Origin of the sequence: Micromonospora maris AB-18-032, assembly GCF_000204155.1 — a bacterium.
In the GTDB taxonomy this organism is placed as follows: Bacteria; Actinomycetota; Actinomycetes; order Mycobacteriales; family Micromonosporaceae; genus Micromonospora; species Micromonospora gifhornensis.
In genome coordinates this window covers 1,546,384-1,603,408 of the sequence record NC_015434.1, presented here as the reverse complement: position 1 = coordinate 1,603,408, position 57,025 = coordinate 1,546,384, and the positions used below count along the sequence as shown (strand labels likewise).

The window sequence follows — 57,025 nt, the reverse complement described above, 5'->3', positions numbered from 1 at the left end:
CGCCCGCCGGTCGGGCACCGGACTCGCCAGCGCCCCGGACGGTCACCCGGACCAGCCGGCCGACGTTGCGTCGCCAGTGCCGGGGCAGGGTCAACGGACGGTCCACGCCCGGTGAGCTCACCTCAAGCTGATATTCACCGGCGACGATGTCGCCGCCGCTCTCCTCGGCCGCGTCCAGCGCCGCCGAGACCGCCCGGGAAACGTCCGCCACCGCGTCCAGGTTGATCCCGCCGTCGGCGTCCACGATCACCCGGACCACGTGCCGACGGCCGGCCCGGGAGACGGACAGGTCCTCCAGGTCGTAACCGGCGCTGTCGACCACCGGCGCGATCACCGCACGTAGCCGCTCCCGGCGGGCGGCAAGGTCACCCCGGGCACCCTGGCCGCCACGCGGGGCCGGGCCGCCACGCGGTCGCCCCGCCGTTCTGGTGGCACGGCCACGCTGCGTCATCTGTCCGACCCTTCCACTGCTCGCCGACTGCCATGCCGGCACGCCACCGGTGCGGACGCGCCGGTGGCTGCGCAGAGCGTAACGCGCCCGCCTCCGGACGGCCCGGGCGGCGCACCGACGCCACCGCCGTACACGGGCCGTGGTGATGGTGTTGACTTGTCCGGTGGCGATGGGCAGAACGACTCGGCGGGACGGATCCTCCCCACTCTCCCGACGCGCGGTGCTGCGGGCCGGCGCGTTGCTGGCGCTCGGCGGGGCCGCCGCGCCGCTGACCGGATGCGGCTTGCTCGACCGCGACGAGCCGCCCCGGCCGGACCCGCTCGCTCCGCTGATCGACGAGTCGCTGCGCCTCGCGGCGGGGCTGCGCTCCGCCGCCGACGCCCATCCCGACCTGGCCGCCCGCCTCGTCCCACTGGCCGAGACACATGAGGCGCACGCCACAGAACTCGCCCGGGTGACCGGCACGGCCCTTCCGTCGGGGTCGCCGTCCGGATCGGCCGCCCCACCGTCACCGGAGCAGCCGGCGGGCCGGGCCGCCACCCTGTCCGCGCTGCGCAAGGCCGAACGCGCCGGGCGGGACTCGGCCACCGCGGCCTGCGCCGCCGCACCCGGTGACCGGGCCGCGCTGCTCGGCTCGATCGCCGCCGCGCGGGCCACCCACCTGGAGGCGCTCAAGTGATGACCGCACCGACCGGCACCGAGGACCCGCTCGCCGCCGCGCTCACCGCCGAATACGCCGCGATCTGGGCGTACGGCCCGATCGGGGTACGCCTCGCCGACGCCGAACGCAAGGCCGCCGTCGAGGCGGAGGACGCCCACCGCGGCCGGCGCGACGCCCTGATCCTGGAGTTGAGTACCGGTGGCGCCGCCGTTCCGCCGGACCGACCCGGCTACGCGCTGCCCTTCCCGGTCACCGACCGGGCCAGCGCGCTGCGGCTCGCGGTGGAGGTCGAGGAGCGCACCGCGGCGTTCTGGCGGGCGGTGCTGCCGGCCAGCACGGGTGCCGAACGGGACCGGGCACTGAGCGCTCTGATCGAGTACGCGGTACGGGCCACCCGCTGGCGACGGGCCGCCGGGATCACCCCGCTGACCGTGGCGTTTCCGGGCCGTCCTGGCTGAGCAGGCAGGCCCCGCGAGCCGCCCAGCGGTTGCGATCTGACATACCAGGTATGCATACTCCGCAGCATGTCCATCCGCCACGGTCTGCTCGCCCTGCTCGAACGCGGCCAGATGTACGGCTACCAACTGCGCGCCGCGTTCGAGGAGTCGACCGGCTCGACCTGGCCGCTGAACATCGGGCAGGTCTACACCACGCTGTCCCGGCTGGAACGTGACGGACTGGTCCGATCCCTGCCGGAGAGCGAGGCCGGGCAGCGGCCGTACGAGATCACCGACGCCGGGCGGGCGGACCTGGCGCTGTGGTTCGCCACGCCGATCAGCCGCACCGACCGCCCCCGCGACGAGTTGGCGATCAAGTTGGCATTGGCGTTGACCACGCCCGGGGTGGACGTCCGCACGGTGGTGCAGAACCAACGCACCGCCACCATGCGTACATTGCAGGAGTTGACGCGGTTGAAATACACCAGCGACCGGCCGGAGGATCTGCCCTGGCGGTTGGTGCTGGACGCGATGATGTTCCAGGCCGAGGCAGAGGTGCGCTGGCTCGACCACTGCGAGACGAGTCTGGTGCGACACCGCCCCCCGGCTTCCGGCCCGACGCCCACCTCCGAGGCGGTGGGCTTCAGGGATGAGGAGGCGCGACGGTGAGTTCGGGCAACGAACCGACACCTGCCCTTTCCAATCGCAGCGGTCAGCCGGGCGCGGGGGGCCAGGGCAGCGCCCCGACCGCGACGACGACCGACGCGGTGCTGGAACTGCGTGACGTACACCGCACCCACGGCAACGGCCCCGCCGCCGTCCACGCCCTGCGCGGAGTGAGCCTGGTCGTACGCCCCGGCGAACTGGTCGCCGTGATGGGTCCCTCCGGCTCCGGCAAGTCGACCTTGCTCACCCTGGCCGGTGGCCTGGACAGCCCGACCTCCGGTGAGGTGCACGTCGAGGGCCAGCCGCTGCACGCCCTGGACCGCAGCGGCCTGGCCCGGTTGCGGCGACGCCGGATCGGCTACATCTTCCAGAACCTGAACCTCATCGGCAGCCTGACCGCGGTGGAGAACGTCGCGCTGCCCCTGGAACTCGACGGGACGGGTGTGCGCCGGGCCCGGCGGCTCGCGCTTGACGCGCTGACCGAGGTGGGCATGTCGGAGCTGGGCGATCGGGTTCCGGACCAACTCTCCGGCGGTCAGCAGCAGCGGGTGGCGATCGCCCGGGCCCTGGTCGGCGAGCGTCGCCTCGTGCTGGCCGACGAGCCGACCGGAGCACTGGACTCGCAGACCGGGGAGGCCGTCCTGCGGCTGCTGCGCCGCCGGGTCGACGCGGGCGCCGCCGGTGTGCTGGTCACCCACGAGGCCCGACACGCCGGCTGGGCGGACCGGGTGGTGTTCCTGCGCGACGGCCTGGCCGTCGACTCGACCGCACCGCTGGTCGGCATCGAATCCCTGCTCTCCGGCAGCGGCCGGTGAGCGAGCAGGGACGCCCGAGGTTCGGTAAGGCACGGACGGCCGAGTTCGTCGGGTCGTGGCGCGCCGCGCTGCGCATCGCCCGCCGGGAGGCGAGGCGAGCGCGCGGCCGTACCGCCCTGGTGCTGAGCATGATCATCCTGCCGGTGCTGGCACTCACCTTCGTCGCGGTCAGCGTGGACATGTCGCGGCTCACCGCCGACGAACGACTCGACCGCCAACTGGCAGCGGCGGACGCCGAGCTGCGACTCGTCTCCCGCGCCGGCCCGATCACCCAGAGCGGCAACGGCGACCACTGGAACGTGGCGGTCGAGAACGACGACGAGACCACCGAGGTTCCGCGGCCGCCCAGCACGCAGGAGATCGCCGCCCTCCTTCCCGAAGGCAGCCACGTCCTGCCGGTGGTGCGCTGGCTGCCGATCACCACCTGGGATGACGACCAGGACCACATGCACGAGCTGACCGCGTCCGTGGTCGACCTGACCGATCCGCTCGGACGCGGACTGGCGCACATCCACGCCGGCCGGGCACCAGTCGGTGCCGACGAGATCGCGGTGAACCCGGCCGCTCGGCGCAAGCTCGGCGTAGCCCTCGGTGACCAGGTCAACGCCAGCAACGGCAGGCAGAGCTGGACGGTCGTCGGAGTGATCGAGGCTCCCGATCAGCTGAGCCCGGCAGCGATCCTGCACCCCGCCGGGGTGCCACCGGGCGCGGTGGAAATCGACCCTGTCTTCCTGGTCGACCTGCCCGGACCGATCACCACCGACCTGTTCCGCCACCTCAACGACCACGGCGTGGTGGTGACCACCCGGACTCCCGCGCCACCGACGGAGTACGACGCCGCGTGGCGCGGCGGGATCGGGGCGCGGGAGGAACTCAGCCTCGGGGTGCTGATCGGCGGACTCGGTCTGCTTGAGGTGGTGCTGCTGGTCGGCCCGGCCTTCGCCGTCGGGGTACGGCGCCGACGGCGGGAACTCGCGCTGGTCGCGGTGGCCGGTGGCGACGCCGCCCAACTGCGCCGGGTGGTACTCGCCGACGGTGTGGTCCTCGGCGCCGTCGGTGCCCTGCTCGGCATCGCGCTCGGCATCGGTCTGGCCGTGGCCGGTCGACCGTTGATGGAGGAGTTCGTCTTCCAGCACCGCTTCGGCGGGTACCGGTTCTGGCCCGCCGCCCTTGTCGTGATCGGGCTGGTCGCGGTGCTCGCCGGGGTGTTGGCGGCCCTGACACCGGCGTGGATGGCCGCGCGACAGGACGTGGTCGCCGGGCTCGCCAACCGGCGTACGCCTCCGGTGCACTCGCGGCGGTGGCTGATCGTCGGCCTGCTGCTGGCCGCCGGTGGGGCCGCGGTGGCCGCGCTCGGTGCGGTGGTGTCCTCGGATTCGGTCACCCTCGCCGGGCTGCTGGTCGGTGAACTCGGGCTGGTCTTCGCCACCCCGACGCTCGTCGGGCTGGTGGCCCGGGTCGGCCGGTTCCTGCCACTCGTGCCCCGGATGGCACTGCGCGACGCCAGCCGCAACCGGTCCTCGGCCGCGCCCGCCATCTCCGCGGTGATGGCCGCGGTCGCCGGCAGCGTCGCACTCGGTCTGCTGCTGGTCAGTGAGCAGGCGCGCGACGAGGAGCGGTTCCGACCGTCGTTGCCGGACCGCAGCGTGCTTGTATCGGTCGACGGTGCGCCCGGCGACCATTCGCCTCCCACGCTCGCCGAGATCACCGAACCGGCTCGCGAACATCTCCACGCCCGGGCCATCGCCCCGCTGATGTCGGCCGGTTGCGTGCGGTTGCCGGACAACTGTCTGATCACCGCGACGTTGCCGCCCGAGCGGGCCTGCCCGTGGCGAAGTGACCGGACGCTCAGCGAAGCCGAGCAGCTCCAGGCCCGGGCCGACCCCCGCTGCCAGGGACGACCCGACGACTACTTCGGTCTCACCTTCCGGGTGGCCGTCGACGACGGGTCGGCGCTGCCGATCCTCACCGGTGCCGGGCCGGATCAGGTCGCCGCCGCCACCGCCGTGCTGCGCGCCGGCGGTGCGGTGCTGACCGACCCCCGCTACGTGGTGGACGGTCGAGTGGAGTTGCAGGTGCTCCGCCACCTCGACGAGGAGCGGCAGGAGCAGGTGCGGACCCTGGAGGTGTCCGGCCACGCGCTGCACCACGATCTCGACATGAAGTGGCTGCTGCTGTCTCCGGCCGCAGCCGACCGGCTGGGACTCGTCACCAGACACACCGGCTGGGCGATCGGCAGCGATTCCGTACCCGAGCAGGAGCAGCAGATCCGGTTCAACACCGCGATCCGCGCGATCGGACCGCTCGGGGTGGAAATCTCGGATGCGCATTACCGCAGTGGCACGCTGGGCGGGTTGCTCCTGCTGGCCGGGGTCTCCGCGGTGGTGACGGTGGGTGCCACGGCCAGCGCCACCGGCCTGGCCGCGGCCGAGGGGCGCGCCGACCTGTCCACCCTCGCCGCGGTCGGCGCCAGTCCGCGCGTACGTCGACTGCTCTCCCTCTGCCAGGCCGGTGTGATCGCCGTGCTCGGCTCGGCGCTGGGCATCGTCGCCGGCCTCGGCGCCGCGATGATCATCTTGCTCTCCACAAACCAGCGGTACGTGGACACCTGGCCGATCGAGCCGCCGTACCCGGTGATCGTGCCCTGGATCACCCTGGGCGTACTCGTCGCGGTGCCGCTGGTGGCGATGGTCGGGGCGGCATTGTTCACCCGCTCCCGGCTGCCGGTGGAACGACGGATGGACTGAGCCGGGACACTAGGAGAATGTCCACTCTGGGTTCCCTCACCCGCCGACTCGGACGACACCGCTGGTTCGGTGCCGCCATGCGCCTGCTCGTCCCCGCCGACCGGCTCGTCGGGCGGCTCACCCGGGGCCGGGTGGTGGCGCTCGGGCTCGTACCGTCCCTAATCATCACCACGACCGGTCGCCGCTCCGGCAAACCCCGCAGCAACCCCCTGCTGTACGTACCCGACGGCACCTCGTACGTCGTGATCGGCTCCAACTGGGGACAGACCCACCAGCCGGCCTGGTCGCTCAACCTGCTGGCCAACCCCGAAGCCGAGGTCGACGTCGGGGGACGACGCATCCCGGTACGCGCCGAGTTGGCCACCGGCCCCGAACGCGACCGCCTGTGGCAACTGCTGCTCGACGAGTGGCCCGCCTACCAGGCCTACGTCGAACGATCCGGCGGCCGCCAAATCCGCATCTTCCGCCTAACCCCCACCACCCCCTAGCCCCTGCCCCTGCCCCTGCCCCTGCCCCGTCGATCTTGCACTTTTGGTCGCTGAATTGCGGCTTAAGTCGCTTTCACCCCGACAGAAAGTGCAAGATCGACGGTGCGGTCGGGCGGGGGCGGGGTGGGGGTGGGGGTGGGGTGGGAGGGGTGGGGGTGGGGGGAGGGCTAGCCTAGGCCGCCTTGGACGCCGATGAGGGTGCCGATGGCGTAGGTGGCTGCGGCGGCGGCGGCGCCCAGGAGCAGTTGGCGCAGGCCGCCGGTCCACCAGCGACGGTTGGTGAACCGGGAGACGACCGCGCCGGCGACGAAGAGGCCGAGCCCGCCGACCGCCAGGGCCAGCGCCAGGCTCGTCGCACCGAGCAGATACGGCAGCAGCGGCACCAGCGCGCCGACGGAGAAGCAGAGGAACGACGAGGTCGCCGCCGTCCACGGGTTCGGCTGTTCGTCCGGGTTGACGCCCAACTCCTCCTGCACGTGCACGCGCAGCGCCGTCTCCGGGTTGCGGCGGATCGCCTCGGCCATCTGCCGGGCGAGGTCCTCCGGCAGACCTCGGGCGACCCAGATCTCGGCCAGTTCCCTGGCCTCGCCCTCGGGGTTGCGTTCCAGTTCGCGCCGTTCCTTGGCCACCTCGGCGGCGATCTGCTCGTTGGCCGACCGGACGCTCGTGTACTCCCCGAGCGCCATCGAGATCGCGCCGGCGACCAGACCGGCGGTGCCGGTCAGCACGATGTTGCGCGGCGACACTCCGCCGCCGCCCACGCCCGCGATCAGCGCGATGTTGGTGACCAGGCCGTCCATCGCCCCGAAGACGGCCGGCCGCAGCCAGCCGCCCGAGACGTCCGCGTGGTGCGGCTCCCGAAGCGCCGCCGGAGTCTCGGTCACGGCAGGGTCAGGATCTCGTGACCGTCCTCGGTCACCACGATGGTGTGCTCGAACTGGGCGGTCCACTTGCGGTCCTTGGTGACCACCGTCCAGCCGTCGTCCCAGAGGTCGTACTGGTAGGTGCCGAGAGTGATCATGGGCTCGATGGTGAACGTCATGCCGGGCTCCATCACGTCGGTGGGCCGAGGGCTGTCGTAGTGCGGCACGTAGAGCCCGCTGTGGAACGCCTCACCGATGCCGTGGCCGGTGAAGTCACGGACCACCCCGTAACCGAACCGCTTGGCGTACGACTCGATGACCCGGCCGATGACGTTGATCTGGCGGCCCGGGGCGACCGCCCGGATGCCGCGCATCATCGCCTCGTGGGTCCGCTCGACGAGCAGCCCGGCTTCCTCGCTGACCTCACCGACGCAGAAGGTGGCGTTGGTGTCGCCGTGCACCCCGCCGATGAAGGCGGTGACGTCGACGTTGATGATGTCGCCGTCGGCCAGCACCGTCGAATCCGGGATGCCGTGGCAGATCACCTCGTTGAGGCTGGTGCAGCAGGACTTCGGGAAGCCCTTGTAGCCCAGTGTCGACGGGTATGCGTCGTGGTCGACGAGGAACTCGTGCACCACCCGGTCGATCTCGTCGGTGGTGACGCCGGGCTTGCAGTGCTCCCCCGCGAGCTGCACGGCCTGGGCGGCGATCCGCCCGGCGACCCGCATCTTCTCGACGGTCTCCGGAGTCTGCACGTGCGACCCCTGCCACGGCCGGGGCGCCTTCTTACCGACGTACTCGGGCCGGGCGATGTTGGCGGGCACCTGCCGCCACGGGGATTGCCTGCCTGGGGTCAGCGGCGCACGGACGGTCATGCGGCAAGCCTATCGCCGAGCGCTCGGTGACCCCCAACACCGTCCGGGACCGACGGTTGTTGCCACACCAGGAACGCTGTGTCAAGGTGTCAGCGTGGATCAAGGGAGCGCACCTCCCGTCTTCTCCGCCGTCGCGGAGACCGACGGTGATCACCTCATCGTGGTGGTCACCGGTGAGGTCGACATGGCCACCGCCGACACCATGCTGCAGGCCGCGCTCCGCGAGCCGGCGGCCCGGGTGACCCTCGACCTGCGGGCGGTCACCTTCTTCGACTCGGCGGCCATCCATGCGGTGGTTCGACTCGCCGGCCACTATCCGGGCACCCTGACCGTGCTGCCCTCCCGACAGGTCACCCGGGTGCTGGAGATCGCCGGGCTGGGCGGGCAACCCTGGCTGCCGCCCGGCTGACCGGCCGACCGACGCGAAGATCAAGTGCGGCGGTCGGGAGGACTCAGTCCTCCAGCCTTCGGCGCAGGGTGACCTGCGTCCCTTCTGGGGTGTGGTCGACCGACAGCTCCCCGAGTGCCCGGATCAGCGACAGGCCCCGGCCCCGGAAGCCCGAACCTGTCGACTTGCGCCACCGGCCGGTGTCCCGCACCGTCGCCACGACCTCCCGGTTCTCCACCGACACCTCGATCTCGATCACCGGCTCCACCGGGTCGACCGGATGCTCGATCGCGTTCGCCGCCGCTTCGGAGACCGCCACGGTGAGGTCGAACAGGTCGGTTTCGCTCACCTCGTGCGCGACGAGGAAGTCCTCAAGTCGCTTGCGGAGCACGCTCAGCCGGGTCGGGTCGGCGGGCAGCCGCAGCGCGAACCGGTTGAGTTCGGTGGCCTCCAGAGCGAGCACCGCCACGTCGTCGCGGCGCGGCCGGTCGGCGACCCGGTTGACCACCGTGTCGACCAGATCCGCCACGTGTTCGCTGGCCCGGGCGGCGTCGGCCCGCAACTGGGTCAGGGCCACGTCGATGGCGACCTGCCGGTCCTCGATCAGCCCGTCGGTGTAGAGCAGCAGACGGTCACCGGCCCGCAGCTCGCCGGAGACCGTCTCGTACGCCGCGCCGGGGATCGCTCCGACCGGCGGACCGAGGGCCCGGTCGTGCAGGAACGCCACGTCGCTGCCGCGGATCAGCAGCGGGGACGGGTGGCCGGCGCTGGCGTAGCGCAACTGCCCGGTACGCGGGCTGAACCAGAGGCAGAAGACCGTGGCGAAGGTACGCGACTCGGTGGAGTCCACCAGCCGGTTCAGTCGGGTCAGCGACTCACCCGGGTCGAAACCCTCCAGCACGTACGCCCGCAGCGCGTTGCGCAGCTGACCCATGGCCGCCGCGGCCGGCACGCCCTTGCCGACCACATCGCCGATCACCAGGACGAGTTCGTCGTCGTCGCGGGCGACGACGTCGTACCAGTCGCCGCCCACCTCGACGTCGGCGCTACCCGGCAGGTAGCGGCTGGCGACCACGGTGCCGGGCAGTTGCGGCAGCGTACGGGGCAGCAGACTGTGTTGCAGGGTGGTGGCGATGCGGTGCTCGGCCTCGTAGAGCTGAGCGTTCTCCAGCCGGACGCCGACCAGTCGGGCCAATTGGGTCAACGCGGCCTCGTCGGTGCCGATGCCGTCCACGGACGGCCGCCACACCCGCAGCTCACCGAGCTGCCGTCCGGCGACGCCGGTCAACGGCAGCACGAAGGACGGGTCGACCGGCGCGGTGCCGCCGCCGTCGGCCTCGTACCGTGCCCCGCCGGCGGCGACCACGACCCGGACGGCCTCGGCGAGGCTGAGCGCGTGCCGGGCCGCGACCTGGAGCACGTCGGCGGTGGACCGGGCGGTGTTCACCGCGACCGCGGCGTCGGCGAGGGCGCGCAGCCGGCGGATGATCTGGCCGCGCAGCTGGCCGAGTTCCACGTTGGCGCGGACCCGGGCGATCAGCTCCTGCCCGGAGAAGGGCTTGGTCAGGTAGTCGTCCGCGCCGACCGACAGCCCGGCCACCTCTTCGGCGGAACCGGCTCGGGCGGAGAGCAGCACGATCGGGACGTACCGGGTGCGGGGGTCCGCGCGCAGCGCGGCGACCAGGCCGAATCCGTCCAGCCGGGGCATCATCACGTCGGTGAGCACCAGGTCGAAGGCAACCTCGGTGGCTACCCGCAGCGCCTCGACGCCGTCGGTGGCGGTCACCACGTCCCAGGTCGGCCCGAGCAACCGGGCCACGTGTTCGCGCAGGTCGGGGTTGTCGTCGACGACCAGGATGCGGCCGTGCGAGCCGGCCGGGACCGATCCGGGGGTGGGCGTGGCGTGGTCGTCGCTGGTCCAGCGAGCCGACTCGGCCACGAACAGCGGGGCCTGCCGCAGCTCGCGTTCGGTGGGGTCGGCGTCGGCGACCCGCTCGGCGGGCAGGTGCGCGGTGCCGAACGGGATGGTGACCGCGAAGGTGCTGCCCTTGTCGACCTGACTGCTGGCGCTGACCTGCCCGCCGTGCATCTCGACCAGTTCACGGACCAGCGCGAGCCCGATGCCGGTGCCCTCGTGACTGCGGGAACGCACCCCCGGCACCCGGTGGAAGCGTTCGAACACGTGCGGCAGTTCGTCCGGGTGGATGCCCACGCCGGTGTCGGTGACCTCCAGCCGGGCCGCCCCGTCGACCGGCCGGACCCGGATCTGGATCTCGCCGTCGAAGGTGAACTTCACGGCGTTGGAGACCAGGTTGAGGACGATCTTCTCCCACATGTCCTGGTCGACGTAGACCGGCTCGGCCAACGGCGGACAGTCCACCACCAGGCGCACGCCGGTGCGTTCGGTGGCCGAGCGGAAGGTGCTGGCCAACCTGCCGGTGTAGTCGGCCAGGTCGGTGGGCTCGTAGTGGGCGGCCAGCCGGCCCGACTCCAGGCGGGAGAAGTCCAGCACGGTGTTGACCAGCTTGAGCAGTCGCAGCCCGTTGCGGTGCATCACGGTGAGCCGCTGGGTGTACGCCTCCGGCAGCTCGGGATCGGCGAGCATCTCCTCCAGCGGGCCGAGCACGAGCGTCAGCGGCGTACGGAATTCGTGGCTGACGTTGGCGAAGAAGTTGGTCTTCGCCAGGTCCAGCGCGGCCAGTTCGGCGGCGCGGGCCCGTTCCTGCTCGTACGCCCGCTGTTTGCCGACCGCCCGGGAGATCTGGGCGGCCACCAGCTCGAAGAAGGTGCGGTAGTCGTCGGTGAACGGCAGCCGGCGGGCCACGCCGAGCACCAGGACACCGGCCGGCTCGTTGGTCGCGCTGATCGGCAGCACCACCACCTCGTCGGCGGCTCCGGTGGGGACCCGGCCGAGCAGATCGACGGTGGGCACGGTGACGGCGGCACCGGTCATCGCGACCTCGACCAGCCGGCTCGCCGGATCGGCGGGCGCGCTGTCGAGCCCGGTCATTCCGGCCCGACGCAGGTGCCCGTCGCCGGCGTCGAGATAGAGCAGGGCGAAGGGCACGTCCGCGCGATGCCGGTCGAGCACGGCCGTGACGGCGCGACCGAGGTCCTCGATGCTGCCCGGATCGGCCAGTTCCGACCCGAGTTCGGCCAGGGCGCGCAACCGGCGTTCACCGAGCACCCGGCCGGTGGTCTCGCTGCAGATGCAGAGGACGCCGTGGATGGCCCCGTCCGCGCCACGGATCGGGTCGTAGGAGACGTCGAAGTAGACGTCCTCGACGAAGCCGTGCCGGTCGAGCAGAAAATGATGGTCCTGCGCCTGGTACGCCTCGCCGTCGCGCAGCACCCCGGTCAGCAGCGGCCCCAGCACCTCCCAGGTCTCCGCCCAGTGTTCGCGGGCCGGCTGCCCGAGCACGGCGGGATGCTTGTCGCCGATGGTCGGCCGGTAGGCGTCGTTGTAGAAGGCGCGTAACTCCTCGCCCCAGAACACGACGATCTGCGCCTTGGAGGCGAGCATCGTGCTCAACGCGTTGCCCAGCGCGTCGGGCCAGTGCTCCGGGACGCCCAGCGGACTCGCCGACCAGTCATGATCGCGCAGCAACCGGCCCATCTCGCCGCCCCCGGCGAAGGCTGCCGCGAGAAGAGGCGGAATCCGGCCGTCCGTCCCGGACGGATAGCCTCCGCCCGCACCCCCTTGGGCCGAGTTCATGCAGCCTCCCCGGCCGTCCACATGCGCTCCGATCATCTCTGCCGCGTCCGCCTTCTACCCCGACGGGCCAGCAACGTAACGCATCAGGACTGCCAGACGCTGCTTGGAGCCGTCCGGTCCGCGGCACCACCCGGGCCGATCACTTTTCGCATTGGGGCCATCACAGCGGGGTGACATACGCTCCGGTGATCCCGCCGTCCACCACGAACTGTGCAGCGGTCATGAACGATGCGTCATCGCTGGCCAGGAAGGCGACCGCGGCGGCGATCTCGCTCGGCTCGCCGAAACGCCCCATCGGCACGTGCACCAGCCGACGCGCGGCGCGTTCCGGGTCGGCCGCGAACAACTCCCGCAGCAGCGGGGTGGCCACCGGGCCGGGACACAGGGCATTGACCCGGATGCCCTCCCGGGCGAACTGCACGCCAAGCTCCCGGGTGAGCGCCAGCACGCCACCCTTGCTCGCGGTGTAGGCGATCTGCGACGTCGCAGCACCCATCAGCGCCACGAAGGAGGCGGTGTTGATGATCGATCCACGGCCCTGCCGACGCATGTGCGGGATCACGTACTTGCAGCAGAGGTAGACGCTCGTGGTGTTGACCCGCAGCACCCGTTCCCAGGCGTCCAGGCCGGTTTCCAGGATCGAATCGTCGTCCGGTGGGGAGATGCCGGCGTTGTTGAAGGCGACGTCCACCCGCCCGTACCGCTCGACCACCCCGTCGAACAGGGCCCGCACCGCCGCCTCGTCGGCCACGTCGGCGGCGACGAAGCTGCCGTCGACCTCCTCGGCGGCCCGTCGACCGGCCTCGGCGTCGATGTCGACGCAGACCACCTGCGCCCCCTCGGCGGCGAACCGGCGTACCGTGGCCAGCCCGATTCCGCTGGCCGCTCCGGTCACCACGGCGACCCGGTCCTGCAACCGTCCCGGCATGCTCACTCCTCTGTGCTGATGAACACGTTCTTGACGTCGGTGAAGGCGTGCAGCGCGTCGGGGCCCAGTTCCCGGCCCAGCCCGGAACGCTTCATGCCGCCGAACGGGGTCCAGTAGCGCACCGAGGAGTGCGAGTTGACGCTGAGGTTGCCGGACTCGACCGCCCGGGCCACCCGCAGCGCCCGGCCCACGTCCCGGGTCCAGATCGAGCCGGACAGGCCGTACTCGGTGTCGTTGGCCAGCCGGATCGCGTCGGCCTCGTCGTCGAACGGGAGCACCGAGACCACCGGGCCGAACACCTCCTCCCGCCAGTGCCGGTCGGCGGGCGAGTCGGTGAGCAGCACCGTCGGGGCGTACCAGTAGCCGGGGCCGGAGGGGCAACCGCCGGTGAAGGCGACCCGCGCGTCGTCGACGTAGCCGGCGACCCGGTCGCGGTGCCCGGCCGAGATGAGCGGCCCCATCTCGGTCTCCTCGGCGGCCGGGTCACCGACCCGGAAGGCCTGCACCGCCGGTTCGAGCAGTTCGAGGAAGCGGTCGTGGACCGACCGCTGCACCAGCAGCCGGGAGCGGGCGCAGCAGTCCTGGCCGGCGTTGTCGAAGACGGCGTACGGCGCGGTGGCCGCCGCCCGTTCCAGGTCGGCGTCGGCGAAGACCACATTCGCCGACTTGCCGCCCAACTCCAGGGTCAGCCGTTTCACCTGGGCCGCGCAGCCGGACATGATCCGGGTGCCGACCTCGGTGGAACCGGTAAAAACGATCTTGCGTACGGCCGGATGGGTGACGAACCGTTCGCCGACCACGTCACCCCGACCGGGCAGTACGGTGAACACCCCCTCGGGCAGGCCCGCTTCCAGCGCCAACTCGGCCAGCCGCAGCGCGGTCAGCGGGGTCAACTCGGCGGGTTTGAGCACCACCGTGTTGCCGGCGGCCAGGGCCGGGGCGAAGCCCCACGCGGCGATGGGCATCGGGAAGTTCCACGGCACGATCACCCCGACCACGCCCAACGGCTCGTGGAAGGTGACGTCCAGCCCACCCGGCACCGGGATCTGCCGTCCGGTCAGCCGCTCGGGCGCGCCCGCGTAGTAGTCGAGCACGTCCCGCACGTTGCCCGCCTCCCAGCGAGCATTGCCGACGGTGTGCCCGGCATTACGCACCTCCAGCCCCGCAAGTTCCTCCAGATGCGCATCCACCACCGACGCGAACCGCCGCAGCATCCGCGCCCGCTCCCCCGGCGCCACCCTGCGCCACCGCTCAAACGCAACCCCCGCCCGCGCAACCGCCGCATCCACCTCCCCCACCGAACACCCCGCAACCTCCCCCAACACCACTCCCCGAGCCGGATCCCAAACCACCCCCACGCCCAACCCCCTCTCCCTCAGCGCCCTCAACACCCTCAACACCCCACCCACCCCTACCCACCCACCCCACCCACCCCACCCGCCTCAGCCCGTCGATCTTGCACTTTTGGTCGGGACAAAAGCCGCTAACCGCCACGAAAGAGCGACACAAAGTGCAAGATCGCGGCGGAAAGGAGGGGCGGGGGTGGGGAGGGAGGGTTAGAGGCGTTCGAAGCCACGGGTTAGTTCCCAGTCGGTGACGGCGGCGTCGAAGGCGGAGAGTTCTACGCGGGCCATGTTGGCGTAGTGGGCGACCACTTCGGCGCCGAAGGCTTCACGGGCCATGGTGGAGGACTCCCAGAGGGTGAGGGCGTCGCGCAGGGTGCCGGGGACGCGGTCGGCCTCGGCGTCGTCGTACGCGTTGCCGGTGCACTCCGGTGGCAACTCCAGTTCCTGCTCGATGCCGCGTACCGCGCCCGCCACCAGCGCCGCAATCGCCAGGTACGGGTTGACGTCGGCGCCGGGCACCCGGTTCTCCACCCGCATCCCCTGGCCGTGCCCCACCAGGCGCAGCGCGCAGGTGCGATTGTCCGTGCCCCAGCGCAGCGCGGTCGGCGCGAACGAGCCCGGCTGATACCGCTTGTAGGAGTTGATGTTCGGGGCGAAGAGCAGGCTCAGCTCACGCATGGTGGCGAGCAGCCCGGCGAGCACCCGCTGCCCGGTGACGCTCAGGTGTGCCGGGCCGTCGCCGAGCATCGCCGAGCCGCCGGAGGCGTCCCGCAACGAGAAGTGGATGTGGCAGGAGTTGCCCTCCCGGGCGTTCGGCTTGGCCATGAAGGTGATCGACATGCCCTCCTGGGCGGCGATCTCCTTCGCCCCGTTCTTGTAGATCACGTGGTGGTCGGCGCAGGCCACCGCCTCGTCGTACCGGAAGGCGATCTCGTGCTGACCGAGGTTGCACTCCCCCTTCGCGCTCTCCGGGGTCAGCCCCGCGCCGGCCATCTGGTTGCGGATGCGCCGCAGCAGCGGCTCGACCCGGGCGGTACCCAGCAGCGAGTAGTCCACGTTGTACTGGTTGGCCGGGGTCAGGTCGCGGTAGCCACGCGCCAACGCCTGCTCGTACGAGTCCCGGAACAGCACGAACTCCAACTCCGTGCCGGCGTACGCGGTCAGCCCGTGCGCGGCCAGGCGGTCCAGTTGACCGCGCAGGATCTGCCGGGGCGAGGCGACCACCGGACCGCCGCCGTCCGGCCACTCCAGGTCGGCCAGGAGCATGGCGGTGCCCGGCTGCCACGGCACCCGGCGCAACGTGTCGAAATCCGGCTTCATCACGAAGTCGCCGTAGCCGCGTTCCCAGCTCGACATCGCGTACCCGTCGACGGTGTTCATGTCGACGTCCACGGCGAGCAGGTAGTTGCACCCCTCGCTGCCGTGGCCGACCACCTGATCGAGGAAGTACGGCGCATGGAACCGTTTGCCCTGCAACCGGCCCTGCATGTCGACGAGCGCCAACGCCACCGTGTCGATCTCACCCTCGGCGACGGCGACCCGCAGTTGTTCCAGCGTCAGCGGGCCTTTCCTCATCCGCGAGCCTCCATCACCAAGGTCTACCGGCCGCGCCGATGACCGTCAATGGGCCGCTCCGCTCGTACCCCGATCCCCTGCCCTGACAAACCGACAACCGCTCACCTCCGGTCGCGCCGCCGCGCCCAGCCGAGAAAGCGGTCGTACAGATCCGGGGTGTGCTCGGGGTTGAGCTGGGCGAGCTGATCGCGGGCCTGGACCATCAGCCCACCCAGGTAGAGCAGCAACCCGAGCCGGTCCCTGCGGTACTCCATCAGCAGCGCCAGCCGGGCCGGCTGACAGGGCCACTCGGCACCGCAGTTGCGGCACCGCCAGAGCGGACGCATCGCCACATGGGGAATCACCCGCCGCCCCATCAGCGCACCCACCGTCTGCGGCCTGCGGCGTCGCCCCAAACCCCGAGACAAGGTACGGCGAACAGACGCGAACGAACAGACATGTCGACCCCTCTCGGCTCTGGAGGGGGTCACCCCGCCCGGCCGAAGCAGGGCGACCCCGCGCAGGAGCCCACCCCGCCGCCGATCCCGACAGAGCAAGCCCGCTCGACCGACACGCTGCCAACAGTGACGGGATCAGTACACGACGTTCATCTATTCTCGGGGACGTTCAGGACATCCACCCTTGGAGGCGGGATGAACCATGCACTTCAAGCAGCCATGGCCGAGGCAGGCGAAACGGCAGAGAGCTTGGCAGCCCAGACCGGGGTGGACCCCAAGACGGCGGCGCGCTGGATCTCGCCGGGACGAATTCCTCAGCCGCGCCGACGCGCGCAGGTGGCTGCGATCCTGGGACGGGACGTTTCAGCGTTATGGCCCGATGTCCTGAAGCGCCGCGAGCCGCATTGGCTACGGGAGTGGGTCGATTGGGAACGCGAGGCAGTCGCCCTGCGCTGGTTCGAGCACGCATGGATCCCCGGCCTCCTGCAAACCGAGGCGTACGCCCGAGCCACCCTCGCCGGAGAGGTGCTGGCACCGGACGACGTCGACGGACTCGTCGCGTCCCGGCTGGACCGACAATCCATCCTGCGCCGCGATCGGCCCCCGATGCTCGTCGCCACCGTCTTCGAAGGGGTGCTCCACCAGTCGGCCTACGGCAACCGCGATCTGATGCGCGAGCAGCTCACCCACCTGCTCGCGTGCGCGGCGCTTCCTGCGGTGCAGGTGCTCGTCGTACCGAAGGATGTCGGGATGTATCCGGGCCTCGGCGGCGGCTTCATCATCGCCGAGTTGCCCGGCGGCGAGTACGTCGCCCACGCGGACAGCCAAGCGCGGGCAGAGATCGTTACGGGAGCCGAGGAAGTTGCTACCCTCAGTCGAAGGTGGGAGCGCATCAGAGGCGAGTGCCTCTCCCGAGCCCAGTCCCTGGACTTGATCAGGAAAGCGGCAGAGTCATGGACCTGACTGGCGCGCAGTGGCGCAAGAGCACGAAGAGCGGCAACAACGGCGGGTCGTGTGTCGAGGTTGCCGACAATCTGCCGGGGGTCGTGCTGGTCCGGGACACCAAGGACCGGGAGGGCGGCACGCTGCGCCTCACGCCGTCGTCGTGGCAGTCCTTCGTCGACCTCGCCAGGCAGATCGGTCCCGTGGGCTGACCGCTTAACGTCGTACCCGCCCGAACAATGGTGGGCATGTCGCAGCCGACCACGCACCGCCACCATTGCATCGACTACATCGAGTTCACGGTCACCGACCTGGCCGAGGCCAAGCGGTTCTACGCCGAAGCGTTCGGTTGGCAGTTCACCGACTACGGCACGGCGTACGCCGGCATCCGGGGCGGTTCCGGCGCTGAGGTGGGCGGCCTGCGTCAGGAGCAGCAGGCACGCACGGGCGGCGGTCCGTTGGTGCTGCTCTACTCGGCCGATTTGGAGCAGAGCGTCGAGGCGGTCGAGAAGGCCGGTGGCACGGTGGTGGCGGGGCCGTACGAATTCCCCGGTGGTCGTCGCTTCCACTTCACCGATCCGAGCGGGAACGAGCTGGGCGTCTGGGCCGAGGCGTAGCCCTGCGGATGTCGCCGGCGGAACGCTTGCTCCTCACGTGGCGTCAGGTCACATAGTCGGTGGCGTGGATGAGCTCCTGACCGTCGGGCGGGTGGCGCGGTTGACCGGCGTCAGCGTTCGCACCCTGCACCACTATGACGAAGTCGGCCTCCTGGTGCCGTCGGCACGGACCACGTCGGGGCACCGGGCGTACTCCGCCGAGGATGTGGAGCGGCTCCGGGAGGTGCTCGCGTACCGGCGGCTCGGTTTCGGGTTGCGGGAGATCGCCGATCTGGTGGGCGACCCGGCCACCGACGCGGTCGCGCACCTGCGCCGGTTGCGTGGCCTGCTGGTGGACCGGCAGGACCGGGCCGCCGCCATGGTGGCGGCCATCGACCGGGAGTTGGCGGCGCGGGCGATGGGGGTCACGACGCCGCAGGTGCCGCTGAAAGCGTTCGGTGCCCGGTTGTACGACGCCATCGGGTCGGCGTACCCGGCGACGCGGCGCACCGAGCCCCGGATCGCCGCGCGGGTCTGGGCGGCGCTGGGCGACGCACGGACGGTCCTGAACGTCGGGGCGGGCACCGGCTCCTACGAGCCGCCCGACCGCGAGGTCACGGCGGTGGAGCCGTCGGCGGTCATGCGGGCCCAGCGTCCCCCGGGCGCGGCACCGTGCGTGGCCGCCGCTGCGGAAAGCCTGCCGTTCGAGGACCAGTCGTTCGACGCCGCGATGGCCTTCAGCACCATTCACCACTGGCACGACCCGATCGCCGGGCTGCGCGAGATGCGGCGGGTGGCCCGGCGGGTGGTGGTGTTCACCCACGATGCCAGTGACACTGGTTGGCGGCACCGGTTCTGGCTCACCCGCGACTACCTGCCCGAGGTCGTCGACCTGGTGGCCGACCGTCCGTCGGTGGACCAGGTGGCCCGCGCGATCGGGGCCCACATGGAGCCGGTGCTCATTCCGTGGGACTGTGCGGACGGCTTCTTCGAGGCACACTGGCGCCGCCCTGAGGCGTACCTGGACGAACGTGTCCGCGGGGCGGTGTCGGTATGGGCCAGGGTCGGCCCGCAGGCGCAGCGACGGGCGGTAGAGACGCTCCGCGACGACCTCGCGTCCGGCCGGTGGGTCGAGCGCAACCGCGAGATCCTCGCCCTCGACGCGGCGGAACTCGGCCTCCGTCTGCTTGTGGCCTGACCGGCGCTGGTGAGCGGATCAGCGGCCCGGCGGTGGTGCGGGGTTCTCGCTCAGCCGCGCGGTCTGGGTTTCCTGCACGTGGCGGGCGGTCTTCAGGAAGTCGAGGATCGTGGCGAGCTGGTCCCCGCTGTACCCGCCGAGGGCCCGGGCGCCGGCCTCGCCGACGGGTAGGTAGATGTCCTGTTCCACGGCGCGGGCGGTGTCGGTGGCGGTGACCAGGACCCGTCGTCGGTTCTCGGCGTCCCGGGTACGGGCCACCAGGCCGGCGCGTTCCAGCCGGTCGATGACCGTGGTGGTCGCCGCCGGGCTGATCTTGAGGGCGCGGGTGAGTTCCCCTGCGGAGAACGGCCCGTCGTTGGCGAGGACGAGATCCAGCGCCCGCAGGTCGGTGCGGTTGAGCCCGAGCCGAGCGGCGGCGGCCTCGTCGAAGGCGTCGAAGCTCTGCTGAAGCAGCCGTAGCTGCATCGCCACGTCCCGGATGAGGCCATCTTTCGACATTCGAAACCTTCTGCTATCGTAAGATCAGATGATCGAAGCGATCCTAGCCCACGGGGGCGTAGATGACCATGGACGACCGCCAGATCCGCGACCTGTTCGATCGACTCATGCGGGCCTGGACCGACAACGACGCCGCCGCCTACGGGGCCTGCTTCACCGACGACTCCGACTACGTCTCCTACGACGGAACCCGAGCCGTCGGTCGCCACGACATGCAGGATGCCCACGATCGACTGTTCCGCGGCGTGCTCGCCGGGTCCGCACTCGTCGGCGACATCGAGTCGATCCGGTACGTCGTTCCGGGAGTCGCGATCGTCCACGGCACCGCGTCGGTGCTGATGCCCTGGCGCTCCAGGCTGCCCAGGCGACGCCTGTCCCGCCAGACCCTCGTCGCCGTACGCACCGACCAGGGCTGGCGGTTCACCGCACTGCACAACGGACGGGTGCGCCCCGTGCAGATCCCGGCTCCGGACTCGCTGCCCTCCCGCATGTCCCAGGCCATGGGTCACGCAGCCCGCCGCCTCGGCATGGGCCGAGCCGCCGCCCGCATCTGACCGGCACGCCGGTTCATCGGGCGGGCCCGGCCGCCCGCCCGTCCACGCTCACTCGACCACGCTCCCGGCTCAACCACGTGCACCGCATCTCCGTCGCCCGGCCTCGCCGGACAGGCGGTCGCGTCGCCCTGTCAGGGCCGTGGCAGAGCTGCCAGGATTGCGGGCACGAGCCGACTGTGCACTGAGGAGACGACGTGAGCGACTGGAACGACAAGATCATCGCCGAGTTTCGGGCCAACGGCGGGCAGGTGGGCGGCCATTTCGCGGGCCAGCCGCTGCTGTTGTTGCACACGGTCGGCGCCAAGAGCGGCCTGCCGCGCGTGAACCCGGTGATGTACCAGCAGGTGGACGGCGGCTACGCCGTGTTCGCCTCCAAGGCGGGCGCGCCCACCAGTCCCGACTGGTATCACAACCTGCTCGCCCACCCCCGGGTGCAGGCGGAGATCGGCACGGAGACGGTCGAGCTGGTCGCCCGAGTCGCCACCGACGACGAGCGGGATCGGATCTGGAGCGCGCAGAAGGCGGCGTACCCGTTCTTCGCCGACTACGAGCGCAAGACCACCCGTCGGATTCCCGTCGTGGTGCTGGAGCCGGTGCGCTAGGCGTCGCCCGGATCTTCGCCTGCCGGCTGGGCGGCGGGCCTCGGGGCGGACGTGGTCAGGATGACGTGACCACGGAATCCGGGACCGAGGACGATCGCCGCGTGGCCGGCGGGCGGGGCGCCGAGGGCGCTGCTTTCTGCCGCCGGTATCGCAGGAGCGAAGTCCGGCCCGCCGAAGTCCCCGGCGTCCGCGTCACCGTCACCCATGATCACTCCCCTGTCGTCGGCGCCTGCGTACGCCAGGATATCTTGTCTTCCACTATATTAGGGGGATGAGTGCTCGGGCTATGACCGAACCGGCCTTCTTCATCCTCACCGCGCTGCTCGACGCCCCGCGCCACGGCTACGGGATCGTCGCGGAGGTCGCGGACCTGTCCCAGGGGCAGGTGCAGCTGAAGATCGGCTCCCTGTACGGAGTCCTCGATCGACTCGTCGGTGACGGCCTGGTCGAGTTGGACCGCGAGGAGGCGTGGCAGGGGCGATTGCGCCGGTACTACCGGGTGACCGAACAGGGCCGCGCCACCCTCGCCGCGGAGGCGCACCGGCTGGCCGCCAACGCGCGCCTCGCCTCCACCCGGTTGCACGAGCAGCGCAACCCGATCACGGGGACGTCGTCGTGAGTCGCCTGGAGGAGCGCTACCGCCTGCTGTTACGCCTGCTGCCCGCCGCCTACCGGCAGGAGTGGGAAGACGACATGGTCGCCGCCTTCCTGGAGAGCATGGACACCGGCGACCCCGAGACCACCGCGTACCTCGCCGACTACGGCCGGCCGAGCCTGTCGGAGGCCGCCAGCATCGTGGCGCTCGCGGTGCGGCTGCGCCTGCGCGCCGACACGTCACCCCGGTCGCGGGTGTGGGGACACGCGGTGCGGCTGGCGACCCTGATGCTGCTGCTGACCCACGCCGTCATGGTCACCGGCAGCATCGCCGTCACACTGTGGTACGCCGGGAAGCTCGCCTGGCTGCCCGCTCCGGCACCCGAGTTGACGTTCAGCACACCGGCGAGCATCTGGAGTACGACGTGGCACCTTGCCGGCTACGCCTGGTTGCCGGCCTACCTCGCGCTCGTCCTCGGCTACCGACGCGTGGCCCAGGCGGTCGCCCTGATCGCCATCGTGCCCCCCGCGATCACCGTCGCGATGGCACAGGCCGTCGGCGACGTACCGCTGACCGTGTCGCCCTGGGCGATGCGGCTCGTCGACGTCGCTCTGCTCCTCGCCATGGCGGCCTTCCCCCACGGTGCCGCACCCGTGTCACGCCGGCCATGGCTCCTCGCGTTACCGACCGGCATCTTCCTCGTCGCCCTGCCGCTGTTCAGCCTTCAGGCGGTCGAACCGGCGCTGAGACTGCTGGACTGGCCGGGCCTGTTGTGCACGGCGGTCGCTGTGGCCATGGCGGTCCACCTGACCGCTCGCGCCACCGGTCGATCGACGCGCACCCTGCCGTGGTCACTGGCGTTCACGCTGCTCGCCGCAACCGCGCTCGTCCTGCGCGCCGCTACCCTGCCCGACTTCCTCGACCAGGCAGAGCGCACGACGCTCACCACGATCGCGTTCGTTCAGGTCATCGCCGTGCTCGCGGTAGGCGTACCGCTCGCGGTGTCGGCCCTTCGCGCGCTGCGCAACGTTCCCTCGGCCCCCGCCGCCACCCCGAAACCCACCACACCGTCGTAGCAGCCGGTCACGGTCCGAGATTCCGCGCGCCCGGCAAGCGTAAAAATGGCAGAGCCAGCGGTTAGCCTGCCGTCATGGGGAGCGCGGAACTGGATGAGTTGATCGTCGCGGACGCCGATGCGCTGCGCGACTGGTTGTCGGCCCACCACGCCACGTCGGCCGGGGTCTGGCTGGCGCTGACCAGAAAGGGTGGCACCGTCACCACGCTGACCTGGCAGCAGGCGGTCGACGAGGCGCTGTGCTTCGGTTGGATCGACGGGCAGGCCCGCAAACGCGACGAGGAGAGTTCCTGGATCCGGTTGACTCCGCGCCGGTCCCGCAGTTCGTGGTCGCAACGGAACGTGTCCCATGTGGCCCGGCTTGAGGAACAGGGGCGGATGCAGCCGTCCGGCCGCGCCGCGGTGGAGGCCGCGAAGGCGGACGGGCGTTGGGCCGCCGCCTACGCCCCGCCGTCGGAAGCGGAGGTGCCGGCCGATCTGCTCGCCGCCATTGCCGCCAACCCCGCTGCTCAAGCCATGTTCGACGTGCTCACCAAGACCAACCGGTTCGCCCTCATCCACCGTCTCAACGCCGCCAAACGGGCGCAGACCCGCGAGCGGAAGATCGTCGAGTTCGTCGCCATGCTGGCCCGCCACGAGACGGTCTACCCGCAGAAGGCCAGGCCCTCGACGCCGCCGACCGGCTAGTCGGGTCGCGATCCTCGGATGAACTGGTCGACGGCGGCCGGCACGAGACCGTCGACCAGGTGCGGTGGGACCAGGTTGCCGTTGATCAGGGTGGCGATGCCGTGCAGGGTCGCGAACAGCACGATGCCCACCTGCTGCGGGTCGCCGGGGGCGAGTACGCCCTGCTTCTGCCCCTGCACGATCAGATCGTCAAGCAGTCCGAACGCCGCCGCGGCGGCGGCGACGAGCCGGTCGGCGCCTTCGCGGTGCTTGCCGGCGAACATCAGTTCCAGCAGCGCGGCGTCCTCGGTGGCGAACCGCAGATAGGCGGTTGCCACGCCGTGCAGGCGAGGCTCGAACTCCGGCCCGGCGGCGGCGAGCGCCGCGCGCAGTTCCGCGTCCAGGCGGGCGAATCCAGCCTCCGCGAGCGCGTCCAGCAACGCCTGGCGGTCGGGGAAGTGCCGGCGCGGCGCGGCGTGGCTGACCCCGGCCTCCCGCGCCAGCTCGCGCAGGGAGAGCTGCTCCGCGCCGTGTTGGCGCAGGCTGCGCTCGGCGGCGGCGAGCAGTGCCGCACGGAGGTTCCCGTGATGGTACGCGGACATGGGCTCCACTCTAACGGAATGTAGTCGTTGACATCATTGTTGTCAGTGCATACATTGTTTCCCATGACAACATTCACGCCCGGTCAGATCCCTGCCATGAACAACCGGACCGTCGTCATCACCGGCGCGAACAGCGGCATCGGCCGCGCCGCCGCCCGCGCGCTCGCCGCCAAGGGCGCCCGCGTCGTGCTCGCCGTCCGCGACCCCGCCAAGGGGCAGGCCGCCGCCACGACCATGACCGGCAAGGTTCTCGTACGCCGACTCGACCTCGCCGACCTCGCCTCGGTGCGGACGTTCGCCGAGGGGTTCCAGGACCCGATCGACGTGCTGATCAACAACGCCGGCCTGATGGTCCCGCCGCTCGGCCGCACCGCCGACGGCTTCGAACTCCAGTTCGGCACCAACCACCTCGGGCACTTCGCGCTCACCAACCTGCTGCTGCCACGGATCCGGGGCCGGGTGGTCACGGTCTCCTCCAACGGGCACCGGGCCGGCACGATCGACTTCGACGACCTCAACTGGGAGCGCAAGCCCTACCGGGCCTTCCGGGCGTACGCGCAGTCGAAGTTGGCGAACCTGCTCTTCACCGCCGAACTGCAGCGCCGCCTCACCGAGGCCGCCTCACCGGTGCTCGCGGTCGCCGCGCACCCCGGCCTGGCGGCCACCAACCTCATCGGGCACCTCGACGGTGAACCCCTGCGGAGGCGTCTGGTGCACACGGTCGCGGTCAACTTCCTGGCTCAGAGCGAGCAGGACGGTGCGCTACCCACGCTCTACGCGGCGGTGGCCGACATCCCGGGCGGCAGTTACGCCGGCCCCGGCGGCCTGCTGCAAGGACGCGGCGCACCGAAGCTCGTCGGCCGTTCCAAGGCTGCCCGGGACGCTGCCACCGCCCGTCGCCTGTGGCTGGCCTCCGAAGAACTGACCGGCGTACGGTTTCCGCTGCCGGTCACCCCGTCGCGGAGCCGGTGACCCCGGCCGGTGGCCCCGCAATTGCGTTGCCGGGTAGGTCGGCGTACCCCATCCTTGGGTTTGTGACCAGGCCCGATCGCGACGGGCCGACCCGGGCCCTCGGAACGGCCCGGCAGCCGCGGCGGCGCGGGGAACGTCACCTCTCTCTCGGGTACGGCGCTGCGCCCTACCCTGGCTCCGCCCCGCGCCGCCCGGTCCCCAGCAAGCCCGGCCCTCAGTGAGCCCGGCCGTCAGGTCAGCACCAGGCCGGCCACCCAGAGTGCGCCGATCACCACCCCGGCGAGGAACTCGATCAACATGGCCAGGCCGGCGGCGGCGACCGCCTGCTTGGTAGCGGGCCAGGCCAGTCCGGTGTCGCCCAGCCGCAGCCGTTCCATCAGGAAGATGCCGACGACGAACCCGATGATCAGCCCGACGACGGGGATGACGAAGAAGCCGACCAGACCGAGCAACGCCCCGACGAGCAACGTGGCGGTGGGTACGCCGGCCCGTTTGAGGTTGCGGCCGGGCCAGAGGTACTTGACCACGGTGCCGCCCAGGGCAACCACGGTGGCCGCCGCGAGCACCAGCCAGCGGCCGGCGCCGGCCTCACCGAACAACGCCCACACGAGTACGCCGCCCCAGCACAGCGGCAGGGCCGGCAGGCCGGGCACCACCACACCGGCCAGCCCGGCGAGGATGGCCAGCGCGGTGATCACCGAAACCACGGCGCCGGTCTCTGTCAGGCTCACGGCTCCCCATCCGATCGCTTCATCTGTTAAAAGGGGGCCCTTTCTCTACCGCAGGCGTTAATAAGGTGCCCTTCCTTACCCGCCGGCCAGGCGGGTGGAGATTGCTGCGGCGGGCGCTGGTGGGCCGAACAGGCGCCCTTGAGCGGAGTCGCAGCGTAGCGCCCGGAGCCGCTCGGCCTGCGGCTCGGTCTCCACCGCCTCGGCGGTCACCCACAGTTCCAGAGCGTGGGCCAACCGCACCAGCGCGTCGACGATCCGCTCGTCGCGGTGGTCGGCGGCATCCGGCTCGTCGCCCCGGATGCCCTCGACGAACGGCGCGGCCAGCTTCAGGCAGGTGATCGGCAGCCGACGCAGGTACGCCAGGTTCGAGTAGCCGGTGCCGAAGTCGTCGACGGCCAGCCGGACCCCGAGCTCGGCCAGCCGGTACAGCGTCCGCAGCGGCTCACCGCCGGAGCCCATCACGGCGCTCTCGGTCAACTCCAGTTGCAGCAGTTCCGCCGGCAGTCCACTGCTGGACAGGGCATCGGCCACGGTGTCCACGATCACCGGAGCGTCGGCCTGCCGGGCGGCCAGGTTGACGCTGACCACCAGCCGCGCCTCGGGGAAGTCGACGTGCCACCGACGGGCGTCCCGACAGGCCTGCCGCAACACCCACTCGCCGAGCCGGACGATCAGACCGGTCTCCTCGGCCAACCCGATGAACCGGTCCGGACCGATCAACCCCAGCTCCGGATGCTGCCAGCGGACCAGCGCCTCGACCGCCAGCATCCGACCGTCCAACAGCGACACGATCGGCTGGTAGTGCAGCACGAACTCGTCCCGGTCCAACGCCACCGGCAGTCCGGCGAGCAGGGTCGACCGGGCGATGTCCCGGGCGCTGCGCTCCGGGTCGTACACCGCCCACCGGCCCCGGCCCTCGGCCTTGGCCCAGTACAGCGTGGTGTCGGCGGCCTTCATCAGCTCGGCGGCGCTGGTGCCGACGAGGTCGGAGGCGACGATGCCGACGCTGGCCGAGACCATCAGCTGGTGGTCGTCGATGAAGACCGGGGCGGACACGGCGGTCAGCGCCAGTTCGGCCACCGCGATCATGTTGTCGACCCCGGCGTCGCCGTCGACCAGGATGACGAACTCGTCGCCGCCCATCCGGGCCACCAGGTAGCCGTACTCGGCCACGCAGCCGGCCAGCCGCCGGGCGATCGTCATGAGTAGCCGGTCACCGACGTCGTGCCCGAGGCTGTCGTTGATCGCCTTGAAGCCGTCGAGGTCGAGGAAGCAGACTCCGACCCGGCCCGAGGCGCTGAGCAGGCGGCTCAGCGTCTCGAAGAACAGCGTGCGGTTGGGCAGTTCGGTAAGCGGGTCGTGCAGCGCCTGGAAGCGCAACCGACGCTGGAGTTCGTACCGTTGCGTGATGTCCTCGGCAACGGCGATGGTGAACCGGGGCCGGCCGTCGTCGTGCCGGATCAACGAGACTGCCAGGTCCGTCCAGACGGAGGTGCCGTCCTTGCGGTAGTACCGCTTCTCGACCCGTGCGGATTCGTGTTTGCCCTCGATCAGTTCCCCGTACAGCTCCCACATGCCGGGTGCGTCGTCGTGGTGGAACAGGGCCGTCACGTTGAGCTGGCGCATCTCCTCGATGGAGTAGCCGAGCATGTCGGCGAAGGGCTGGTTGACGTCGATGATCTGCCCGTCGACGTCGGCGATGCCGATGCCGATCGCCGCGCCCCGGAAGACCGCCCGGAACCTGGCCTCGCTGTCGCGCAACGCCCGCTCGACATCGTCGCGGGCCTGCCACGCCGACCGTGCAATCCGCTCCTGCTGGGCGAAGGTGCGATCACGCAGCGCGCGGGCGAACCCGGCCGCGAGCGCGCCCTGCGCCACCGCGATCCGGTCGTCGAGCCCGGTCGACCCGCCCAGTACCTGGTCGGGCAACCGGTCGGCGAGCGAGCGCACCGACCACTCGATCATGTCCGGTTCGGTCAGGTGCGCCTCGACCAGGGCCTGACCGACCTCCGCCGCCACCGGGGCCACCTCGTCGGCGTGCAGCAGCGCCTCGGCCAGCCGCAGGGTGTACGACAACAGCAGCCGCTCGGTGTCGGCCGCGCTCATCGGTACGAAGCCGAGCCGGCGTACCGCCTGCGCCCACTCGGTCGCGTAGTTGTGCGCGCCGGCCGGATCGACGGCACGCCCTCCGGGGGCACCGACGGCCGACATCAGGTCACCCCGCTACGTCGTCGTTGCGAGCCACCGCGCCGAAGGCACCGAAGCGTTGCGCGTCGGCGGCCACGTCGGACGGCGAGTCCGGACGCCACAGCTCCATGTGCACCACGCCCGGTTCGAGGATCGTCCAGTCGCCGAAGAACGAGGTGATCTCGGCCCGCGACCGGAGCGTGATCTCGGTGCTGGTACGCGCCGAGAGCCGCTGCGCGTCAAGCATCTCCTGCGGCTGGTCCTCGAAGGTGGAGTGCGAGATCACCAGGTGGCTGCCGGGTGCGGCGGCGGCCCGCAGGGTGGCCAGGATGTCGCCGGGCCGGTCGGCGTCGGGTACGAAGTGGACCACGCCGGCCAGCAGGATGCCCAGTGGCCGGTCGAAGTCGAGCAGGTGCAACGCCCGGGTCTCGGCGAGAATCCGCTGCGGGTCGCGCAGGTCGGCGTGGATGACGCCGGTCGACTCGTTGCCGGCCAGCAGTTGCCGACTGTGCGCCACCGCCACCGGGTCGATGTCGACGTAGACCACCCGGGCCTGCGGGTTGGCGGCCTGGGCGACCTCGTGCACGTTGCCGACGGTGGGGATGCCCGAGCCGATGTCGAGGAACTGGTCGATGCCGGCGTCGAGCAGCACGCGTACGGCCCGGCGCAGGAACTCCCGACCCGCCCGCATGGTCGCCGGCAGGTTCGGCGTCATCGCCGCGATCTGGTCGGCCAACTGCCGGTCGACCTCGAAGTTGTGGGCACCGCCCAGGAAATAGTCGTACACCCGGGCCGCGCTGGGCCGGGAAAGGTCGATCTCGATGGGTGCTCCGTCCGGCTGCTGCACTGGTTACCCCAAGTCGTCGCGACGGATCAAGTAACGCTGCCTACTCTAGGCCCGCGCGCCACACCCTGGGAGATCCACAACCGCCTTTGTCCGGCGACCGTGCCGGCGCGCCCGGTCAGGCAGCGCCGGCCCGGCGATCAAGCAGCCTCGACCCGGCCGTCAGGCGGCTTCGAGCAGCATGGAGATGCCCTGGCCGACGCCGACACACATGGTGGCGACGGCTCGGCGGCCGCCCCGGCGACGCAGCTCCAGCGCGGCGGTGAGCGCGAGCCGGGCGCCGCTGGCACCGAGCGGGTGGCCCAGCGCGATGGCCCCACCGTTCGGGTTGACGTGTTCGGCGTCCTCGGGCAGGCCCAACTCCCGCAGCACCGCGACGGACTGGGCGGCGAACGCCTCGTTCAACTCGATCACGTCGAGGTCGGTCACGGAGAGGCCCTGCCGCTGAAGCAGTCGCCGGGTCGCCGGCACCGGGCCGATGCCCATGATCCGCGGCGGCACCCCGGCCGTCGCCGTCCCGACGACGCGGGCCAGCGGGGTGAGACCGTACTCCTCGACGGCCCGCTGCGAGGCGACCAGCAGCGCCACCGCACCGTCGTTGACCCCGGAGGAGTTGCCGGCGGTCACCGTGCCGCCGGTACGGAACGGGGTGGGCAGCGCGCCCAGCTTCTCCATCGAGGTCTGCCGGGGGTGCTCGTCGACCTCGACCAGCCGCGTCTCGCGCCGACCGGCAGGCACGGTCACCGGCACGATCTCCTCGGCCAGCCGGCCGTCGGCCTGCGCCTTGGCGGCCCGCATCTGCGAGCGGTACGCGAACTCGTCCTGGGCGAGCCGGTCGACACCGAACTCGACGGCGACGTTCTCCGCCGTCTCCGGCATCGAGTCGACCCCCCAGCCCTGCTCCATCAGCGGGTTGACCAGCCGCCAGCCGATCGTGGTGTCGTACATCTCGGCGGCGCGGGAGAAGGCGCTGGTGGCCTTCGGCATGACGAACGGGGCCCGGCTCATGCTCTCCACCCCGCCGGCGACCATCAGATCGGCCTCCCCGGCGACGATCGCCCGCGCGGCGGTGGCCAGCGCGTCGAGGCCGGAGCCGCAGAGCCGGTTGACCGTGCTGCCGGAGACCTGCTCCGGCAGGCCGCCGAGCAGCGCCGCCATCCGGGCCACGTTGCGGTTGTCCTCACCGGCCTGGTTGGCGCAGCCGAACACCACGTCGTCGGTGCGGGACCAGTCCACCGACGGGTGCCGGGCGACCAGTTCGCGGATCACGTGCGCGGCCAGGTCGTCGGGGCGTACGCCGGCGAGGGCGCCCGCGTACCGGCCGATCGGGGTGCGGACACCGGCCACCAGGTATGCCACGGTCATCGCGAGTCCTTCGGGGGTGGGAAGGCAGGGGTGGGGAGCGTCCAGCGGATCAACCAGGACGTCCTGCCGCCAGGATATCGCCGCCGAGTCCGGATAGGTTTGTCGGCATGGCAGGAGCCCAGTTCAGCGCGGAGACCAGTGAGGCCGGCGCGTTCGTCCGTCAACCCAACCGGTTCACCGGTCGGGTCACCCCGCACTCCGGTTCGCCGCCCGGTGCCGGGCCGGACGAACAGGACCGCTGGCCGCTGGAGCCCGGCCGGTACCGGCTGATCTGGTGCCGGGCCTGCCCGTGGTCGCACCGGGCGCTGATCGTCCGCAATCTGCTGGGCCTGGACGAGGCCATCTCACTGGGCACCGTCGATCCGATCCGCGACGAGCGGGGCTGGCGGTTCACCCTCGACCCGGACGGCTTCGACCCGGTGCTGGGCGTCGGCTTCCTCGCCGAGGCGTACCTGGCCACCGATCCCGACTACACCGGCCGGGTCACCGTGCCGGCGCTGATCGACACCGTCACCGGGCGGGTGGTCACCAACGACTATCCGCAGCTCACCCTGGACCTGTCCACCGAGTGGCGGCGGCTGCACGCACCGGACGCACCGGATCTGTACCCGGTCGAGCTGCGCCCGGAGATGGACCAGCTGATGGCAGACATCCACCGCGACGTCAACAACGGCGTCTACCGGTGCGGCTTCGCGACCTCCCAGCAGGCGTACGACGAGGCGTACACGGCGCTGTTCGCACGCTTGGACGCGCTGTCGCTGCGGCTGGCCGAGCAGCGGTACCTGATGGGCGACACGATCACCGAGGCGGACGTGCGGCTGTTCGTCACGCTGGTCCGCTTCGACGTGGCGTACCACGGACACTTCAAGTGCAACCGGCGCAAGCTCACCGAGATGCCGGTGCTGTGGGCGTACGCCCGGGATCTGTTCACCACCCCCGGTTTCGGGGAGACAGTCGACTTCGACCACATCAAGCGGCACTACTACGCCACCCATCACGAGATCAACCCGACCGGCATCGTGCCGCTCGGCCCGGACCTGCACGGCTGGACGACGCCGCACGGACGTGGCTGAGCGCCGAGCCACGGACGTGGCCGAGCGCCGTGCCGCGGGTGTGGTCGAGCGCCGTGCCACGGGCGCGGCGGTCTGCGTGCTCGTCGGCGCGGTCGCGGCGACGTTCGCCGTGGTCGCCGGTCCCGGCCCGGGCCTGACCGGGTACGTCAGCGAGGCCGGCGTGGCCGACAGCATCTACGCCTGGACGTACCGGCTCGGGGTGCTCACCCTGGGTGCCGCGCTCCTGCTGCTCGCCGCGGCCCTACGCGACCAGCCCGCTGACGACGCCGCGTCCCGACCGGCGCGACAGCCCGACAGAGCCGTGCGGATCGCGGTGGTGCTGCTCGTCGTCGGGGCGGTGGCCACCGCCCTGTCCGGCGCGGTGACCTGTAGCGACGGCTGCCCGTTACCGCCGTTCGAGACACCCACCGTGGCGGATCTGGTGCACGGCGCGGCGAGCATCGTCGCCGCCGGTGCCACGGTCCTCGCCATGATCGCGATCCTGGTCTCCCGGGCAGCGGCGCCGCTGCGCCGCACCGCCACGATCTGCGTGGCGGCGGCCCTGCCGCTGGCGGGCGCGCTCGGCCTCGCCATGCTGCTCGTCGGCCGGGGAACGCTGGCCGGCCTGCTGGAACGACTGCTGCTGCTGGTGATCGTCGCCTGGGGTGTGGTCACCGCCGCGATCCTGGCGACCGCGGATCCTGGCGACCGCGAGAAGATGAACCCATGAGTACGTTGTTCACACCGCTGACGCTGCGCGCGGTCACCCTGCCCAACCGGATCGCGCTGGCCCCCATGTGTCAGTACAGTGCCGGCCCCGACGGCCTCCCCCACGACTGGCACCTGGTGCACCTCGGTACACGGGCGGTCGGTGGCGCCGGCCTGGTGATGACCGAGGCGACCGCGGTGCTGCCCGAGGGACGGATCAGCCCGCAGGACACCGGCATCTGGTCCGACCGGCACGTCGACGCCTGGCGTCCGGTGACCCGGTTCGTGGCCGCCCACGGCGCGGTGCCCGTCGTACAGCTCGCGCACGCCGGGTTCAAGGCGTCGACCTACCGGCCCTGGGACCCGCATCGGGGCGGAGTACCCGACGCCGAGGGCGGGTGGACTCCGGTCGGGCCCACCGAGCAGCCGTTCCTCCCGGAGTACCGGACGCCGACCGCCCTGGACGAGGCGGGCATCGCCGCCGTGGTGGAGGCGTTCGCGGTGGCGGCCGACCGGGCACTGGCCGCCGGATTCGCCGCCGTGGAGGTGCACGCGGCACACGGCTACCTGCTGCACGAGTTCCTGTCCCCGCTGACCAACCACCGCACCGACGCCTGGGGCGGCGACCGGGCCGGGCGGATGCGGCTGACCCTGGAGGTCGCCCGCGCGGTCCGCGCCGCCGTCGGTGAGCAGGTGCCGGTACTGGCCCGGATCTCGGCCACCGACTGGGTCGAGGGCGGCTGGACGGTCGACGACAGCGTGGCGCTCGCCGTCGAGCTGGCCCGGGCCGGGGTCGACCTGGTCGACTGTTCGTCGGGCGGGGCGTCGCCGAACGCCACCGTCCCGGTCGGCCGTGGTTACCAGGTGCCGCTCGCCGCCCAGGTGCGCCGGGAGGCGCAGGTGCCCACCGGGGCGGTCGGCCTGATCGTCGAGCCGGAACAGGCCGAGGCGATCATCGCGGACGGCGAAGCCGACCTGGTGCTGCTCGGTCGCGAGCTGCTGCGTAATCCGTACTGGCCGCGCCAGGCCGCCGCCAAGCTCGGCGCGGAGACCACCTGGCCCGAGCCGTACCTGCGGGCGGCCTGAAGGCCCGAGGCTGAGCCCGGCAGGTCACACTGCCGGGCTCAGCCCGCTGGGTGGCACTGCCGGGCTCAGCCCGCCAGGTGGCCCCACTTGTCTTCCAGGTCGCACCACGGCCCCTGGGCCGCCACCACACCGTCGGTGAGCACCACGACATGGTCGGCCCGCACCAGCGCGGCCCGCTTCGACGTGGAGCCGACGACTGTCACACCGTGCTCGCGCAGCGCCTGCCACAGTGCCAGCTCGGTGGTGACGTCCAACGCGGAGGAGACGTCGTCGGCGACCAGCAGTTCGGTGCGCGGCGCCAACGCCCGGGCCAGCGCCAGGCGCTGGAGTTGGCCGCCGGAGAGCCGGGTGCCCTTGTGCCCGATGAGCAGCCCGAGCCCGCTGCCGGTGGCCGCCAGGTCGTGTTCCAGCTGGGCGGTGGCCACCGCGTGCCGGGCGTCGACCGGATGCCCGAGGGTGATGTTGTCGGCGACCGTGCCGGAGAGCACCCGGGGCAACTGGCCGACGTAGCCGACCTGGTTGGGGCGCAGGAACAACTCCGGCTCGGTGACCGGATCGTCGTTCCAGGTCAACTGCCCGATGTGCGGGGCGATCCCGGCCAGGGCGCGCAGCAGGGAGGACTTGCCCGAACCGACCGGGCCGACGATCAGGACGAGCTGGCCACGCTCCACGGTCAGGTTGACATCGCGTACCGCCACGGTGCCGTCGGTGTGCCGTACGCCGAAATTGGTCAGCTCCAGCCGACGCAGCGGGGTACGCGGCGCCTGCGGTGGGGCGGGCGCCGTCCCTGCCATGAGATCGACACCCGGGATCCGCGCCGAGTACGCCTCGACGCCGGCCATCTCCACCGTCCGACGCGTCCACACCCGAGCCGACGGCACCTGCGAGACCAGCGACGCGGTGGTCCACGCGAACCAGCGGGCCGCGCCCAGCGTGGCGACCGCGACCAGCGCCGCCCCGGCGGTCAGACCGCCGGACAGATACAGCGCCCAGACGCCGATCGGCAGCAGGCCGCTGGCCAGTGCCGGGGTGGACCGGGCCCACACCTGCACGGCGATCTCCCGACGCTGCCGGTCGCTGCGGACCGTGTCGAGGCCGGCCAGGTGGGTCAGTACCGGCCGGGTGGCCCCGGCGAGCTTCACCGTCCGGGCCGCCGAAAGGCTGGACACCAGCGCGGTGGCGAAGGCGGCGCGGGCGGCCACCGTGTCGCGGGCCGCGCGTTCCAGTCGCGGCCCGAACGCCGTCGCGGCCAGCCCGGACAGCACCATCGTGCCGATGAAGAACAGCCCCGGCACCACGCTGTCGGTGACCACGGTCATCACCACCAGCAGGATCACCGCGACCGTCTGATCCAGCACGTTGTCGGCCAGTTGGACGACGCGTTCGGTGTCACCGCCCTGGGCCACCACCTCGGCGGGGCTGTGCCGACTGATCCGGCGTGGACCGGTCTGCCCGTGCACCAGGCGGGCACTGATTCGCAGCATCTGCCGGACGAACCAGGCGGGGAACCACAGGTGGGTCCAGTAGTTGGCGGGAATGGCGAGGATCAGGCCGGCCGCGATGCCCAACGCGGGCAGCCACGGACTACCGGTGCCGTCCACCACGTCGACCCAGAGCCAGGCCAGCAACGGCCCGTCCAGACCGAACACGGTCAGTACGGAGAAGATGCCGATGGCTGCCAGGCCGTAGCGGGGATCGTTGAGGCAGAGCCGGACGATCTCCCGCATCGTCTGGAACCGGGACGCCGGTCGACGCTCCACCCCCGGCCCACCTGCCGGCACGTCACCGCCGCCCTCGGTACGCCCGCCGCCCTGGCGTCCCTCGACCGGCTCGACCGGTTCGGGTCCGACGACCGGCGCGGGATCGTCGGCGGACCGCTCGACGCCCGGCATCGACGATCCGCCGCGTTCACCGCCGAGCGGGCCACCCGACAGCGCGGCAGCGTCGGGGAACGCGCCGGCGGCCAACTCCGTCGAGGCGGCCCCGACCAACGCCGGTTCACCCTGCGCGCCGTCGGATCGCACGAGCACGGCGGCGTCGTACGTGTCCGCGTGGCTGGCCGCGAGCAGCTCGGCGAAGCGGCGGGAACTGGCCAGCGGGCCGGCCTCCACCACCGCGCCGTCGGCCAGCACCACCACCTCGTCGCACTCGCGTACGGAGGAGAGCCGGTGCGCGATGACGATGCCGATCCGGTCGCGCAGCAGCCGCGAGGTGGCCCGCTGTACCCGTGCCTCGGTGACCGGGTCGAGCCGGGCGGTGGCCTCGTCCAGGATCACCACGTGCGGGTCGCGGACCAGGATGCGGGCGAAGGCGACCAACTGCTCCTGCCCGGCCGACAGCACATGCCCGCCCTCGCCGAGCCGGGTGTTCAGGCCGGCGGGCAGCTCGGCGATCCAGCCGGCCAGGTCCAGCTCGTGCAGGGCCCGTTCGGCGGCGTCGAGCAGTTCGGGGTCGAACAGCGCCACGTTCTCGGCGAGGGTGCCGGCCAGGATCTCGGTACGCTGCGGCACCACGGCGATCCACCGACGTAGCTCCTCCACGTCCAGGTCGAGCACGTCCCGCCCGCCGAGCAGCACCGTGCCGGCCGGCACGTCGACAGCCCGGGTGAGCACCTTGGCCAGCGTCGACTTGCCCGAGCCGGTCCGCCCGACAAGCGCGTACGACCGGCCGCGGACGAAGGTCAGGTTGACCTCGCGCAGCGCCGGACCCCGCTCGGCCTCCGACTCGACCGGGTAACGGAAGGTCAGGTCACGGATGACCAGGTCCCCGTCGACCGGGGAGTCGCCGCCGGTCGGTTCCTGCTCGGCGTTCTGCAGCAGTTGCACCCGACCCCAGGCGCCGAGGGCGTACTGCACGTCGGGCACCATCCGGCTGACGTGTTCGACGGTCATGCCCAGGGAGAGCGCGAGCAGCCAGATCGCAGTCAACTGGGCGGCGTCCACCCGGCCGGTGCCGAACGCCCACACCCCGCCCAGCACCACCAGCGCGATGCCGGCCCGGGTCACCCCGGCCGCGATGGCGTTCACCTGCGCACCCATCCGCCAGACCCGCAGTCCGCGGCGGAGCACCTCGGACGCCCGGCGGGCGTACAGGCGCAGCACGTACGGCCGGGCCAGGCTGGTGCGTACGTCGTCCTGGCCGTGGATGGACTCCTCCATCACCGCCGCCAGGTCGGACCAGGCCGCCTCCTCCTTCATCCGCGCCGGGGCGATCCGACCGGCGGGCCGGCGCAGGGTGACCGCGAGCAGGACGGTCACCAGCAGCATGCCGATTCCGGCCGGCCACCAGACGGTGATCGCGACCAGGGTGGCCACCACACCCACCGCCAACGACTGGGCCAGCCGGATGCCCGGGCCGCGTACCCCGGAGGCCACGTCGTAGACGTCACCGTCGATGCGGTCGAGCATCTCCCCGACCGGCGTCGTCTCCAGGGCGGGCACGGGTTGCCCCAGCGCCACCCGACAGAGCCGGCGGCGCAGGTCGGCGGACCAGTCGGCGGTCACCCCGGCCATCACCAGGCTGACCACCAGGTCGCTGAGGACAGCGGCGGTCAGGGCGATCGTCAGCAGCACGAAGAAGACGACGGACCGGTTCACCAGCACCGGCCCGGCCAGCGCGGCGGTGGCCGCCTGGCCGATGCCGCCCATCACGACCAGAACGGCCACCAGGGTCATCCTGCGGGGCGAAGTGACCCACAGATCACGAAGCAGTCGCACGGGTCGCGTCCTCCGGTGTGATGGCGAAGGTTCTAGCCTGAGGGCAGGACCGTGCCGCTTCAACGCCTTTTTTGCGCAATCCGGCCCGACCCGTTGCTTTCCGCCGGGTCGCGTGCCGTAGTCACCAGCGGGGGACCACCGAGCAGTCAGGCGGCTCAGAACAGCACGGTCGCCAGCGTGCCGACCGGGCGGAACCCGCACCGCTCGTAGACCCGCCGGGCGGGCAGATTGAAATCGTTGACGTACAGGCTCACCGTCGGGGCGACCCGGTTGAGCGCGTCGCGCACCACGGCCGCCATCGCCGCCGTCGCGATCCCACGCCCACGCCACTCGGGCGCCACCCAGACCCCCTGGACCTGCGCCGTGTGCCGGGTGACAACCGCGAGCTCCGCCTTGAAGACCACCTGACCATCGACAATCCGGGCGTACGCCCGACCCGAGCGGATCATCTCGGTGACCCGGCGGCGGTACCCGCGCCCGGCGTCCTCGGCCAGCGGCGAGACGCCGACCTCCTCGGTGTACATCGCCACGGCCGCCGGAAAGAGCAGGTCGAGCTCACTGCCACGAACCAGGCGTACGTGCGGGTCGGCGGGGACCCTGGGCAACGCCTCGGTGGCCAGCAACGGCTGATTGGGGCGTACGTCCCGGGCCGGCCCCCAGGTGTCGGAGAGCCGGTCCCACAGTTCCAGCACCGCGTCGGCCCGTCCCACGATCGACGAGCAGATCCGGTCCTCACCGGCGAGCAGATCGGCGAAGGCGGCGGTCGCCTGTCGGGTGGCCAGCACCGGGGTCAGGTTGCCGCCCAGCCAGCAGACCGATTCGAGCTGCCGGCGGGAGCCGTACCCGAGCACCCGCCCCTCGGCCCGCCACCACGCCAGCCCACGCGCGGCGATCCGCTCCGCGACCTGCGCACCCGCGTACGGGTCGAGGTCGAGCAGCCGCTCGACCGCGCGACGCTCTGACTCACCCAGTTGCCGCACCGGCGCCGTCAGCACGGTTACCAGCCTGCCAGATCCGCCCGAGTCGTGTTGGCGGACGGTAACCGTCCCCGCCACCTTCCGCGTCGAGGGCACCCGACACCCCATTCCCCCGCTCAAGATCGCGCTCGATCACAGATCGAGTGGTCTCGTCACGAGCACAAGCCACTCGATCCCACATCGAGCACGATCATGGGCGACTGTGGGGTGGGTCAGTGGACGGTGACGGTGGCGCCGGGGAGCAGGCCGCGCAGTTCCTCGGGCAGTTCGGCGCCCATCTCGTCGGCCAGCCGCAGCGCCTCTTCGATGAGGGTCTCCACGATCTGCCCCTCGGGCACGGTCTTGACGACCTGGCCCTTGACGAAGATCTGCCCCTTGCCGTTGCCGGAGGCGACACCCAGGTCGGCCTCGCGGGCCTCGCCGGGGCCGTTGACCACGCAGCCCATCACGGCCACCCGCAGCGGCACCGGCAGCCCTTCCAGGCCGGCGGTGACCTCCTCGGCGAGCTTGTAGACGTCCACCTGGGCACGCCCGCAGGACGGGCAGGAGACGATCTCCAGGCCGCGCTCGCGCAGCCCGAGGGACTCCAGGATCTGGTTGCCGACCTTGATCTCCTCGACCGGCGGCGCGGACAGCGACACCCGGATGGTGTCGCCGATCCCCTCGGCCAGCAGCGCGCCGAAGGCGACCGCCGACTTGATGGTGCCCTGGAAGGCCGGGCCGGCCTCGGTCACGCCCAGGTGCAGCGGGTAGTCGCACTGCTCGGCGAGTTGGCGGTACGCCCGGATCATCACCACCGGGTCGTTGTGCTTGACCGAGATCTTGATGTCCCGGAAGCCGTGCTCCTCGAACAGCGAGCACTCCCACAGCGCCGACTCGACCAGGGCTTCGGCAGTGGCCTTGCCGTACTTGGCGAGCAGCCGCTTGTCCAGGGAACCGGCGTTGACGCCGATGCGGATCGGCGTACCGGTGGCGGAGGCCGCTGCGGCGATCTCCTTGACCTTGTCGTCGAACTGACGGATGTTGCCGGGGTTGACCCGCACGGCCGCGCAGCCGGCGTCGATCGCGGCGAAGACGTACTTCGGCTGGAAGTGGATGTCGGCGATGACCGGGATCTGTGACTTGCGGGCGATCGCCGGCAACGCCTCCACGTCGTCCTGGCTGGGCACCGCGACCCGGACGATCTGGCAGCCGGAGGCGGTCAGCTCGGCGATCTGCTGGAGAGTGGCGTTGACGTCGGCGGTCAGGGTGGTGGTCATCGACTGCACGGAAACCGGCGCGCCACCACCGACCGGCACCGAACCGACCATGATCTGGCGGCTCGCCCGGCGGGGGGCCAGCGGCGGCGGCGGTACGGCAGGGATACCGAGGCTGACAGCTGTCACTTCAGGCACTCACCTTGGGAAGAGGGTGATCGGGTTGACGACGTCCGCAGTGATCGTGAGCAGGGTGAACACCCCACCGATCAGGATCACCACGTACGTGAAGGGCATCAGTTTGAAGTAGTCGACGCGGCCCGGGTCGGGGCGGCGCAGTCGCGCGTACACCCAGGAGCGGGCCCGCTCGAACCAGGCGATGGCGATGTGGCCGCCGTCCAGTGGCAGCAGCGGCAGCAGGTTGAACACCCCGATGAAGAAGTTCAGCGAGATGAACAACATGATGAAGATTTCCCAGGCGTTGTTGGCGACGGCCTCGCCGCCGAGCACGCTGGCGCCGACCACGCTGATCGGGGTGTCGATGTCGCGTTCGCCGCCGGTGATGGCGGTCCAGAGCGCGGGGATCTTCTCCGGCAGGCGCTGCAACGCCTTCGCGGTGGCCACCGCCATGTCGCCGATGAAGGTGCTGGTCGCGCCGACGGCCTCCACCGGACCGTAGGAGACCAGACCCGGGGTGCTCAGGACCAGGCCGACGCCGAGCGCGGAGACCTCGGTGACCGGGCCGTCCGGGTTGTCGATCGGCGGACGCTTGGTGGTCGCCAGGGTGGTCTCGGTGGTGCCGGGCTGGCCGTCGCGCTCGTACCCGATGGTGGCGGTGCTGCCCGGGGTGGTGGCCCGCAGCGTGGTCAGCAGCTCGCCGTAGTTGTTGATCGGGGTGCCGTTGATCGAGGTGATCCGGTCGCCGTTGCGCAGCCCGGCCGCCCCGGCGGGGCTTGCCGCGTCGCCCGCGGCGCACTCCCGGTAGGTGGTGTCCGGCAGGACGCAGTCCTGGATGGCGATCACCGCGGGCTCGGCGCGGATCTGCTGCTCGTCCCGCGGGAAGTCGGGGTTGGGCAGGCCGAAGGTCATCGCCGCCAGCCAGGCCGCGAAGATCGCCAACCCGAAGTGGGTGATCGACCCGGCGGACATCACGATGGTCCGCTTCCACACCGGGTAGCGCCACATGGCCCGCTTCTCGTCGCCGGGCTCGACGTCGTCGTCCTGCGGCGTCATGCCGACGATCTTGCAGAAGCCACCGAGCGGGATGCCCTTGAGGCCGTACTCGGTCTCGCCCCGCTTGAAGGAGAAGATCGTCGGGCCGAAGCCGACGAAGTAGCGGGTGACCTTCATGCCGAAGGCCTTGGCGGTGAGCATGTGGCCGGCCTCGTGCAGGCTGACCGAAACCAGGATGCCGAGGGCGAACAGCGCCACCCCGAACGCGAACGACATCAAGCTCCTTCCACCGCAGCAGCGATGATCTCCTGCGCGTGCGCGCGGGCCCACGACTCGGCTTCGAGTACGTCCTCGACGGTACCCGGTTCACCGAAATCGGGAGCTCCCTCCAGCACTCGCTGTAGCGTGTCGACGATGCCGAGGAAGGGCAGTCGCCCGGCGACGAACGCCGCGACGCACTCCTCGTTCGCCGCGTTGTAGATCGCCGGTCGGCAGCGCCCCGCCTCACCGGCCGCCTTGGCCAGCGCCACCGCCGGGAACGCCTCGTCGTCGAGGGGCGCGAACTCCCAGGTGTGACTGGTCGTCCAGTCGACGGCGGCGGCGGCGTCCGGCACCCGGTCCGGCCAGCCGAGGCCGAGGGCGATCGGCAGCCGCATGTCCGGCGGGCTGGCCTGGGCGATCGTGGAACCGTCGACGAACTCCACCATCGAGTGGATCACCGAGGTCGGATGGATCATCACGGTGATGTCGGCGTACGGCACGTCGAACAGCTCGTGCGCCTCGATCACCTCCAGCGCCTTGTTGACCATGGTCGCCGAGTTGATCGTGACCACCGGCCCCATGTTCCAGGTCGGGTGTGCCAGGGCCTGCTCGGGCGTGACGGCTGTCAACTCGTCGCGTCGCTTACCCCGGAAGGGCCCACCACTGGCGGTGACGATCAGTCGGCGTACCTCGGCCCGGGTGCCGGAGCGCAGGCACTGGGCGAGGGCGGTGTGCTCCGAATCCACCGGGACGATCTGCTCCGGCCGCGTCACCGCGGCCTTGACCAGCGAGCCGCCGGCGACGAGGGACTCCTTGTTGGCCAACGCGAGCGTACGACCGGCGCGCAGCGCGGCCAGGGTCGGCGCCAGCCCGAGGGACCCCACCACCCCGTTGAGTACGACGTCACAGGGCCACTGCGCCAACTCGGTCATCGCGTCCGGCCCGGCCACGATCTTGGGCAGCTTGAACTCCCCGCTGGCCCAGCCCCGCCGACTGGCCTCGGCGTAGAAGGCCAACTGGAGGTCCTGGGCGGCGGAAGCCTTGGCCACCCCGACCGCCTCGACGCCGAGTTCGAGCGCCTGGGCGGCGAGCAGGCCGACGTTGCCGCCACCGGCACCCAGCGCCACCACCCGGAACCGGTCCGGGTTGCGTCGCACGATGTCGATGGCCTGGGTACCGATCGACCCGGTAGAACCCAGCAACACAAGATCACGGGGGGAACTCACGCCGCCCATTCTTCCCCACGCCGCTGGGCGAGAAGGAAGGGCACCTTATTAACGCCTGCGGTAGAGGAAGGGCCCCTTGTTAACAACGAGCTACCCGCAGGAAGAACGGCACTGCGGCGGCAGCGTACTCGCGCGGCCGGTCGATGACGTCCCTGCGCCGGTTACCCGCAGACACGATCTCGCCGAGCAGCACCGCCGTGGCGATGTCGACAGCGGTGCGGCCACCACCTGGCCAGCGAACCACACCCAGCCGGCGTCAAGGCCCTAACCGCCCGTCCCGATCTCCTTCCGGTCAGACCCTGCCCTGTCACACTGTCCAGCCCTGCTGATCGTCAGGCCATCCGACGTGATCGACACCGTTACGCCCGAACGGCGGTGTCCCCCTGCCGTGGTCACCACCATTCCGCCGAATTGCTGACTGATCATGGCTGGGCCGGGCGGACATACACAGCATTGCGAGCCTTCGGCTGACCTCAACAACCTGAGGGCCTGAGCACTTCGCTGCGACGGCCCTCGCCGACTTCGCCGTCGCCGATCAATCGAGCTGCGCGCGGCGGAGGGCTTCGCGGGAGAGGAAATCGGCTCGGCGGATGACCTCCGGGAGGCGGTAGCGCGGGCTCAGGTCGAGGGTCAGCGTGGTCGCCTGATGCAGGGTGGTGCGGTGGCCCACCGACACGAACACCGGCTTGACGCCGGTCTGCGTACGCAGCACCCGGCCCAGCACCTCGCCGTCGGCCCGCAGTGGCGACCAGTCGCCCCGGCTTCCGCCCGGCTCGTCGTACCCGGCGACGAAGGGGGTCTTCGCCACCCCGAAGGTCGGCAGCCCGGCGACCACGCCCAGGTGACAGGCCAGCCCGAAGCGTCGGGGATGGGCGATGCCGTACCCGTCGCACACCACCAGGTCCGGGCGCGCCGCGAGCCGGTCGAGCGCCGTCAGCAGGATCGGCACCTCGCGAAACGCCAGCAGCCCGGGAACGTACGGGAAGCTCACCTCGCCGGGCACGACGGCCGACTCCACCTCGACGCCGGTGGCCAGGTCGAAGACCACCGCGGCGGCCGTGACACACGGCGACGATCTGTCGTACGACACGTCGACGCCGGCCACGAGTCGTGGCGCGGTGGTCAGGTGTTCGTGCAGGTCGAGACGCTGCCGCAACTGTTCCTGGATGCCCTCGGCCTCCGCCACCGTCGCAGGAGCCACCAAGGCAGGAGCTACCGAGGCAGGAGCTACCGAGGCAGGAGGGGCGGGCTGCTCACCGGGGTCGGGTGGTCGAGTCACGCCGAGCGGGCCAGGACGAAGGTCTCCAGCTCCTCGCCGCCGTACCAGTCGCTGCGGCGACCGACGGGTGTCATGCCGAGCCGGCGGGCCACCGCCATCGAGGCGGTGTTGCCGGGGGCGATCACCGCGTGGATCAGCGGTGTGCCGGTGGCGAATTCCCGTTCCATGCAGGCGCGTGCGGCTTCGGTGGCGTATCCGTTGCCCCAGGCTTCCGGGTGTAGGTGCCAGCCCACCTCGATGTCATCGGTGAGCACCTGCTCGTCGCGCCCCGGCAACGGCTTGATCATCACCGTGCCGACCACCACGCCGGTCTCGCGCACCTCGACCGCCCACAGGCCGTACCGCTCGCCGTACGCCGCGTGTCGTCGGTGCCACCTTGCCAGCAGCTCGGCCGCCTGTGCCGGGTCCGTCAACGGGAACCTCGATGCGGCGCCGAGCCACTGGGCGATCTCCGGCCGGGAGTAGATCTCGAACAGCCGGGCCAGGTCCGCCGGCCGATCGGTCCAGTCCCGCACGAGTAGCCGCTCGGTGGTCGCGATCGTCATGAACCATGATCATAATTATCGCCGACCTGGCCGCAACACCATTTGGAACACGACGGGCGATCCAGGTAGACCTTGGCACCCCCGATCAGCTGGTGGAGCGAATTGCCCCGGCCGATGCATCGCGCACCGGCCGGGGCAACGATCACCCGAGCTGGTCAGTTCACCACCACAGGGCGGCGGCGACCTGCGGGTACAGGCCCTCGGGGTGAGCCCGGAACAGCGGCTCGGTGCCGAACAGGGTCACGTTCGCCCCCTTCGCCACGCCACTGACCACTACCGCGTGACCGGCGGCGGCCTCCTGGCCACCCCAGTGCCCGGCGAGGAAGAAGCCCTCGGCGGCCAGGCGCTGGTCGACGCGGACGCCGTCCCCGACGCGGGTGAAGTACTGCGGTGCGTCGACGAACGCGGTCGGCAGCGCGTTACCGGTGATCGGCGAAGCCGGGTCGTTGATCACCTTGACGATGCCGTTGGCGTCGCTGCGTCCCGCCGCGATTGTCACGTCGAGCAGCCCGGCGCGGTCGTTGAACTGCTTTCCGCTGGACCCGCGCCCGACGATGGTGCCGCCGTCGGCCAGCCACTGGTTGAACGCGGCGGCCTGGGTGGCGTTGAGGCTCAACGGGTTGAACGCCGTCGTCGAGACGAAGAAGGCGTCGAAGTCGGCGAAGGACAGGATGCCGTTGTTGAACGCGGTGTGCGTCACCGAGATCGGCTGGAAGCCCATCTGCTGCAGGGCGAAGATCTCACCACCGTTGGCGGCGACACCGAGGCGCGTCTTCGACACCGGGGTGGTGTTGCGGACCTGCGGCGGGGTCATCCGGATGAACTCCACCCCGTACGCCTCGGCGACCTGGCGGACGACGGTCAGGTCACCGGGCACCACGAAGGTGCCGTCGGCGGTCCGGGACAGCCGTACCCCGTCGTTGAGCAGCTGGTTGACCGCCTGGATGCCGGCCACGGAGTCGACGACCAGGCCGTAGTGGGCCTGCTTGCCCGGCGGCACGGAACCGGTGGCGCGGGCCTCGGTGACCGTGCGCAGCGCCTTGTCGTCCAGGGTGACGTTGCCGTCCACCTGCTGCACGGTGGCGCCCCAGAGGTGACCGTGGCTCCAGGCCGAGATGTCGTACATCGCGTTGAAGTCGTTCGTCACGTCCCGCCCGACCCCGAGCAGGGTGCTGGCCAGGCCCCGCTTGGCCTGACGCATGTCGACGACGTAGGTGCCGGCCTCGTAGTGGGTGCCGCCCAGCTTGAACGGCCGCGAGGCGCGCTGCACCTCAAGGTCGTTGTCGAGCATGAACTGCACCAGCCGGGCCGCCGCGGTGGCGCTGCGCTGGTCCTTGCCGGCCGGGATGACGTACGCGCGGGCGAAGTCCTGCAGGTGCGTCTTGACGTTGTCGCCGCGGGCCAGCGAGATGGCCAGCGGGTCGTCGATCGGCCGGGTCGACTCACCGTCGACGCCACGGCGGAACCACTCCAGCTGGTTGGCGAGCAGTTCCTCGCGGTTCTGGGTGGCGTACTCGAAGTTGCCGCGGATGGTGGCGGCGGCGACGGCGGTGTTGATCCGGGTGCGCTCGTGGCGCTCGGCGACGGTCAGGTTGCCGCGCGGGTTGAGCGGCACCTCGATGGTGTGGCCGATGGCGCCGTGGTACATGGCGTACATCGGGGTGAAGATCGGCGGCCAGTCGTCCCAGCCCTGGGTGCGGTCCCGGAACGGGATGTCGTTGCGCCGGGTGCCGTCGGAGTTGACGCAGCTGGCCCGGGTCTCGCCGGTGGCCAGCACGGCCCGCTCCATGGACAGCCCGTTGCGCAGCGCGTGCTTGATGTACAGGTCGTACTCGTAGTTGTCGCCGTGCGGGCCGGTGGTCGGCTCGATGAGCGTGCAGTTGACGTACCCGTGGATGTCCAACATGGTCAGCGGGCTGTAGCGGACCAGCTGGGCCCGCACCGCGCGGACCTCCGGCTGCGAGGCCGTGATGTAGTCACGGTTCATGTCGAAGCCGTTGGCGTTGGCTCGGGTCGCGGCCACCCGGCCGTCCGGGTTGTTGGTGACCACGAAGGCGAAGACGTGCTTGTTGAGCATGTCCACGATCGCCGGGTCGGTGGAGAACGCCAGGTCCTGCAGGATCTGGAGGCTGGCGTCGGTGCCTTCCCACTCGTTGCCGTGGATGTTGTTGTTGACGAACAGCGGGGTGCGCCAGTTGGCGTACCCGCCGGCGGCCAGCTTGGCCTGCGCCGCGTGCGGGTCGTTGATCCGCAGGTCCGACAGCTGCTGCCAGGTCTTCCACTGGGCGTCGCTCATCGGTGCGGTGGCCACCACCAGGTGCAGGTCCCGGCCGAGCACGGACTGGCCGATCACCTCCACGCTGATCCGGTTGCTGCGCTGCAGGTTGCGCAGGGCCGCCGGGATGTCGTGGTACGGGATGAGGTTGAGCGGGATCGACGCGTCGGTCAGCTCCACCGGCACGTCGACGATGACATCGTTGCGGGGTTTGCCCGGCAGTTTGGCCGTTGCGGCCGGCTGGGCGGGCTGCCGTCCGGGGGCGTCGGCGGAGCGTCCACGCTGGCCGGGGCCGACGCCGAAAGGCAGCTCGGTGTCGGACTGGCCGCGCGGTGAGGCAGCGGCCGGGCCGCGCTCCGCCGGGTCGGGGGGTGCCGCCACGGCGGCGGACGCCGGTCCGAACAGCAGCGCCGCGGAGATCAGGGCTATCAGTGGTCGTCGTACAGCCACGCAGATACCTCGCTTCGAGGAGTGGGCGCAAGGTGGCGACTCTTGATCGCCAGCGCCGATGATTGGCTGTTCTACCAGCGACGACAGCACAAGTCGATAGCCGAGCCAGCGGGAGCGCTCCCCTGCCTATTCGCCGGTCAGGACGAAGGTCTCCACTTCGGTGCCGCCGTACCAGTCGGTGCGTCGGCCCAGACTGGACATACCGAGCCGCCGACAGACCGCCATCGACCGCTCGTTGCCCGGCATAACCACCGCGTACACCTGGCGGTTGCCTGCGGCGAACTCGCGGGCCAGCACGGCGCGGGCCGCCTCGGTGGCATAGCCGTGGCCCCAGGAATCAGGGTGCAGATGCCAGCCCACCTCGATGTCGTCGGTCGGGGTGTGGCCGTCGGCGCCGGGCAACGGCTTGAGCAGTACGCTGCCGGCCACCGTCCGGGTGTCGCGGACCTCGATCGCCCAGAGGCCGTACCGCCCGTCGTACGGGGCGTACCGCTGCCGCCAGGTGGCGAGCCGCTCGGCGGCCTGGTCGGGGTCGAGCAGCCGGCCCGCTCCCCCGCCGAGCCAACGCATCACGTCCTCACGGGAGTAGATGTCGAAGATCCGGGCGAGGTCGTCCGGCGAGTCGGTCCACTCTCGCAGCACGAGACGGTCGGTGCTGGCTACGGTCATGGCTGGCGATCCTAACGTCGCCGCGAACCCCTCGACGCGACCACGCGAGCACGCCGCCCGCCACCCTGCCGGCGCAGCCCGGGCGTGAGCGGAGCCGGTACGGGGAACAGGGGCGTGATGGGCGAGGCATGGCGGCGGACGAAGCGGATCACCCGGGCCGCCTTCCGGCCGGTACGCGGACGGGATCTGTCGTTGCACGCCGCCGCGATCACGTTCTACGGTGCGATCGCCGTGGTGCCGGTGGCCCTGCTGGCGATCTGGCTGACCACGCTGGTGGCGGGCGCCGACCGGGTACGACGGCTCACCTCGTACGCCGTGGAGGCACTGCCCGACGCGATCGGTGCGCCGCACGCGGTGGCCGCCCTGGTCGAGGCCGGGGTGGATCTGACGCCGTGGCTCGCGCTGGCCGCCGTGCTGCCCGCGTCACTGTACGGCGAAGGGCTGCGTCGGGCGTTCGTCTCGGTCGCCGCGCCCCGCTCCGATGAACACCTGATCGGCTGGCGGGGTCGGCTGTTGCTGCTGCCCCTGCTCGCGCCGGCCCCGGCGCTGCTGCTGGCCGTCCTGCTGGCCCTGCCGACCACCACCGGCCTGGTCCGCCGGGGCGGCTGGGCCGGCGCGCTCGGCGTGGTGCTCTCCTTCCTGGCGGTGTGGCTGGTGCTCACCCCGGTGCTGCTGTGGGTGTTCCGGGTGGTCGGTCGCGCGTCACCGGACTGGCTGTCGGCTCTGCTTGTGGGTTCGTTCACCGCGGCGAACCTCTCCGGTTTCCTGCACGGCTTCGTGCTGTTCGCCTCGCTCCCGCTGGACCTGGGCGTCCCCTTCGGCGGCCTCGACGAGGTGGGTGCCGCCGTCGCCATCCTCCTGTGGCTCTACGTCTTCCACGTCATCGTCCTGGCCGGCTACTCCGCCACCCTCGCCCTGTCCGGGTGGCGTGACCGCAGGCGACGCACCGCACCGGTCACCTCCTAGCCGAACGCGACAGCATGTCGCACTGCGGTCCGCCCGCCTGGATGCGCCGCAATCCCGAGCAGTCGATACTGACCCGCACGGAGCGACAAGGTCATTCCGCGCCAGGCACCTACATACCGGGATATCAGGAGGAGCAACCAGATGACCGACACGTCTGCACCCACCACGGCGGCCCGCAAGCCGCTCGGCTCGACCGTACGACTGCTGTCGATCCTGGTGATCATCGCCGGGCTGGTCATGCTGGCCGCCGGAGCCACCACATGGTTTGTCGTGCAGAGCCAGCTCGCCGACGAACGCATCACCGTCTCCGACGACGCCGACAACTTCGCCGGCAAGCAGATCAAGGGCCCGTTCACCGCGTACGCGGAGGCGGAGGTCATCGAGAAGCACGCGCTGGAGGCCAGCGGCGGCAAGACCTATGCCGAACTCGACCGGGAGGACCCCAACCGGCAGGTGGTGATGACAGGTTCGTTCCTGCGCTCGTCCCTGTTCACCTCGGTGGTGTCCTTCGGCGTCGCCGCCCTGGCGATGGGGATCGGGGTGGTGCTCGCGCTGATCGGCTACGCCCTGTTGGCCGTCTCCCGTCAGCTCAACGCCATCACGCCCGCATCGTCGAGCACCTCCTGACCAACCGAGGGCCGGCCACGAACCCCTCGGCGTTGGTGGCCGGCCCGCTACGGGTACGAACAGATCAGGCAGGTCGCGGGTTAGGGTGCGGGGATGACGGGTGAGCTGCCGGGCAGAGTCGACGTGGTGGTGGTCGGGTCGGGGCACAACGGGCTGGTCGCGGCGACCCTGCTGGCCCGGACCGGGCTCGACGTGCTGGTGTTGGAAAGCGCCGAGGTGATCGGTGGGGCGACCCGTACCGAGAACCCCTTTCCCAAGGTGCCGGCGCTGCGGCACTCCACCGGGTCGTACCTGCTCGGGCTGATGCCGCCGGAACTGCTCGCCGCGCTCGACGTGCGGATCCCCGTGCTGCGTCGCGACCCCCACTACTTCCTGCCCACCCCCGGCGGGGTCGGCTCGCCGTACCTGCTGTTCGGCACCGACACGAAGGCCACCCGAGAGCAGCTCGCCGAGTTCTTCTCCCCCGCCGACGTGGCCGCCGACGACGCCCTCCAGGCCGAACTGGCCGCGCTGCGGGCCGACCTGGCCCCGGCCTGGCTGGCCGAGCCGCTCGACGTCGAGCAGACCGCACAGCGTTACGTCCGTCCCGAGTTGCAACAGGTCTTCGTCGACCTCGTCCGGGGCTCGGTCGCCGACTACCTGGCCCGCTTCGAGTTCCGCTCCGAGCTGCTGGTCAGCATGTACGCGGTCACCGACGGCCTGTCCGGGCTCAACGCCGGCCCGGACGACCCCGGCACCGGTCACAACTTCCTGGTGCACAACATGTGCCGGCTACCCGGTGCCGGCGGCACCTGGATGATCGTCGAGGGCGGCATGGGCACCGTTTCGGGCACCTTCGCCGATGCGGCCCGCGCCTCCGGTGCCCGCATCGTCACCGGCGCACCCGTTACCGCGATCACGCTGGACTCAGGTGCCGCCAGTGGCGTGGTGCTCGCCGACGGCCGCGAGATCGGCGCCGAGGTGGTGCTCGGCGCCTGCGACCCGTACCGGCTGATGGAGCTGTTGCCCGACGGGGCGCTGCCCACCGCGCTCACCGATCGGATGGCGGCGGTCCGACGCACCGGCACCACTCTCAAGCTCAACCTGGCGCTGCGCGGCCTGCCCCGCTTCTCCTGCCTGCCGCAGGACGCGCCGAGCCCGTTCGGCTCCACGATCCACCTGCTGCCCGGGTCGGCGTCGCTGACCTCCGGCGGTGGTGAGTCCCCGATGGCGGCCCTGCGGGGGATGTGGGCGGACGTGCAGGCCGGGCGGCTGCCGGCGGAGCCGACCATCGAGTGGTACCTGCACACCACCGTCGACCCGTCGCTGGCCGACCCGGACGGGCACCACTCGTCGGCGCTGTTCGTCCAGTCGGTGCCGTACGAGTTGGCCGGCACCACCTGGGAGGCGGCGCTGCCCGGCTACGTCGACCAGTTGGTGGCCATCTGCGAGCGGTACGCCCCCGGCACCGCCGACCTGATCGCCGACGCGGTGCCGCTTCCCCCGCCCGGCATCGAGGCGCACTTCGGCATCACCGGCGGGCACATCCACCACGTCGACAACACCGTCTCGTTCACCGACCGGATGCCGTACGCCACCGGGGTCGACGGGGTGTACGCGGGCAGCGCCGGCTGTCACCCGGCGGGCAGCGTGATCGGCGCCGCCGGGCACAACGCGGCTCAACGCATCCTCGCCGACCTCGGCCGCTGAGCGCGCACGGGACGAGGTGCAAGGAAGGGCACCTTATTAACGTCTCGCGTAGTGAAGGGGCCCCTTCTTAACACCTCGGGCAGGCGGCCTAACTCGTCGGTTGGGCGACCTCGGTCTCCTCGCCGACGCGGTGCGCCCGGACCTTGTGCCCGACGCTGGTCAGGCAGCGGCCGCTGGGCAGGTCGAAGCGCCAGCCGTGCAGCTGGCAGGTGAGCTGGTCGCCGTCGACGATGCCGAAGCGGCTCAGGTCCGCCTTCAGGTGCGGGCAGCGGCGCTGCACCACCCAGTCGCCGAGGGTGATGTCCTCGGCGTCGACGGCCCGTTCGTGCTCGTCGTACCAGCCCTCGGCGTACTGGAGACGCTCGGTGGACAGGCACTTGAAGAAGGCGTACACGAACTCGTTGTACTGGCCGATCCGGGCGGCGGAGAACCGGCAGGACAGGAAGAGCGAGTTGACCCAGTCCACCTCGCCGATGTGCAGCAGGTGCTCGACGAGCGCCCGCTCGGTACGGAACCGGTACCTGACCTTCTCGTCGGCGTACGGCCGCACCTGCTTGCCGGGGAAGTCCACCACGATCGACTCGATGCTCTCGCCGTCGTAACCGACCAGGTCGAAGCGGACCGGGCCGCCCACACCCTTGGCCAGGTAGATCGACTCGTCGAGCAACGGCTCGATGCGCTGCTTCAACTCCTTGAGCACGTCGATCTCGGGGTGCCGCCAGGACGCCTTCTCCGCCTCGATGATCGGGCGCTTGCGCTCGCGCATCTCCTCCAGGTGGGCCACCTTGTTGGCGAAGAACTCCTCCACCGGCACCGGGTGGGTCGTCGTCGCGCCGGAGGTGGTGATCTCGGAGACGCTACCGGGCAGCAGCACGATGCCGTTGGTACCGCCGACCTTGGCGTACTCGGCCAGGAAGACCGACTGGTCGGGGAAGATGTTCCCCTCGTCGCCGAAGATGTCGTTGAACTGCCACAGCTCGTCGTCGAGGAAGCAGGGCGGGCCGGCGATCGGGAAGACGTGGTCGGCCTTGAGGTCGTCGATGTAGCGCCAGGTGCGGTCGAACTGCCGGTCCCGCTTCTGCTTGCCGAACGCGGTCTTCGCCGACTGCGGCAGCTCGTAGACCATCGGGTACCAGATCGCCCCGGAGAACTGGAGCATGTGGGCGTGCACGTGACCCAGCTCGGCGAAGGTGCTCAGGTCGGTGGGGCGGGCGTCGTTCTGGTTGAGCAGCCGCACCCCGTCGTACTCCACCCACAGCGACGAGTCACCGATCGGGCCGTCGGTGGGGCTGGTCAACGCCTGGATCATGATCTTCAGGCCGCCGTCCAGCTCCACGACCTCCTCGTTGCGGGTCTTCAGGAACTTCGTGAAGCCCAGCGCGCGGAACTCGTCCTCCATCTCGGAGGTGGGGAACTCGGGCAGCAGCACGGTGGCCTTCTTCGACACGTACCGCTTCAGGTGCGCCGCGTCGAAGTGATCCCGGTGCAGGTGGGAGACGTACAGGTAGTCGACGTCGCCGAGGGTCTCCCAATCGAGCAGGGAGTTGTCCGGGAACGGGAACCAGGAGGCGAAGTAGGCCGGGTTGACCCACGGGTCGCACAGGATGCTGCCCGCGCCCGTGTCGATCCGCATGCTCGCGTGCCCGGTACCGGTCACTCGCACCGCAGTTCCCCCTCAAGAAGACAAATCAAGGCGTACGCCGAAACGCTACCGGAGGTAGCGTGCTCGCCGTCCCTCGACACCGGTAGTCCCCTCCGGCCCGGGGATGACGGGCCCTTCGGCCCGGGCGCTCGCTTTCGGACCGGCCCGTTCGGCGCGTCACGCCGGTCAGTCCCGGGTGATCTTTTCTCTATCGGCCGGACCCTGCGCCAGGGCCGTCAGCGGGCGTGCCAGACTAACCGGAGATCCGATCGCGAGGGAAGGACCGACCAGTGGCAGGAAGCGAGCCGGTAACGTCGCCAGACCAGCACAAGCCTGGGCACCGCAAGTCCGGGCGGATCGGCGCGATCCTCACCGCACTCGCGCTGCTGGCGATGCTCTGCGGCAACCACGAGGGCAGGGTCGAGAACCTGTGGCTGATCGGCCTGGCCGCGCTCCTGCTGCTCATCGTGATCGGCGACGCCGTGCTGCGCCGCAACGGCCTGCGTTCCTGACCCCGCCGCGGTCCTGACGCCCGAGGCTTGGACACCCCTCGGCAGCCGCAACCGGCGCGGGGGTGCTGACGCGGGGCCGAACGGCATGACCACCGGGGCCGTTCACGTCCGGCAGACACGAGTAGGGCCCGCCTCCGACAGCGGAGGGCGGGCCCGATTCGTCGTCGCCGGTCAGCGGCCGAAGAGGATGTCCTGCACGTTCTTCAACGCGGCGTCGACCTCCGCCTCGAAGTAGCCGCCCTGCACCAGGCCGAAACGCAGCGTGTCCAGGTCCTTCGGGTTCACCGGCATCGGGTTACGCCCGGCCATCCCGCCGAGCAGGCTGTCGAAGAACCGGTCGACCTGGTCGGGGTCGTACCCGCTGCCGAACCGACGCACCTGGAAACTGCGCCGGATCTGGTCCACCCGGTAGAGGTCGCTGCCGGGCGGGCCGGCCATCGGCGGGCCACCCATCGAGGGCCCGGCCATCGGCGGCGGACCCGCCATCGACGGACCACCGAGTGCCTGCTGCGGCACCGCGGGCGGTCCCGCCGGGCCGCGACGCGGGTCACGATCCGGCATGCGGATCTCCGCAGTCATATCGGTACGGGCGCGCCGGCCCGCCTCGAAGCCGTCGAAACGCGGCTCGTCCGGCGGACCGTACCCACCAGGACCATCGGGGGGACCGTAACCGCCAGGACCGTCAGGCGGACCGTAGCCACCGGGGCCGTCCGGGGGGCCGTAGCCACCGGGGCCGTCCGGGGGGCCGTAGCCGCCCGGCCCGGCGGGCAGGCCGCGCGGCGGAGCACCATGACCCATCGGGCCACCCGGGGGGCCCATCGGCGCGCCTGGCCCCATCGGGCCGCCAGGGCCGCGGGGTGCGTCGTAACCGCCGCGAGGTGCGTCGTAGCCGCCGGCGAAGGCGCCGGTGGGCTCGTCGTAGCGGCCGTACGGGCCGGCCTGCGCCGGCATCGGCCGGGGCGGCATCGGCGGCTGCGGCACCGCCGACATGCCCCGGTCCTCGCGCATGGGCGGACCCATCCGCTCCGCCGGCCCCATCCGCTCCGCCGGGCCCATCCGGGTCTCGCCACCGGCGCGGGTCTGACCCCGCTCCTCCAACTCGGCCAGCTGCCGCTCGACCCGGTCGAGGTGCAGGTCGACCTGCCACTCGTCGTAGCCGTTGAAGCGAACCCGGAAGACGACGTCGTGGACCTCCTGCGAGGCCACCGGGGCACCCACCGGCTGGCCGGCGAGGGTCGCCTCGACCCGGTCCAGGAAGGCGTCCACCTCGTCAACCTTGTATCCCCGGCGGAGCGCCTTACGCCGGAAACGCTGACCCTGACTCGCCACTATGTCTCCTGGTCTCGTTCGCCACGCCCGGTCATGCCGACGGGTTTCCGGCCGGGTCGGTGCCCATGTCCTCCGCGGCGGCCAGCTGCCCACACGCCCCGTCGATCTCGCGACCTCGGGTGTCCCGTACGGTGGTGGACACCCCGGCGTCGCGCAACCGCCGGACGAACTCCCGCTCCACCGGCTTCGGGCTGGCGTCCCATCGGCTGCCCGGAGTCGGATTGAGTGGAATCAAGTTCACGTGGGCCAGCTTGCCGGCCAGCAGCCGCCCGAGCAGATCAGCTCGCCACGGCTGGTCGTTCACGTCCTTGATCATCGCGTATTCGATCGACACACGACGCCCCGTGCGAGCCGCGTACGCCCAGGCGGCGTCCAGCACCTCGGACACCTTCCAGCGCTGGTTGACCGGCACAAGTTCGTCGCGCAGCTCATCATCGGGGGCGTGCAGCGACAACGCAAGAGTCACCGAGAGGTCTTCGCTGGCCAGTCGGTGGATGGCCGGCACCAGGCCGACCGTGGAAACGGTGATGTGGCGCTGCGACAGCCCGAGGCCCTCGGGCGCCGGCGCGACCAGCCGACGGATCGCGGCCACCACCCGGTTGTAGTTCGCCAGCGGCTCGCCCATGCCCATGAAGACCACGTGCGACAACCGTGCCGGTGAGCCCACCACCGCGCCGGAGGCGGCCACACCCGCCAGGTAGACCGCCTGGTCGACGATCTCGGCGGTGGAGAGGTTCCGGGTCAGACCGGCCTGGCCGGTGGCGCAGAACGGGCAGGCCATGCCGCAGCCGGCCTGGCTGGAGATGCAGACGGTCACCCGATCCGGGTAGCCCATCAGCACGCTCTCCACCAGCGCCCCGTCGTGCAGCCGCCAGAGCGCCTTGCGGGTCGCCCCGTCGTCGCAGGCCAGCTCGCGGACCGGGTTGAGCAGCCGGGGCAGCAGCTGGTCGGCCAGCCGAGCCCGGGAGGCCGCCGGCAGGTCGGTCATCTGCGCCGGGTCGCGCACCAGCCGGCCGAAGTAGTGGGTGGAGATCTGCCGGGCCCGGAACGCCGGTTCACCCAGACCGGTGACCAGGGCTTTCCGGCCGGCCAGGTCAAGGTCGGCGAGATGTTGCGGTGGCATCGACGCCCGGCGCGCGCCAGGCGCGTCCGGGTCGACCGGGATCAGTGGCAGGCTCGTCATGGCCCGTCCAGTCTGGCACGCCCGGCGTGGACCGCATCCCTCCGGAGGGTGCGGATCGGGTCCGGCCACGTCCGCGACCAGGCTGCGTGGCCGTGATCCATGCCTCAGTTCACCGCCGGCACGAGGACCACGAGCAGCAGGTACGCCGTCGGCACGGCGAACAGGACCGAGTCGAGGCGGTCCATCAGGCCACCGTGCCCGGGCAGCAGGTTGCTCATGTCCTTCACACCGAGATCCCGCTTGATCATGGATTCGGCGAGGTCACCGAGGACGGCGGCACACGACACCGCCACCCCGAACACGGCACCCCACCACGGTGCCACGTCGAACAGCAGCCAGAGCAGCAGGGCGCTGCCCAGCGCCGCCGCACCGACCGACCCGGCGAAACCCTCCCAGGATTTCTTCGGGCTGATCGTCGGGGCCATCGGATGCTTGCCGAAGTTGGCGCCGGCGGCGTACCCCCCGGTGTCGGAGAGCACCACGGCGACAAGCGTCACCAGAATCCGCAGCGCCCCGTCGTCCGGCGACGACGCGAGCAGCGCGGCGAAGCCACCGAGGAAGGGCACGTACACCGCGATCAACGTGGCCGCGGTCATGTCCCGCCGGAAGTTGGCCATGCCGTCGCCGAGCCGCCAGACGAGCGTGCCCGCGATCGTGACCAGCAACCCCAGCAGCAGCGCGTCCAGACCGCCGAACCAGCCGATGGTGACCGTCAGCACCCCACCGACGATCAGGGGAACCAGTGGCACCACGGCGCGGGCCCGGCGTACCGCGCGGGACATCTCCCAGATGCCCACCCCGAATGCGGCGGCGAGCACCAGCAGGAAGGACGGCGTGTAGAGGAAGAGCGGGAGCAGGACCACAGCCCCCAGGCCGAGCCCGACCGAGATGGCCGCCGGCAGGTTCCGGCCGGCGCGGCTCGGCGCAGCGGGTTTGCCGGGGCTCCCCGCCGGCCGGTCGAGGTGCGACGCGGGCTGCTCACCGGGGCTCGATGCGGGTTGCCCGTTGGTGGGCCGCCCGGCGCGACGACGGCCGCGGTGACGGCGTCCGGGCGGCGGATCGTCGGCCTCCGGTTCGTCGCCGGGCACCGGGGCGAACTGGGCCGTCGGGGCGTCGTCGTGGTCGAGGCCGACACCGGCAGGTATCCGCTCGATCTGCCCGGTCGGGGCGTCGTCGTGGAGCAGATCGGCAGCGCCACGGACCGGTTCGATCTGGGCGGTGGGGGTGGCGTACCGCTCGGCGTGCGGATCAGCGGCCCAGGGGCCGGGATCGAGGTTCGGGTCGGGCCAGGGCAGTTGGGCGGGCTGGTCCGGCCGATCCCAGCCACGGGCCTCGGCGCCGCCGTAGGGGTCGAGGTGGGACATCACGCACCAGAGGGGAGCGGGACGAAATCCACCACTTGCCGTACAACCACTACCATCCCCTACCCGCGCGAGGCGCTCCGTTGAGATTTGCCGGCCGGCCGGTTGACCGATCCCCACCCTTCACCGCCGGGCCACCGGGAATCGTGCCGAGCCTACTGCACCTGTCCGCCCCACAGGCCGCACCAGTACCCACCCACACCCTCGACCCCGCCGTGTTGCTCGCGAAGCTGTCACCACGAGTGCGACGACTGACTTCAGGATCAACCGGACGGGGACGGGGGTGCAGTGGGTGGGCTGGGCGCACCGTGGATCACGGCGCGAGGTCAGACCTCCAGGAGTTCGGTCTCCTTGTGCTTGACCAGTTCGTCGACGTGCGCGACGTAGCGCTGGGTGAGGTCGTCCAGTTCCTTCTCCGCGCGCCGGCCGTCGTCCTCGCCGACCTCGCCGTCCTTGACGAGCCGGTCCAGCTCTTCCTTGCCCTTGCGGCGAATGTTGCGGATGGCGACCTTGGCTTCCTCGCCCTTGTGGCGCGCGACCTTGATCATGTCGCGGCGGCGCTCCTCGGTCATCTGCGGGAGCAGGATGCGCAGCTGGTTGCCCTCGTTGTTCGGGTTGACCCCGAGGTCCGAGTCGCGGATCGCCTTCTCCATGGCATTGATCTGCGAGTTGTCGTACGGCTTGATGATGGCCATCCGCGGCTCGGGAATGGCCACCGACGCCATCTGGGTCAGCGGCGTCGGGCTGCCGTAGTAGTCGATGATGATCTTGGAGAACATGGCCGGAGTGGCGCGGCCGGTGCGGATGGCACCGAACTCCTCCTTGGCGTGCTCGACCGCACGCTCCATCTTCTCCTCGGCCTCGAGGAGGGTGTCGTCGATCACCGTTCTCCTCGCCTCCTTCTTGTGCTCGTCGTGGGGCTTGTCGGGTCACCGGGACCGTCGGGGTGAGGTCGACGGTCGCTTCAGGTGGTGATCAGCGTGCCGATCTTGTCGCCGCCCACCGCCCGGACGATGGTGTCGTCTCCCTGGGCGCCGAAGACCAGCATCGGCAGGCCGTTCTCCATGCAGAGGCTGAAGGCGGCGGCATCGGCGACCCGCAGGTTGCGGCGCAGCACCTCGGAGAAGGTGATCGAGTCGAACTTGCTGGCGGTCGGGTCGATCCGCGGGTCAGCGGTGTAGACCCCGTCGACGCCGTTCTTGCTCATCAGCACCACGTCCGCGTGGATCTCCAGCGCACGCTGCGCGGCCACCGTGTCGGTGGAGAAGTACGGCATGCCCGCCC

54 protein-coding genes (2 of these 54 running past the window's edge) are annotated in these 57,025 nt (G+C 71.2%); 24 read left to right on the top strand and 30 right to left on the bottom strand.

What is annotated here, in order from left to right:
• Positions 1-451: the 5' portion of a ribosome maturation factor RimP gene (gene rimP, locus VAB18032_RS07405; protein ID WP_043719985.1), read on the bottom strand. The gene continues 194 nt to the left of window position 1, outside the view; the window shows 451 of its 645 coding nt (coding positions 1-451); its start codon is at positions 449-451; its stop codon lies beyond the left edge, outside the window.
• 220 nt (positions 452-671) lie between these two features.
• Here rimP and VAB18032_RS07400 point away from each other — a divergent pair, with 220 nt between their 5' ends.
• The 6 genes from VAB18032_RS07400 (at position 672) to VAB18032_RS07375 (ending at position 6,265) form a co-directional block, all read left to right on the top strand.
• Positions 672-1,130 carry a hypothetical protein gene (locus tag VAB18032_RS07400; protein WP_013732170.1) on the top strand — a complete coding sequence of 153 codons (459 nt, stop codon included), beginning with the start codon at positions 672-674 and terminating at the stop codon, positions 1,128-1,130.
• Positions 1,130-1,570, top strand: a complete 441-nt coding sequence (locus tag VAB18032_RS07395) for a ferritin-like domain-containing protein (RefSeq protein WP_013732169.1) — start codon at positions 1,130-1,132, stop codon at positions 1,568-1,570. Before VAB18032_RS07400 ends, VAB18032_RS07395 begins: the two co-directional genes overlap by 1 nt.
• Positions 1,571-1,636: 66 nt before the next feature.
• On the top strand, positions 1,637-2,218 hold the full coding sequence (locus VAB18032_RS07390) for a PadR family transcriptional regulator (RefSeq protein WP_013732168.1): 582 nt from the start codon (positions 1,637-1,639) through the stop codon (positions 2,216-2,218).
• Between the two features lie 98 nt (positions 2,219-2,316).
• Entirely contained in the window at positions 2,317-3,030 is a 714-nt protein-coding gene (locus VAB18032_RS07385; protein ID WP_043723355.1) for an ABC transporter ATP-binding protein, read from the top strand.
• On the top strand, positions 3,027-5,777 hold the full coding sequence (locus VAB18032_RS07380; protein WP_013732166.1) for an ABC transporter permease: 2,751 nt from the start codon (positions 3,027-3,029) through the stop codon (positions 5,775-5,777). The genes VAB18032_RS07385 and VAB18032_RS07380 overlap by 4 nt, the downstream gene beginning before the upstream one ends.
• A 17-nt stretch (positions 5,778-5,794) precedes the next feature.
• Positions 5,795-6,265, top strand: coding sequence for a nitroreductase family deazaflavin-dependent oxidoreductase (locus VAB18032_RS07375; protein ID WP_013732165.1), 471 nt, complete (start codon positions 5,795-5,797; stop codon positions 6,263-6,265).
• A gap of 167 nt (positions 6,266-6,432) precedes the next feature.
• Here the strand turns inward: VAB18032_RS07375 and VAB18032_RS07370 are convergent, their stop codons facing one another.
• A complete protein-coding gene (locus VAB18032_RS07370) occupies positions 6,433-7,149 on the bottom strand; it encodes a VIT1/CCC1 transporter family protein (protein WP_013732164.1) in 717 nt (238 codons plus the stop codon).
• A complete protein-coding gene (map, locus tag VAB18032_RS07365; RefSeq protein WP_013732163.1) occupies positions 7,146-8,003 on the bottom strand; it encodes a type I methionyl aminopeptidase in 858 nt (285 codons plus the stop codon). The genes VAB18032_RS07370 and map overlap by 4 nt, the downstream gene beginning before the upstream one ends.
• Before the next feature lie 94 nt (positions 8,004-8,097).
• Between map and VAB18032_RS07360 the strand changes: the two genes are divergently transcribed.
• A complete protein-coding gene (locus VAB18032_RS07360; RefSeq protein ID WP_013732162.1) occupies positions 8,098-8,412 on the top strand; it encodes an STAS domain-containing protein in 315 nt (104 codons plus the stop codon).
• Positions 8,413-8,455: 43 nt separating this feature from the next.
• Here VAB18032_RS07360 and VAB18032_RS07355 read toward each other — a convergent pair whose 3' ends face one another.
• From VAB18032_RS07355 to VAB18032_RS07335, 5 genes are all read right to left on the bottom strand, one after another.
• Complete coding sequence (locus VAB18032_RS07355; RefSeq protein WP_043719980.1) at positions 8,456-12,106, bottom strand: SpoIIE family protein phosphatase; 3,651 nt, start codon at positions 12,104-12,106, stop codon at positions 8,456-8,458.
• A gap of 160 nt (positions 12,107-12,266) precedes the next feature.
• Entirely contained in the window at positions 12,267-13,034 is a 768-nt protein-coding gene (locus tag VAB18032_RS07350; protein WP_013732160.1) for a 3-oxoacyl-ACP reductase, read from the bottom strand.
• Positions 13,035-13,036: 2 nt separating this feature from the next.
• Positions 13,037-14,392, bottom strand: a complete 1,356-nt coding sequence (locus VAB18032_RS07345) for an aldehyde dehydrogenase family protein (RefSeq protein WP_043719975.1) — start codon at positions 14,390-14,392, stop codon at positions 13,037-13,039.
• 198 nt (positions 14,393-14,590) lie between these two features.
• Positions 14,591-15,955: a glutamine synthetase family protein gene (locus tag VAB18032_RS07340; RefSeq protein ID WP_013732158.1), complete on the bottom strand. Its 1,365-nt coding sequence runs from the start codon at positions 15,953-15,955 to the stop codon at positions 14,591-14,593.
• Between the two features lie 101 nt (positions 15,956-16,056).
• A complete protein-coding gene (locus VAB18032_RS07335; protein WP_043719971.1) occupies positions 16,057-16,311 on the bottom strand; it encodes a hypothetical protein in 255 nt (84 codons plus the stop codon).
• A 276-nt stretch (positions 16,312-16,587) separates the two neighbouring features.
• Between VAB18032_RS07335 and VAB18032_RS07330 the strand changes: the two genes are divergently transcribed.
• The 4 genes from VAB18032_RS07330 (at position 16,588) to VAB18032_RS07315 (ending at position 19,128) form a co-directional block, all read left to right on the top strand.
• Positions 16,588-17,355, top strand: coding sequence for a DUF5753 domain-containing protein (locus VAB18032_RS07330; protein ID WP_043719968.1), 768 nt, complete (start codon positions 16,588-16,590; stop codon positions 17,353-17,355).
• Entirely contained in the window at positions 17,346-17,546 is a 201-nt protein-coding gene (locus tag VAB18032_RS07325) for a DUF397 domain-containing protein (RefSeq protein WP_013732155.1), read from the top strand. The genes VAB18032_RS07330 and VAB18032_RS07325 overlap by 10 nt, the downstream gene beginning before the upstream one ends.
• Before the next feature lie 36 nt (positions 17,547-17,582).
• Entirely contained in the window at positions 17,583-17,951 is a 369-nt protein-coding gene (locus tag VAB18032_RS07320) for a VOC family protein (RefSeq protein WP_013732154.1), read from the top strand.
• A 64-nt stretch (positions 17,952-18,015) separates the two neighbouring features.
• Positions 18,016-19,128, top strand: coding sequence for a MerR family transcriptional regulator (locus tag VAB18032_RS07315; RefSeq protein ID WP_013732153.1), 1,113 nt, complete (start codon positions 18,016-18,018; stop codon positions 19,126-19,128).
• A gap of 18 nt (positions 19,129-19,146) precedes the next feature.
• Here VAB18032_RS07315 and VAB18032_RS07310 read toward each other — a convergent pair whose 3' ends face one another.
• A complete protein-coding gene (locus tag VAB18032_RS07310) occupies positions 19,147-19,626 on the bottom strand; it encodes a MarR family transcriptional regulator (protein WP_013732152.1) in 480 nt (159 codons plus the stop codon).
• A gap of 62 nt (positions 19,627-19,688) precedes the next feature.
• Between VAB18032_RS07310 and VAB18032_RS07305 the strand changes: the two genes are divergently transcribed.
• Positions 19,689-20,180 carry an SgcJ/EcaC family oxidoreductase gene (locus tag VAB18032_RS07305; protein ID WP_043719965.1) on the top strand — a complete coding sequence of 164 codons (492 nt, stop codon included), beginning with the start codon at positions 19,689-19,691 and terminating at the stop codon, positions 20,178-20,180.
• Positions 20,181-20,374: 194 nt separating this feature from the next.
• On the top strand, positions 20,375-20,782 hold the full coding sequence (locus tag VAB18032_RS07300; RefSeq protein WP_013732150.1) for a nitroreductase family deazaflavin-dependent oxidoreductase: 408 nt from the start codon (positions 20,375-20,377) through the stop codon (positions 20,780-20,782).
• Here VAB18032_RS07300 and VAB18032_RS07295 read toward each other — a convergent pair.
• Positions 20,779-20,988 carry a hypothetical protein gene (locus VAB18032_RS07295; RefSeq protein ID WP_148272214.1) on the bottom strand — a complete coding sequence of 70 codons (210 nt, stop codon included), beginning with the start codon at positions 20,986-20,988 and terminating at the stop codon, positions 20,779-20,781. The two genes, VAB18032_RS07300 and VAB18032_RS07295, sit on opposite strands and share 4 nt — an antisense overlap.
• Before the next feature lie 65 nt (positions 20,989-21,053).
• Here VAB18032_RS07295 and VAB18032_RS07290 point away from each other — a divergent pair, with 65 nt between their 5' ends.
• The 3 genes from VAB18032_RS07290 to VAB18032_RS07280 all read left to right on the top strand — a co-directional run bounded on the left by VAB18032_RS07290 (position 21,054) and on the right by VAB18032_RS07280 (position 23,139).
• A complete protein-coding gene (locus VAB18032_RS07290) occupies positions 21,054-21,401 on the top strand; it encodes a PadR family transcriptional regulator (RefSeq protein WP_232510701.1) in 348 nt (115 codons plus the stop codon).
• On the top strand, positions 21,398-22,453 hold the full coding sequence (locus VAB18032_RS07285) for a hypothetical protein (RefSeq protein WP_013732147.1): 1,056 nt from the start codon (positions 21,398-21,400) through the stop codon (positions 22,451-22,453). The genes VAB18032_RS07290 and VAB18032_RS07285 overlap by 4 nt, the downstream gene beginning before the upstream one ends.
• Positions 22,454-22,527: 74 nt before the next feature.
• Positions 22,528-23,139 (top strand): YdeI/OmpD-associated family protein, encoded by a 612-nt coding sequence (locus tag VAB18032_RS07280; protein WP_013732146.1) that lies wholly within the window; start codon positions 22,528-22,530, stop codon positions 23,137-23,139.
• On the opposite strand, the gene VAB18032_RS07275 is transcribed toward VAB18032_RS07280, so the two are convergent.
• Positions 23,136-23,720 (bottom strand): TetR/AcrR family transcriptional regulator, encoded by a 585-nt coding sequence (locus VAB18032_RS07275; protein WP_013732145.1) that lies wholly within the window; start codon positions 23,718-23,720, stop codon positions 23,136-23,138. The two genes, VAB18032_RS07280 and VAB18032_RS07275, sit on opposite strands and share 4 nt — an antisense overlap.
• Before the next feature lie 63 nt (positions 23,721-23,783).
• On the opposite strand from VAB18032_RS07275, the gene VAB18032_RS07270 reads away from it, so the two are divergent.
• On the top strand, positions 23,784-24,692 hold the full coding sequence (locus VAB18032_RS07270) for an oxidoreductase (protein ID WP_043719960.1): 909 nt from the start codon (positions 23,784-23,786) through the stop codon (positions 24,690-24,692).
• 230 nt (positions 24,693-24,922) lie between these two features.
• Here the strand turns inward: VAB18032_RS07270 and VAB18032_RS07265 are convergent, their stop codons facing one another.
• From VAB18032_RS07265 to pcaF, 4 genes are all read right to left on the bottom strand, one after another.
• Entirely contained in the window at positions 24,923-25,423 is a 501-nt protein-coding gene (locus VAB18032_RS07265; RefSeq protein ID WP_013732143.1) for a DUF456 domain-containing protein, read from the bottom strand.
• Between the two features lie 75 nt (positions 25,424-25,498).
• Positions 25,499-27,634, bottom strand: a complete 2,136-nt coding sequence (locus VAB18032_RS07260) for a putative bifunctional diguanylate cyclase/phosphodiesterase (protein WP_013732142.1) — start codon at positions 27,632-27,634, stop codon at positions 25,499-25,501.
• Positions 27,635-27,638: 4 nt separating this feature from the next.
• Complete coding sequence (locus tag VAB18032_RS07255) at positions 27,639-28,457, bottom strand: SAM-dependent methyltransferase (RefSeq protein WP_013732141.1); 819 nt, start codon at positions 28,455-28,457, stop codon at positions 27,639-27,641.
• A gap of 159 nt (positions 28,458-28,616) precedes the next feature.
• On the bottom strand, positions 28,617-29,819 hold the full coding sequence (gene pcaF / locus VAB18032_RS07250; protein WP_013732140.1) for a 3-oxoadipyl-CoA thiolase: 1,203 nt from the start codon (positions 29,817-29,819) through the stop codon (positions 28,617-28,619).
• Between the two features lie 107 nt (positions 29,820-29,926).
• Between pcaF and VAB18032_RS07245 the strand changes: the two genes are divergently transcribed.
• The 3 genes from VAB18032_RS07245 to VAB18032_RS07235 are packed head-to-tail and all read left to right on the top strand — an operon-like array spanning position 29,927 to position 32,665.
• Positions 29,927-30,892: a glutathione S-transferase family protein gene (locus tag VAB18032_RS07245; RefSeq protein ID WP_013732139.1), complete on the top strand. Its 966-nt coding sequence runs from the start codon at positions 29,927-29,929 to the stop codon at positions 30,890-30,892.
• On the top strand, positions 30,885-31,601 hold the full coding sequence (locus VAB18032_RS07240) for a DUF998 domain-containing protein (protein WP_013732138.1): 717 nt from the start codon (positions 30,885-30,887) through the stop codon (positions 31,599-31,601). Before VAB18032_RS07245 ends, VAB18032_RS07240 begins: the two co-directional genes overlap by 8 nt.
• Positions 31,598-32,665 (top strand): NADH:flavin oxidoreductase/NADH oxidase, encoded by a 1,068-nt coding sequence (locus tag VAB18032_RS07235; protein ID WP_013732137.1) that lies wholly within the window; start codon positions 31,598-31,600, stop codon positions 32,663-32,665. The genes VAB18032_RS07240 and VAB18032_RS07235 overlap by 4 nt, the downstream gene beginning before the upstream one ends.
• A gap of 65 nt (positions 32,666-32,730) precedes the next feature.
• On the opposite strand, the gene VAB18032_RS07230 is transcribed toward VAB18032_RS07235, so the two are convergent.
• From VAB18032_RS07230 to VAB18032_RS07190, 9 genes are all read right to left on the bottom strand, one after another.
• On the bottom strand, positions 32,731-36,381 hold the full coding sequence (locus VAB18032_RS07230) for an ABC transporter ATP-binding protein (RefSeq protein ID WP_013732136.1): 3,651 nt from the start codon (positions 36,379-36,381) through the stop codon (positions 32,731-32,733).
• A 155-nt stretch (positions 36,382-36,536) separates the two neighbouring features.
• Positions 36,537-37,376: a GNAT family N-acetyltransferase gene (locus VAB18032_RS07225; RefSeq protein ID WP_013732135.1), complete on the bottom strand. Its 840-nt coding sequence runs from the start codon at positions 37,374-37,376 to the stop codon at positions 36,537-36,539.
• Positions 37,377-37,570: 194 nt separating this feature from the next.
• Positions 37,571-38,743, bottom strand: a complete 1,173-nt coding sequence (gene ispG / locus VAB18032_RS07220) for a flavodoxin-dependent (E)-4-hydroxy-3-methylbut-2-enyl-diphosphate synthase (protein ID WP_013732134.1) — start codon at positions 38,741-38,743, stop codon at positions 37,571-37,573.
• 9 nt (positions 38,744-38,752) lie between these two features.
• Entirely contained in the window at positions 38,753-40,003 is a 1,251-nt protein-coding gene (locus VAB18032_RS07215) for a M50 family metallopeptidase (RefSeq protein ID WP_013732133.1), read from the bottom strand.
• Entirely contained in the window at positions 40,003-41,214 is a 1,212-nt protein-coding gene (gene dxr, locus VAB18032_RS07210; RefSeq protein WP_043719956.1) for a 1-deoxy-D-xylulose-5-phosphate reductoisomerase, read from the bottom strand. Before dxr ends, VAB18032_RS07215 begins: the two co-directional genes overlap by 1 nt.
• Positions 41,215-41,749: 535 nt before the next feature.
• The gene (locus tag VAB18032_RS07205) at positions 41,750-42,415 is read right to left on the bottom strand and encodes an endonuclease V (RefSeq protein WP_193386293.1); all 666 of its coding nucleotides are present in this window, start codon (positions 42,413-42,415) and stop codon (positions 41,750-41,752) included.
• Positions 42,416-42,489: 74 nt separating this feature from the next.
• On the bottom strand, positions 42,490-43,038 hold the full coding sequence (locus VAB18032_RS07200) for a GNAT family N-acetyltransferase (protein WP_013732130.1): 549 nt from the start codon (positions 43,036-43,038) through the stop codon (positions 42,490-42,492).
• A gap of 160 nt (positions 43,039-43,198) precedes the next feature.
• Positions 43,199-45,763: a M14 family metallopeptidase gene (locus tag VAB18032_RS07195; RefSeq protein WP_013732129.1), complete on the bottom strand. Its 2,565-nt coding sequence runs from the start codon at positions 45,761-45,763 to the stop codon at positions 43,199-43,201.
• A gap of 126 nt (positions 45,764-45,889) precedes the next feature.
• The gene (locus tag VAB18032_RS07190) at positions 45,890-46,432 is read right to left on the bottom strand and encodes a GNAT family N-acetyltransferase (RefSeq protein ID WP_013732128.1); all 543 of its coding nucleotides are present in this window, start codon (positions 46,430-46,432) and stop codon (positions 45,890-45,892) included.
• A 117-nt stretch (positions 46,433-46,549) separates the two neighbouring features.
• Here VAB18032_RS07190 and VAB18032_RS07185 point away from each other — a divergent pair, with 117 nt between their 5' ends.
• The 3 genes from VAB18032_RS07185 to VAB18032_RS07175 all read left to right on the top strand — a co-directional run bounded on the left by VAB18032_RS07185 (position 46,550) and on the right by VAB18032_RS07175 (position 49,714).
• Positions 46,550-47,398, top strand: a complete 849-nt coding sequence (locus VAB18032_RS07185; protein ID WP_013732127.1) for a YhjD/YihY/BrkB family envelope integrity protein — start codon at positions 46,550-46,552, stop codon at positions 47,396-47,398.
• A gap of 141 nt (positions 47,399-47,539) precedes the next feature.
• Complete coding sequence (locus VAB18032_RS07180) at positions 47,540-48,025, top strand: hypothetical protein (RefSeq protein WP_013732126.1); 486 nt, start codon at positions 47,540-47,542, stop codon at positions 48,023-48,025.
• A gap of 93 nt (positions 48,026-48,118) precedes the next feature.
• Positions 48,119-49,714 carry a phytoene desaturase family protein gene (locus tag VAB18032_RS07175; protein WP_013732125.1) on the top strand — a complete coding sequence of 532 codons (1,596 nt, stop codon included), beginning with the start codon at positions 48,119-48,121 and terminating at the stop codon, positions 49,712-49,714.
• Positions 49,715-49,802: 88 nt separating this feature from the next.
• Here the strand turns inward: VAB18032_RS07175 and VAB18032_RS07170 are convergent, their stop codons facing one another.
• The gene (locus VAB18032_RS07170) at positions 49,803-51,377 is read right to left on the bottom strand and encodes a Rieske 2Fe-2S domain-containing protein (protein ID WP_043719947.1); all 1,575 of its coding nucleotides are present in this window, start codon (positions 51,375-51,377) and stop codon (positions 49,803-49,805) included.
• 269 nt (positions 51,378-51,646) lie between these two features.
• Here VAB18032_RS07170 and VAB18032_RS07165 point away from each other — a divergent pair, with 269 nt between their 5' ends.
• Complete coding sequence (locus VAB18032_RS07165) at positions 51,647-51,868, top strand: DUF2631 domain-containing protein (RefSeq protein WP_013732123.1); 222 nt, start codon at positions 51,647-51,649, stop codon at positions 51,866-51,868.
• Positions 51,869-52,039: 171 nt separating this feature from the next.
• On the opposite strand, the gene VAB18032_RS07160 is transcribed toward VAB18032_RS07165, so the two are convergent.
• From VAB18032_RS07160 to pyrH, 5 genes are all read right to left on the bottom strand, one after another.
• Positions 52,040-53,197 (bottom strand): DivIVA domain-containing protein, encoded by a 1,158-nt coding sequence (locus tag VAB18032_RS07160; RefSeq protein WP_043719942.1) that lies wholly within the window; start codon positions 53,195-53,197, stop codon positions 52,040-52,042.
• 31 nt (positions 53,198-53,228) lie between these two features.
• Positions 53,229-54,380, bottom strand: a complete 1,152-nt coding sequence (gene rlmN / locus VAB18032_RS07155; RefSeq protein ID WP_013732121.1) for a dual-specificity RNA methyltransferase RlmN — start codon at positions 54,378-54,380, stop codon at positions 53,229-53,231.
• A 104-nt stretch (positions 54,381-54,484) separates the two neighbouring features.
• A complete protein-coding gene (locus VAB18032_RS07150; RefSeq protein ID WP_013732120.1) occupies positions 54,485-55,744 on the bottom strand; it encodes a phosphatidate cytidylyltransferase in 1,260 nt (419 codons plus the stop codon).
• A 323-nt stretch (positions 55,745-56,067) separates the two neighbouring features.
• Positions 56,068-56,625, bottom strand: coding sequence for a ribosome recycling factor (frr, locus tag VAB18032_RS07145; RefSeq protein WP_013732119.1), 558 nt, complete (start codon positions 56,623-56,625; stop codon positions 56,068-56,070).
• A gap of 80 nt (positions 56,626-56,705) precedes the next feature.
• On the bottom strand, positions 56,706-57,025 hold the 3' end of the coding sequence (pyrH, locus tag VAB18032_RS07140; RefSeq protein ID WP_013732118.1) for a UMP kinase. 448 nt of this gene lie beyond the right edge of the window; 320 of the gene's 768 nt are visible here — the last part of the coding sequence; its start codon lies beyond the right edge, outside the window; its stop codon occupies positions 56,706-56,708.

Coding starts and splice junctions, on each gene's coding strand:
- VAB18032_RS07395 (WP_013732169.1), top strand. CDS start 1,130: ATGACCGCACCGACCGGCACCGAGGACCCGCTCGCCGCCGCGCTCACC.
- VAB18032_RS07390 (WP_013732168.1), top strand. CDS start 1,637: ATGTCCATCCGCCACGGTCTGCTCGCCCTGCTCGAACGCGGCCAGATG.
- VAB18032_RS07375 (WP_013732165.1), top strand. CDS start 5,795: ATGTCCACTCTGGGTTCCCTCACCCGCCGACTCGGACGACACCGCTGG.
- map (WP_013732163.1), bottom strand. CDS start 8,003: ATGACCGTCCGTGCGCCGCTGACCCCAGGCAGGCAATCCCCGTGGCGG.
- VAB18032_RS07355 (WP_043719980.1), bottom strand. CDS start 12,106: ATGAACTCGGCCCAAGGGGGTGCGGGCGGAGGCTATCCGTCCGGGACG.
- VAB18032_RS07350 (WP_013732160.1), bottom strand. CDS start 13,034: ATGCCGGGACGGTTGCAGGACCGGGTCGCCGTGGTGACCGGAGCGGCC.
- VAB18032_RS07340 (WP_013732158.1), bottom strand. CDS start 15,955: ATGAGGAAAGGCCCGCTGACGCTGGAACAACTGCGGGTCGCCGTCGCC.
- VAB18032_RS07335 (WP_043719971.1), bottom strand. CDS start 16,311: ATGGGGCGGCGGGTGATTCCCCATGTGGCGATGCGTCCGCTCTGGCGG.
- VAB18032_RS07330 (WP_043719968.1), top strand. CDS start 16,588: ATGAACCATGCACTTCAAGCAGCCATGGCCGAGGCAGGCGAAACGGCA.
- VAB18032_RS07325 (WP_013732155.1), top strand. CDS start 17,346: ATGGACCTGACTGGCGCGCAGTGGCGCAAGAGCACGAAGAGCGGCAAC.
- VAB18032_RS07320 (WP_013732154.1), top strand. CDS start 17,583: ATGTCGCAGCCGACCACGCACCGCCACCATTGCATCGACTACATCGAG.
- VAB18032_RS07310 (WP_013732152.1), bottom strand. CDS start 19,626: ATGTCGAAAGATGGCCTCATCCGGGACGTGGCGATGCAGCTACGGCTG.
- VAB18032_RS07305 (WP_043719965.1), top strand. CDS start 19,689: ATGACCATGGACGACCGCCAGATCCGCGACCTGTTCGATCGACTCATG.
- VAB18032_RS07295 (WP_148272214.1), bottom strand. CDS start 20,988: ATGGGTGACGGTGACGCGGACGCCGGGGACTTCGGCGGGCCGGACTTC.
- VAB18032_RS07290 (WP_232510701.1), top strand. CDS start 21,054: ATGAGTGCTCGGGCTATGACCGAACCGGCCTTCTTCATCCTCACCGCG.
- VAB18032_RS07280 (WP_013732146.1), top strand. CDS start 22,528: ATGGGGAGCGCGGAACTGGATGAGTTGATCGTCGCGGACGCCGATGCG.
- VAB18032_RS07275 (WP_013732145.1), bottom strand. CDS start 23,720: ATGTCCGCGTACCATCACGGGAACCTCCGTGCGGCACTGCTCGCCGCC.
- VAB18032_RS07270 (WP_043719960.1), top strand. CDS start 23,784: ATGACAACATTCACGCCCGGTCAGATCCCTGCCATGAACAACCGGACC.
- VAB18032_RS07260 (WP_013732142.1), bottom strand. CDS start 27,634: ATGTCGGCCGTCGGTGCCCCCGGAGGGCGTGCCGTCGATCCGGCCGGC.
- pcaF (WP_013732140.1), bottom strand. CDS start 29,819: ATGACCGTGGCATACCTGGTGGCCGGTGTCCGCACCCCGATCGGCCGG.
- VAB18032_RS07245 (WP_013732139.1), top strand. CDS start 29,927: ATGGCAGGAGCCCAGTTCAGCGCGGAGACCAGTGAGGCCGGCGCGTTC.
- VAB18032_RS07235 (WP_013732137.1), top strand. CDS start 31,598: ATGAGTACGTTGTTCACACCGCTGACGCTGCGCGCGGTCACCCTGCCC.
- VAB18032_RS07215 (WP_013732133.1), bottom strand. CDS start 40,003: ATGTCGTTCGCGTTCGGGGTGGCGCTGTTCGCCCTCGGCATCCTGGTT.
- VAB18032_RS07200 (WP_013732130.1), bottom strand. CDS start 43,038: ATGACGATCGCGACCACCGAGCGGCTACTCGTGCGGGACTGGACCGAT.
- VAB18032_RS07190 (WP_013732128.1), bottom strand. CDS start 46,432: ATGACCGTAGCCAGCACCGACCGTCTCGTGCTGCGAGAGTGGACCGAC.
- VAB18032_RS07185 (WP_013732127.1), top strand. CDS start 46,550: ATGGGCGAGGCATGGCGGCGGACGAAGCGGATCACCCGGGCCGCCTTC.
- VAB18032_RS07180 (WP_013732126.1), top strand. CDS start 47,540: ATGACCGACACGTCTGCACCCACCACGGCGGCCCGCAAGCCGCTCGGC.
- VAB18032_RS07175 (WP_013732125.1), top strand. CDS start 48,119: ATGACGGGTGAGCTGCCGGGCAGAGTCGACGTGGTGGTGGTCGGGTCG.
- rlmN (WP_013732121.1), bottom strand. CDS start 54,380: ATGACGAGCCTGCCACTGATCCCGGTCGACCCGGACGCGCCTGGCGCG.
- VAB18032_RS07150 (WP_013732120.1), bottom strand. CDS start 55,744: ATGTCCCACCTCGACCCCTACGGCGGCGCCGAGGCCCGTGGCTGGGAT.